At 38.5% G+C, this 57,671-nt stretch carries 57 protein-coding genes (1 of these 57 cut by a window edge); 6 read left to right on the forward strand and 51 right to left on the reverse strand.

The genetic code is table 11. The features are described 5' to 3' along the window. Positions 1 to 60 precede the first annotated feature (60 nt). The 32 genes from C7Y47_RS08410 to prsW all read right to left on the reverse strand — a co-directional run bounded on the left by C7Y47_RS08410 (position 61) and on the right by prsW (position 32,736). Positions 61 to 618 carry a ReoY family proteolytic degradation factor gene (locus C7Y47_RS08410; protein ID WP_132359230.1) on the reverse strand — a complete coding sequence of 186 codons (558 nt, stop codon included), beginning with the start codon at positions 616 to 618 and terminating at the stop codon, positions 61 to 63. A gap of 14 nt (positions 619 to 632) precedes the next feature. Further along, positions 633 to 1,901, reverse strand: a complete 1,269-nt coding sequence (locus tag C7Y47_RS08415; RefSeq protein ID WP_142508361.1) for a tetratricopeptide repeat protein — start codon at positions 1,899 to 1,901, stop codon at positions 633 to 635. A 284-nt stretch (positions 1,902 to 2,185) separates the two neighbouring features. Beyond that, positions 2,186 to 2,410, reverse strand: a complete 225-nt coding sequence (locus tag C7Y47_RS08420) for a hypothetical protein (protein WP_142508362.1) — start codon at positions 2,408 to 2,410, stop codon at positions 2,186 to 2,188. Positions 2,411 to 2,461: 51 nt separating this feature from the next. Continuing rightward, positions 2,462 to 3,748: a 3-phosphoshikimate 1-carboxyvinyltransferase gene (gene aroA / locus C7Y47_RS08425; RefSeq protein WP_142508363.1), complete on the reverse strand. Its 1,287-nt coding sequence runs from the start codon at positions 3,746 to 3,748 to the stop codon at positions 2,462 to 2,464. An 82-nt stretch (positions 3,749 to 3,830) separates the two neighbouring features. Then, positions 3,831 to 4,928: a prephenate dehydrogenase gene (locus tag C7Y47_RS08430; protein ID WP_142508364.1), complete on the reverse strand. Its 1,098-nt coding sequence runs from the start codon at positions 4,926 to 4,928 to the stop codon at positions 3,831 to 3,833. Continuing rightward, a complete protein-coding gene (hisC, locus tag C7Y47_RS08435) occupies positions 4,925 to 6,025 on the reverse strand; it encodes a histidinol-phosphate transaminase (RefSeq protein ID WP_142508365.1) in 1,101 nt (366 codons plus the stop codon). The genes C7Y47_RS08430 and hisC overlap by 4 nt, the downstream gene beginning before the upstream one ends. A 17-nt stretch (positions 6,026 to 6,042) precedes the next feature. Continuing rightward, a complete protein-coding gene (gene aroH / locus C7Y47_RS08440) occupies positions 6,043 to 6,411 on the reverse strand; it encodes a chorismate mutase (protein WP_142508366.1) in 369 nt (122 codons plus the stop codon). Then, entirely contained in the window at positions 6,408 to 7,499 is a 1,092-nt protein-coding gene (aroB, locus tag C7Y47_RS08445) for a 3-dehydroquinate synthase (protein WP_142508367.1), read from the reverse strand. The genes aroH and aroB overlap by 4 nt, the downstream gene beginning before the upstream one ends. Before the next feature lies 1 nt (position 7,500). Continuing rightward, complete coding sequence (gene aroC / locus C7Y47_RS08450; protein WP_142508368.1) at positions 7,501 to 8,682, reverse strand: chorismate synthase; 1,182 nt, start codon at positions 8,680 to 8,682, stop codon at positions 7,501 to 7,503. Positions 8,683 to 9,121: 439 nt separating this feature from the next. Next, positions 9,122 to 9,892, reverse strand: a complete 771-nt coding sequence (locus tag C7Y47_RS08455; protein ID WP_142508369.1) for a CheR family methyltransferase — start codon at positions 9,890 to 9,892, stop codon at positions 9,122 to 9,124. An 84-nt stretch (positions 9,893 to 9,976) separates the two neighbouring features. Next, the gene (locus C7Y47_RS08460; RefSeq protein WP_142508481.1) at positions 9,977 to 10,192 is read right to left on the reverse strand and encodes a hypothetical protein; all 216 of its coding nucleotides are present in this window, start codon (positions 10,190 to 10,192) and stop codon (positions 9,977 to 9,979) included. 247 nt (positions 10,193 to 10,439) lie between these two features. Next, on the reverse strand, positions 10,440 to 12,065 hold the full coding sequence (locus C7Y47_RS08465) for a long-chain fatty acid--CoA ligase (protein WP_142508370.1): 1,626 nt from the start codon (positions 12,063 to 12,065) through the stop codon (positions 10,440 to 10,442). Between the two features lie 430 nt (positions 12,066 to 12,495). Next, entirely contained in the window at positions 12,496 to 13,257 is a 762-nt protein-coding gene (locus tag C7Y47_RS08470) for a 3-hydroxyacyl-CoA dehydrogenase (protein ID WP_142508371.1), read from the reverse strand. Positions 13,258 to 13,272: 15 nt separating this feature from the next. After that, on the reverse strand, positions 13,273 to 14,421 hold the full coding sequence (locus C7Y47_RS08475) for a thiolase family protein (protein ID WP_142508372.1): 1,149 nt from the start codon (positions 14,419 to 14,421) through the stop codon (positions 13,273 to 13,275). A gap of 655 nt (positions 14,422 to 15,076) precedes the next feature. Next, on the reverse strand, positions 15,077 to 15,493 hold the full coding sequence (gene ndk, locus C7Y47_RS08480; RefSeq protein ID WP_142508373.1) for a nucleoside-diphosphate kinase: 417 nt from the start codon (positions 15,491 to 15,493) through the stop codon (positions 15,077 to 15,079). Positions 15,494 to 15,580: 87 nt separating this feature from the next. After that, positions 15,581 to 16,555 (reverse strand): heptaprenyl diphosphate synthase component II, encoded by a 975-nt coding sequence (gene hepT, locus C7Y47_RS08485; protein ID WP_142508374.1) that lies wholly within the window; start codon positions 16,553 to 16,555, stop codon positions 15,581 to 15,583. A 19-nt stretch (positions 16,556 to 16,574) separates the two neighbouring features. Then, complete coding sequence (locus C7Y47_RS08490) at positions 16,575 to 17,279, reverse strand: demethylmenaquinone methyltransferase (RefSeq protein ID WP_142508375.1); 705 nt, start codon at positions 17,277 to 17,279, stop codon at positions 16,575 to 16,577. Between the two features lie 15 nt (positions 17,280 to 17,294). Beyond that, positions 17,295 to 18,062 (reverse strand): heptaprenyl diphosphate synthase component 1, encoded by a 768-nt coding sequence (locus C7Y47_RS08495; protein WP_142508376.1) that lies wholly within the window; start codon positions 18,060 to 18,062, stop codon positions 17,295 to 17,297. A 409-nt stretch (positions 18,063 to 18,471) separates the two neighbouring features. Beyond that, on the reverse strand, positions 18,472 to 18,690 hold the full coding sequence (gene mtrB / locus C7Y47_RS08500) for a trp RNA-binding attenuation protein MtrB (RefSeq protein WP_049666799.1): 219 nt from the start codon (positions 18,688 to 18,690) through the stop codon (positions 18,472 to 18,474). Between the two features lie 63 nt (positions 18,691 to 18,753). Further along, on the reverse strand, positions 18,754 to 19,323 hold the full coding sequence (gene folE, locus C7Y47_RS08505) for a GTP cyclohydrolase I FolE (protein ID WP_132359262.1): 570 nt from the start codon (positions 19,321 to 19,323) through the stop codon (positions 18,754 to 18,756). A 793-nt stretch (positions 19,324 to 20,116) separates the two neighbouring features. Further along, a complete protein-coding gene (locus tag C7Y47_RS08510) occupies positions 20,117 to 20,389 on the reverse strand; it encodes an HU family DNA-binding protein (RefSeq protein ID WP_004232618.1) in 273 nt (90 codons plus the stop codon). Positions 20,390 to 20,588: 199 nt separating this feature from the next. After that, positions 20,589 to 22,067 (reverse strand): stage IV sporulation protein A, encoded by a 1,479-nt coding sequence (gene spoIVA, locus C7Y47_RS08515; protein WP_142508377.1) that lies wholly within the window; start codon positions 22,065 to 22,067, stop codon positions 20,589 to 20,591. Between the two features lie 91 nt (positions 22,068 to 22,158). Continuing rightward, positions 22,159 to 22,950, reverse strand: a complete 792-nt coding sequence (locus tag C7Y47_RS08520) for a hypothetical protein (RefSeq protein WP_142508378.1) — start codon at positions 22,948 to 22,950, stop codon at positions 22,159 to 22,161. A 25-nt stretch (positions 22,951 to 22,975) separates the two neighbouring features. Beyond that, positions 22,976 to 23,185 carry a DUF2768 domain-containing protein gene (locus C7Y47_RS08525; RefSeq protein WP_142508379.1) on the reverse strand — a complete coding sequence of 70 codons (210 nt, stop codon included), beginning with the start codon at positions 23,183 to 23,185 and terminating at the stop codon, positions 22,976 to 22,978. A 485-nt stretch (positions 23,186 to 23,670) separates the two neighbouring features. Further along, entirely contained in the window at positions 23,671 to 24,687 is a 1,017-nt protein-coding gene (locus C7Y47_RS08530; protein WP_142508380.1) for an NAD(P)H-dependent glycerol-3-phosphate dehydrogenase, read from the reverse strand. Between the two features lie 192 nt (positions 24,688 to 24,879). Next, on the reverse strand, positions 24,880 to 26,190 hold the full coding sequence (gene der, locus C7Y47_RS08535) for a ribosome biogenesis GTPase Der (RefSeq protein ID WP_142508381.1): 1,311 nt from the start codon (positions 26,188 to 26,190) through the stop codon (positions 24,880 to 24,882). Positions 26,191 to 26,448: 258 nt separating this feature from the next. After that, on the reverse strand, positions 26,449 to 27,585 hold the full coding sequence (rpsA, locus tag C7Y47_RS08540) for a 30S ribosomal protein S1 (RefSeq protein ID WP_142508382.1): 1,137 nt from the start codon (positions 27,583 to 27,585) through the stop codon (positions 26,449 to 26,451). A 102-nt stretch (positions 27,586 to 27,687) separates the two neighbouring features. After that, positions 27,688 to 28,362, reverse strand: a complete 675-nt coding sequence (gene cmk, locus C7Y47_RS08545; RefSeq protein WP_142508383.1) for a (d)CMP kinase — start codon at positions 28,360 to 28,362, stop codon at positions 27,688 to 27,690. A 208-nt stretch (positions 28,363 to 28,570) separates the two neighbouring features. Then, positions 28,571 to 29,230 (reverse strand): flagellar brake protein, encoded by a 660-nt coding sequence (locus C7Y47_RS08550; RefSeq protein WP_142508384.1) that lies wholly within the window; start codon positions 29,228 to 29,230, stop codon positions 28,571 to 28,573. An 84-nt stretch (positions 29,231 to 29,314) separates the two neighbouring features. After that, positions 29,315 to 30,598, reverse strand: a complete 1,284-nt coding sequence (locus C7Y47_RS08555) for a PepSY1/2 domain-containing protein (protein WP_142508385.1) — start codon at positions 30,596 to 30,598, stop codon at positions 29,315 to 29,317. A 15-nt stretch (positions 30,599 to 30,613) separates the two neighbouring features. After that, complete coding sequence (gene sleB, locus C7Y47_RS08560; RefSeq protein WP_142508386.1) at positions 30,614 to 31,435, reverse strand: spore cortex-lytic enzyme; 822 nt, start codon at positions 31,433 to 31,435, stop codon at positions 30,614 to 30,616. Positions 31,436 to 32,061: 626 nt separating this feature from the next. Next, the gene (prsW, locus tag C7Y47_RS08565; protein WP_132359285.1) at positions 32,062 to 32,736 is read right to left on the reverse strand and encodes a glutamic-type intramembrane protease PrsW; all 675 of its coding nucleotides are present in this window, start codon (positions 32,734 to 32,736) and stop codon (positions 32,062 to 32,064) included. 364 nt (positions 32,737 to 33,100) lie between these two features. Here prsW and C7Y47_RS08570 point away from each other — a divergent pair, with 364 nt between their 5' ends. Then, positions 33,101 to 34,069: an asparaginase gene (locus C7Y47_RS08570; RefSeq protein ID WP_142508387.1), complete on the forward strand. Its 969-nt coding sequence runs from the start codon at positions 33,101 to 33,103 to the stop codon at positions 34,067 to 34,069. Positions 34,070 to 34,097: 28 nt separating this feature from the next. On the opposite strand, the gene C7Y47_RS08575 is transcribed toward C7Y47_RS08570, so the two are convergent. From C7Y47_RS08575 to C7Y47_RS08605, 7 genes are all read right to left on the reverse strand, one after another. After that, entirely contained in the window at positions 34,098 to 35,639 is a 1,542-nt protein-coding gene (locus C7Y47_RS08575; RefSeq protein WP_142508388.1) for an aminotransferase class V-fold PLP-dependent enzyme, read from the reverse strand. 4 nt (positions 35,640 to 35,643) lie between these two features. Beyond that, the gene (locus tag C7Y47_RS08580) at positions 35,644 to 36,204 is read right to left on the reverse strand and encodes a glycerol-3-phosphate acyltransferase (protein WP_142508389.1); all 561 of its coding nucleotides are present in this window, start codon (positions 36,202 to 36,204) and stop codon (positions 35,644 to 35,646) included. Between the two features lie 238 nt (positions 36,205 to 36,442). After that, a complete protein-coding gene (locus tag C7Y47_RS08585) occupies positions 36,443 to 37,408 on the reverse strand; it encodes a YpdA family putative bacillithiol disulfide reductase (protein WP_142508390.1) in 966 nt (321 codons plus the stop codon). Positions 37,409 to 37,531: 123 nt separating this feature from the next. Further along, positions 37,532 to 38,287 (reverse strand): metallophosphoesterase, encoded by a 756-nt coding sequence (locus tag C7Y47_RS08590; protein ID WP_142508391.1) that lies wholly within the window; start codon positions 38,285 to 38,287, stop codon positions 37,532 to 37,534. A 160-nt stretch (positions 38,288 to 38,447) separates the two neighbouring features. After that, positions 38,448 to 39,236: a LysM peptidoglycan-binding domain-containing protein gene (locus tag C7Y47_RS08595; protein WP_142508392.1), complete on the reverse strand. Its 789-nt coding sequence runs from the start codon at positions 39,234 to 39,236 to the stop codon at positions 38,448 to 38,450. Positions 39,237 to 39,465: 229 nt separating this feature from the next. Further along, positions 39,466 to 40,908 (reverse strand): RecQ family ATP-dependent DNA helicase, encoded by a 1,443-nt coding sequence (locus tag C7Y47_RS08600; protein WP_142508393.1) that lies wholly within the window; start codon positions 40,906 to 40,908, stop codon positions 39,466 to 39,468. Further along, positions 40,909 to 41,937 carry a helix-turn-helix domain-containing protein gene (locus C7Y47_RS08605; RefSeq protein ID WP_142508394.1) on the reverse strand — a complete coding sequence of 343 codons (1,029 nt, stop codon included), beginning with the start codon at positions 41,935 to 41,937 and terminating at the stop codon, positions 40,909 to 40,911. It abuts the gene before it with no gap. Positions 41,938 to 42,044: 107 nt separating this feature from the next. Between C7Y47_RS08605 and C7Y47_RS08610 the strand changes: the two genes are divergently transcribed. Both C7Y47_RS08610 and C7Y47_RS08615 read left to right on the forward strand, forming a co-directional pair. Next, positions 42,045 to 42,293: a ferredoxin gene (locus C7Y47_RS08610; RefSeq protein ID WP_053482601.1), complete on the forward strand. Its 249-nt coding sequence runs from the start codon at positions 42,045 to 42,047 to the stop codon at positions 42,291 to 42,293. Positions 42,294 to 42,816: 523 nt separating this feature from the next. Continuing rightward, entirely contained in the window at positions 42,817 to 43,599 is a 783-nt protein-coding gene (locus C7Y47_RS08615; protein ID WP_142508395.1) for an enoyl-ACP reductase FabI, read from the forward strand. A gap of 78 nt (positions 43,600 to 43,677) precedes the next feature. Here the strand turns inward: C7Y47_RS08615 and C7Y47_RS08620 are convergent, their stop codons facing one another. Together C7Y47_RS08620 and C7Y47_RS08625 are read right to left on the reverse strand one after the other, a co-directional pair. Further along, complete coding sequence (locus tag C7Y47_RS08620; RefSeq protein ID WP_142508396.1) at positions 43,678 to 44,349, reverse strand: peptidylprolyl isomerase; 672 nt, start codon at positions 44,347 to 44,349, stop codon at positions 43,678 to 43,680. A 496-nt stretch (positions 44,350 to 44,845) separates the two neighbouring features. Further along, the gene (locus C7Y47_RS08625) at positions 44,846 to 46,033 is read right to left on the reverse strand and encodes an MFS transporter (RefSeq protein ID WP_142508397.1); all 1,188 of its coding nucleotides are present in this window, start codon (positions 46,031 to 46,033) and stop codon (positions 44,846 to 44,848) included. Positions 46,034 to 46,325: 292 nt separating this feature from the next. On the opposite strand from C7Y47_RS08625, the gene C7Y47_RS08630 reads away from it, so the two are divergent. Continuing rightward, on the forward strand, positions 46,326 to 47,150 hold the full coding sequence (locus C7Y47_RS08630) for a methyl-accepting chemotaxis protein (RefSeq protein ID WP_142508398.1): 825 nt from the start codon (positions 46,326 to 46,328) through the stop codon (positions 47,148 to 47,150). A gap of 17 nt (positions 47,151 to 47,167) precedes the next feature. Next, positions 47,168 to 47,710, forward strand: coding sequence for a GNAT family N-acetyltransferase (locus C7Y47_RS08635; protein WP_142508399.1), 543 nt, complete (start codon positions 47,168 to 47,170; stop codon positions 47,708 to 47,710). 44 nt (positions 47,711 to 47,754) lie between these two features. Here the strand turns inward: C7Y47_RS08635 and C7Y47_RS08640 are convergent, their stop codons facing one another. The 3 genes from C7Y47_RS08640 to C7Y47_RS08650 all read right to left on the reverse strand — a co-directional run bounded on the left by C7Y47_RS08640 (position 47,755) and on the right by C7Y47_RS08650 (position 50,308). Beyond that, entirely contained in the window at positions 47,755 to 49,317 is a 1,563-nt protein-coding gene (locus C7Y47_RS08640; protein ID WP_142508400.1) for a flotillin family protein, read from the reverse strand. A gap of 15 nt (positions 49,318 to 49,332) precedes the next feature. Further along, a complete protein-coding gene (locus C7Y47_RS08645) occupies positions 49,333 to 49,863 on the reverse strand; it encodes an NfeD family protein (protein WP_142508401.1) in 531 nt (176 codons plus the stop codon). A 250-nt stretch (positions 49,864 to 50,113) separates the two neighbouring features. Further along, positions 50,114 to 50,308: a hypothetical protein gene (locus tag C7Y47_RS08650; protein ID WP_142508402.1), complete on the reverse strand. Its 195-nt coding sequence runs from the start codon at positions 50,306 to 50,308 to the stop codon at positions 50,114 to 50,116. 234 nt (positions 50,309 to 50,542) lie between these two features. On the opposite strand from C7Y47_RS08650, the gene C7Y47_RS08655 reads away from it, so the two are divergent. Further along, positions 50,543 to 51,610: a beta-propeller fold lactonase family protein gene (locus C7Y47_RS08655; protein WP_221887667.1), complete on the forward strand. Its 1,068-nt coding sequence runs from the start codon at positions 50,543 to 50,545 to the stop codon at positions 51,608 to 51,610. A 273-nt stretch (positions 51,611 to 51,883) separates the two neighbouring features. Here the strand turns inward: C7Y47_RS08655 and C7Y47_RS08660 are convergent, their stop codons facing one another. The 7 genes from C7Y47_RS08660 to C7Y47_RS08685 all read right to left on the reverse strand — a co-directional run. Beyond that, positions 51,884 to 52,618 carry a hypothetical protein gene (locus tag C7Y47_RS08660; RefSeq protein ID WP_142508403.1) on the reverse strand — a complete coding sequence of 245 codons (735 nt, stop codon included), beginning with the start codon at positions 52,616 to 52,618 and terminating at the stop codon, positions 51,884 to 51,886. A 322-nt stretch (positions 52,619 to 52,940) separates the two neighbouring features. Then, positions 52,941 to 53,219 carry a GNAT family N-acetyltransferase gene (locus C7Y47_RS08665; RefSeq protein ID WP_142508404.1) on the reverse strand — a complete coding sequence of 93 codons (279 nt, stop codon included), beginning with the start codon at positions 53,217 to 53,219 and terminating at the stop codon, positions 52,941 to 52,943. A gap of 407 nt (positions 53,220 to 53,626) precedes the next feature. Further along, positions 53,627 to 55,426, reverse strand: a complete 1,800-nt coding sequence (gene abc-f, locus C7Y47_RS08670) for a ribosomal protection-like ABC-F family protein (RefSeq protein ID WP_142508405.1) — start codon at positions 55,424 to 55,426, stop codon at positions 53,627 to 53,629. Positions 55,427 to 55,529: 103 nt separating this feature from the next. Continuing rightward, a complete protein-coding gene (locus C7Y47_RS24890) occupies positions 55,530 to 55,670 on the reverse strand; it encodes an RAxF-45 family protein (RefSeq protein WP_004232534.1) in 141 nt (46 codons plus the stop codon). A 271-nt stretch (positions 55,671 to 55,941) separates the two neighbouring features. Next, the gene (locus C7Y47_RS08675; protein ID WP_142508406.1) at positions 55,942 to 56,418 is read right to left on the reverse strand and encodes a YjdJ family protein; all 477 of its coding nucleotides are present in this window, start codon (positions 56,416 to 56,418) and stop codon (positions 55,942 to 55,944) included. Between the two features lie 285 nt (positions 56,419 to 56,703). Further along, positions 56,704 to 56,931, reverse strand: coding sequence for an RHS repeat-associated core domain-containing protein (locus C7Y47_RS25570; protein WP_142508483.1), 228 nt, complete (start codon positions 56,929 to 56,931; stop codon positions 56,704 to 56,706). 70 nt (positions 56,932 to 57,001) lie between these two features. After that, positions 57,002 to 57,671: the 3' portion of an AbrB family transcriptional regulator gene (locus tag C7Y47_RS08685; protein WP_142508407.1), read on the reverse strand. The gene runs 359 nt beyond the window's last position; 670 of the gene's 1,029 nt are visible here — the last part of the coding sequence; the start codon falls outside the window, past its right edge; its stop codon occupies positions 57,002 to 57,004.

Below are 57,671 nucleotides of genomic sequence, written 5' to 3' on the forward strand. Positions count from 1 at the left end.
CATTCACTTGTTATGTTATCATATTGAGGTAGATAAAGGACATTCCATTTTTACTTATAACTAACGTAAATTAGCCGTTTCCTTTAAAGCTTGTAACAAATTAGACAATTCATAAAAGCGCTCTTCATTTCCCTGATCGAGGGCTTCATCAATTTGCGCGAGTAATTTTTCTTCTTGGAATACGAGTAAGCTGTTGGAAAGCAGCTCTTCTGCCAGTAAGCGATCTTTTTCACTAACAATCAGTGCTTCTGGCATATAAGGGTTTTCTTCAAGAACTGCTAAGTATTGTGCACTTGGTGGTACATTTGGAAAATTCAATTGTATATACATATCTTCATGCTCGTGTAAACGTAAATCATGGAAGGATTTCTCAGCATCTGCTGTCATTACATTGCCTTTGTAAAAACGAAACGGCACTCCTGTTGAATCGACCGTTGACATTACCATTGCTCTAGGGCAATAGTGAGCTTCTTCAACAAATCGAATTCGTTTTAATAACTCATCGTTACTTAATAAGTAATTCAAAATCCATACACACTCACGACGTTTCAATTGATAATTTTTTAAAAACCATCTAACAAATGCTTTTTTATCGACAACTGATACAGAAGCAGTCATACCCACTCCCTCCTTTACTCAAAATCTAAGGTTTCTAACTTCTCTTGCCACTCCAGTTCACCCGGCTGAATAGTTATTAATTGACCGAGCACTTCTTTAGCTTCTGAACGTTTTCCTTCCTCTAACAAGAAATAAACATACTTTTCTAAAAATGCTGCGTCTTCCTTAAAATCATTATATGCCAAACGGTAAAATTCGTATGCACGGTCGTACAATTCTAAATTTTCATATGCAACCGCAGCAAATGGGTATAAGGTGCTCCATTCAAAATCATTTTTTTGCAACGTTTCAAATAATTCTATTACATCCTCATGGCGCTCTTGCTGTGCCAACACGGAGATTAATGCTAATACTGCCTCCATGTATTCAGGATCTAAGGCAATGGCTTCACGTAGATGCTGCTCGCCCTCAGCTGGTAAACCAGTTTTTAAAGCCATTTTACCGGCGAATAAAAATAAGGATTTATCGTATTCGTCACGCTTTAATCCTTCCAGAATGGCAGCGTATGCTTTTTTATTGTCCTCCGTCATGGCATAGCTTTCAGCAAGCAATAAATAGGCTGAAAAATAATCCGGGTCTAATTCTTTTAATTCCTCTAATTGTTTAATGGCCATTTCATATTTTTGTGATTGAAAGGCTGAATACGCTGCACCAAATAAAACATCTGGCTTTACTTCATCTTCCAGTGCTTTTAAATAGTAATCTAAGGCCGTTTCATAGGCAGCTCCTGCACGATACACCTCAGCAAGTCGTTCAGTAAGACTAACCCCAGCAAATTCAACTTGTTGTTCATATAATTCTTCATATAGTCTCGCAGCCTCTAAGAAGCGACCAGTTTCAAATAAAAGCTCCGCTTTAGCAAATTGTAATAATGGCTCATCAGGTAATATAGATAGTGCCTCATTGATGCGCATTTCTGCTACTTCAAACAATCCTTGCATTTGATAATAATCCGCTAATACTAATAATGCTTGAGGATATTCTGGAGCTGCCTCCTCTACTTCTAATAAAAAATCTAACGCTTCATCTTCATCGCCAAGTTCCATTAAGACGTTTGCACGATCAATTTTCAACTGTGCCTCTTCTGGGAATAAAAATTGTAAATGCTCCAGTACACGGTCAGCTTCCTTCATATATCCATACTGCATAAAAATTTCAGCTAGCGCATAAATGTCCTCAGGTAGCTCTTTCGTTAAAAATGTTTCAAGTAGCTGTTCAATTAATGCTAAGTCCCCTTGTTCAAGTGCTTGCATCATTTCAGTCATCGCATTGTTCACAGTCATTCACCTATTCTTTCATTAATACCTTTATGCTACAAAACATTTTCTCTCGAAACAAGAAAAAACTCCCCAAAAGACTTGGAGAGTCAAATATCAATTTCGCCTTGGCGTAATTGTAGCTGACGCTTTGCTTTCGCTACAGATAAACAATGCTTCCGGATTTTGAATTATGCCCAGGCCTGCACGAGGGCCCGTCACGATGTCAGTCATTTCGGTAATGCCACAGAACTTGGCTTTTTACCGATCCAGGTCAATTAGCCTTTTTCGCAGGATGCAAAGGTTTTAGGCTAACTGACTTTATTCATTATTTGAAAATCCGTGACATCCGCCGGTGGCTTTAGGCCAACAGATGTTTTTTGCGCGAATGCGTAGTGCCCGTAGACCAGCAGCGCGATGTTGGTCACCCAGTCGTATGTTGTTGTTGTTGTTGTCGCTTTCGCACAGATAAATTGCCACAGGACGTGACGTTTTAAACTGGGTTCCTCTATTTCAGTAGGTGCTTGCAGCAGCATTCATCATACTACCTTTAGAGGTGGATTCTTCTACTGAATGAAGATATGACATTATTTTACTTCCTCTATATGCTCGAAAAACGATGGATAAGAAACAGCAATACATTCTGCGTCATCTAAAGTTACAGCACCATCTGTTATTAGTGCTGCAACAGCACCCATCATTCCTATACGATGATCACCATAGGTTTTAAGGCTAGCACCACATAATGGAGTTGGTCCTTCAATAATCATTCCATCCTCAGTAGCTTCAATAGTAGCACCTAGTTTTTTCAATTCATCCACAACAGCCGTTATCCGGTCTGTTTCCTTCACTTTTAACTCCTCGGCATCCTTAATAATAGTTTTACCGTTTGCCTGCGTTGCTAATAAAGCCAGGATCGGGATTTCATCGATAAGACGAGGAATAATATCTCCCTCAATTGTAGTGCCTCTTAAAGTCGACGTTTCAATTGTAATTGTTGCCGTCGGCTCTGATTGGCTATCTTCATTTGGCATAAGTGTTATAGATGCGCCCATATTATGAAGCACTTCGATGATACCATCCCGTGTTGGATTAATTCCGACATTTTCTAGCGTTATTTTACTATCCTCACAGATGGCCCCTGCTACTAAGAAAAAGGCCGCAGATGAAATATCACCTGGCACATTCACATGTGTCCCTGTTAAAGTTTGTCCTCCTTTTAATGAAATAACACCATCCACTTCATCAACCTGTGCACCAAACTGACGTAGCATTCTCTCCGTATGGTCTCGAGATACTTCCATTTCTCGTACAATTGTAGTACCTTCAGCGCGTAAACCAGCAAGTAAAACAGCTGACTTCACCTGCGCACTTGCAACAGGCATGTGGTAATCAATAGCTTGTAAGGCTGTACCTTGAATGGCTAATGGCGTATATTGTCCATTTGCCCTTCCAGTAATGTGTGCACCCATTTGACGTAACGGATCAATAACACGGCGCATTGGTCGTTTTCCTATGGACGCATCCCCTGTCATTACTGAATGTACAGTAGATCCGGCTAGAATCCCTAGCATTAAGCGTGTCGTTGTACCAGAATTCCCTGTATATAGTACTTCTGTAGGTTCTTGCCACCCCTCTATACCCGGGCTGTCGATGGATACATTGGTTCCTTCTACGTCAATTTTCACACCGAGCTTGCGGAAGCAATCAATTGTACTTAAACAATCCTCACCTAATAAAAAGCCGTCAACTGTTGTTTTACCCGTTGCAATGGCTCCAAACATAACGGAACGGTGTGAGATAGATTTATCACCTGGAATCGTTAAAGTCCCTTGTAAGGAAGGTTTATCATATTGTAATACTTTTTCACTCATCGTTTTCTTCCCTCCAATATTATGAAGATAGAAAGCGCCGTAATGCCGACGCTTTCTTTTAAATAGGCATTTCCTAGGATGCCTATGAAATATATGTTTCGTAATTAGCACGCTTTTGTATACACGCTGCCGCACGTTCACGATCACTTTCACTTTGTAAGCTAATAACAAGAATCCCGAAAACGTCTTCTCGTGACTCGACGATACGTAAATTTGTAATACTAATCGCTTCGTCTGCAAGTAAGCCTGTCACCTCAGAAATAACCCCCGGATAGTCAGGAACATCCACATATAAGTCAAATGATGTGAACATTGCTCCAGCACTAATCGGTAATTCATCTCTTAGCTCTTTAGCAACAGCAAAGTATGTTTCTATGTCATCTGAGCTACCATTGAAAAGCAGCTCCTTCACACGACTCATTTCCTTTTCCCAGCCTTCTAGCTGTGCAATTAACTCTTCTCGATTTTGTAATGTAATATCTCGCCATAAAACTGGATTGGACGAGGCAATACGCGTTACATCACGGAAGCCACCTGCAGCAAGTGAGCGTGTCATCGGATATTCCCCGTTTTCTCCGCCCAATTGATGCACAAGAGAAGCAGCAACGACATGCGGAAAATGACTTACTACAGCTGTCATATGATCATGCTCACGAGCAGATACACTAACAACCTTTGCATGTGTAAATTTTAAGAGACTTTCAAGCTGTGCCATATTGACAATTTCTTCACCGGCGAGCGGTGTTAGCATATAATACGCATTTTCAAAAAGGTGAGCCTTTGCAGCTAAAACACCGCTTTTATGTGAGCCTGCCATTGGATGTCCTCCAATAAAGGTAATACCTAACTCACGTAGTTCCCCAGCCTTTTGCATAATCTTCTTTTTTGTACTCCCTGTATCTGTTACGATGACTTTATTTTTTAACGGCCATGTTTTTAATTGTTCCATCCATTCAAGCGTTGCGTTGACAGGAGTTCCAAAAATGATTACATCCACGTCGGCCACCACTTCTTTTGGATCTGTCACAATATCATGAACAATATTTAATGTTTTCGCATGTTCACGAGTTTTCGGATCCATATCATAGCCAATAATTTTTGTTTCTGGTGCCTTTTGCAATGCCAATGCAATCGAGCCTCCAATTAGGCCTAGCCCAATAACAAGCACGTTGCGTATCATGCGAAAACTCCTTGCTCTTTTAGGACGTTTTCAAGGTGGCGTAACAACGCTGCATTTTGATCCTCTGTTCCGATTGTCACGCGGATAAACCCAGGTAATCCTAAAGCATTTCCACTGCGGACTATAAAACCTCGTTTCATTAGCTCATTGAAAACAACATCACTATCAGTATTCGTATTAAAGAAAATAAAGTTCGTATCAGAAGGGAAGTATTTTAAATTATGTTTCTCACAAAATTCAATATATTGTTTTTTACCTTTTTCATTTGCTTCACGGCAAGCATTTATATATTCTTGATCACTTAAAGCTATTGCCGCAACTGCTTGACTTAAAATTGTATTATTAAATGGCGCTCTTACTGGATCAAGCTTTGCAATTACTTCTGGTTGCCCAATTGCATAACCAACTCGGAAAGAAGCAAGACCATATGCTTTTGAGAATGTACGCATTAATAGTACATTTGGAAACTCTTCTATTAAAGGTAGAGTATCTTTATGACCAGGATGCGTTACGTATTCGATATATGCCTCATCTAAAACTACTAGCACATCATTTGGAACCTTAGCTAAAAATGCTCGCAACTCAACATCAGGTATCACCACACCTGTTGGATTATTTGGACTACAAATCCAAACGATCGATGTATTACCATCAATTGCTTCTGCCATTGCATCTAGATCATGTGCACCTTCGATACAAGGAACTTTACGTACCTCTGCGCCTTCTATTTCAGCATTGTGCCGGTATTGGGAGAAGGATGGGTCTGCCATCACTGTGTTTACACCTGGATACAACAATGCACGAGTAATAATTGCAATAATATCGTCAGAGCCGTTACCAAAAAGAAGCTGTGTTTCTTTGACACCTAGATGATTTGCAACAGCTGTACGTAAATTTTGCGCATAGCCGTCTGGATAGATCGCATGATTTACTGAATTATTTTGTAAATAAGCAGTTACCTTAGGTGAGCACCCAAATGGGTTTTCATTAGATGCTAATTTTACGACTTCTTGTAAGCCATATTCACGTTGTACTTCTTCAATTGGTTTGCCAGGCTTATATGCTTGCATACCGTCCAATTGTTGTTTCCATTTCATCTCAAACATCTCCTCTATTATTTAGCTTGGGCTAAATCTGGTCTTAATTTCACTGCATCATTGAGATACAAGTGTTTTACATCCTTTTGTGCTACTTCCACATTTGCATGGATTAATACACGAATACAAAGTGGTAATGCGTTTGGCACGTCCATTTCATGCGTACACATGACAGGCACATATTGCCATCCGTCCATTAACCGTACAGCACGTGCCGGAAATGCTGACGTAATATCAGGTGTTGTAGATATTAATATGGAAGCAATATCATCTATTTCTACATTATTGGTTGCTACAACTTCACGCACTAATCTTGCTGTCTCATTCCATACAAGCTCTGGCTTGTCAGATTCAATTGTAATTGCTCCTCTAAGTCCACGAATCATACAAGCACCTCCGCTAATAGTTGTCGGAATTCGGCATCTACTTCTCTACACTCCGCTAAATCAATTGGTTGCACGAACGGTTTACCAATTTTCTCCAACAACACAAATTGTAAAATACCATACTCCGCTTTTTTATCTTTCATTAAATACTCTGTTAACTGTTCAAATGAATATTCTTTTACAGCTTCAAATGGATAGCCATTCTTCACTGCAAACTGCAAAAATGCTGTAGTGAAGTTACGATCTAATTCACCGTATCGTTCACTTAATAATAAACAATATACTAGACCAATCATGACAGCCTCGCCATGTGCTACTTTTCCATAACCAGCGGCCGCTTCAATGGCATGCCCATAAGTATGGCCTAGATTTAAAAATTTTCGCACAGATTGCTCAGTCTCGTCCTCTGCTACTATTTGCGCCTTCACTTCAATACCTTTTCTAAGCTGTTTCGCTAATTCTTCGGTCGTGAAATGAATAACTGTCTCAGCAGCCATTAATTCCTCTAACCACGCTGCATTAGAAATCATCGCATGCTTGATCACTTCTGCTGTTCCTGAACGTACCTCGCGTTCAGGTAAGCTTTCGATAAAGACAGTATCGTAAATAACTCCCTCAGGTTGATAAAACGCACCAATCATATTCTTACCTAGCGGATGGTTAATAGCTGTTTTACCACCTACTGCTGAGTCATGTGCCAAAATCGTCGTTGGGATTTGAATAAACGGCACCCCTCGCATATAAGTAGCTGCAACAAAGCCTGTTAAATCACCTACAGCTCCCCCACCAAATGCAAAAACAAATGATTTACGCGAGCATTTTTGTTCAAGTAAAAATGTTTGCGCTGCATTGTATTGTTCAAAGGTTTTACATGCCTCACCACCTGGTAAGACAAAGACCTCAAAATGATAAGGGAAATTAGCCTTGAAATAATCTCCTTGTGCTGCCCACACATTAGCATCCGTAAAAACAATGAGCTTATCCGCTTTTTGAAGCTTATCATCAAATGATTTTACTGCTTCTACTAAAAATTTATGACCAAGGACAACCTCATATTGATGCGATTTCGTCGCTACTGGTACTCGCATATTAGAACCCCTTTGTATAACGACGGTGTTCGTCGATTTGAGCTTTTAGTTGAGGTAATTGATCGCTATGGAATTGTTCTAATATTGCATTCGCTATTTCCCAGGCAATAACATGCTCTGCAACAACTGATGCTGCAGGTACTGCACAGCTATCCGAGCGCTCTACACTTGCTTTAAATGGCTCTTTCGTTTCAATATCTACACTTTGCAACGGTTTATATAAAGTAGGAATTGGTTTCATGACACCACGTACGACAATTGGCATTCCAGTAGACATTCCCCCTTCTAAACCACCAAGTCGGTTGGTTGCACGTGTATAGCCTTCTTCCTCTGACCAAATGATTTCATCATGAACTTCAGAGCCTTTACGGCGCGCCATTTCAAAGCCAATTCCAAATTCAACACCTTTAAATGCATTGATAGATAACATGGCAGCTGCTAATTTTGCATCTAACTTACGGTCATAATGAACGTATGAACCGACACCAGCTGGCATTCCTTCAACGATGACTTCAACAACACCACCAATTGAGTCACCCGCTTTTTTCGCTTCATCAATTGCCTCCACCATTTTTGCCGAAGCCTCTGGATCAACGCAATAGCAAGGATCTGCTTCAACAATGGCACGAATTTCATCTGCAGATTTTCCTTCCACTACGGAAGTATCTGCCTTAATACCAACGATTTCTGTTACATGTGCCACAATGGAAATGCCTAATTCATTTAATAGCGCTTTAGCAACAGAACCTACTGCTACACGAACAGTTGTCTCACGCGCCGAAGAACGCTCTAGTACATTACGTAAATCACGGTGTCCGTATTTCATGCCTCCTACTAAATCTGCATGCCCTGGTCGAGGACGTGAAATTTGACGTTTGATATCTTCAGGATTCACATCTTCTGCTAAAGGTTCTGCTCCCATAATTTTTGTCCAGTGCTTCCAGTCATCATTTGTGACTACGAGTGCTACAGGAGAACCAAGTGTTTGTCCATGACGAACACCAGCGACCACTTCCACTGTATCTGTTTCGATTTGCATACGGCGGCCGCGTCCATGTCCTCCTTGACGACGTTTTAAATCGTGGTTAATTTTTTCTGCTGAAATTGGTAAGAGCGACGGTAGGCCCTCAATAATTGTTGTTAATTGGGGTCCGTGTGACTCTCCCGCTGTTAAGTAACGCATAAACGCTTTCTCCCTTCAACTCGCTAAAGTATGTATTTTTCACTATAACATATATTCTCTAAAAAAACAGTCCTTTTGCAATTGTCTTTTAACACTCATTTTAATGATTCGCAAATTCCGAATCATTGAAAGCAACTCCTATCGTTTTCGAAGTTAGTTTAGATGTAATGTTAAATTTGAATATTCTGAACGATTTGTTCGAAAAAAATTTCATCATCTCCACTAATTGTTAGTCTTCACCAATCAGTTAATCCCCTACCTAAGCTTTCGTTAAATTTTGTGGTTGGAGTCTTACTGCCTGAGATGCGAGATAACTAAAAAAATACGCTTTTTGCTTATATCAAGCGAAAAGCGCACGATTCATCTATGTCTAAAACTTCGGAAATATGTACATGACATTCATATTGTCTCTGTACGAATGCTTTTCTCATATTATTAATTATTTTCGTTTATAAAAGAATGTATCTTCGACTTCAAACTCATAACGAGATGGATTAAAGATTTGCTCTGTTGATCCAACAAATAAAATTCCATCTTTACGCAATGCTTTACTAAAATTCGTATAAATCTGATCTTTCGCTTCTTCAGTAAAATAAATCATCACGTTGCGGCAAACAATTAAATCAAAATTAGAATCGTAATGATCATTAAGCAAATTATGCTTCTTAAAAGTCACACAACGTTTAATCTCATCCTTGACCCTATAAAATGAACCTTCTTGCTCAAAATATTTGGCTTTAATATCACTCGGCACTTCTGCTAATGAGCGCTCTGGATAGACACCTAATTTCGCCTTTTGAATTACATTTTCATCTAAATCAGTAGCAATGATTTGAATTTGAGATAATGGCACTAATTGAGATAATACCATGACTAAAGAATAGGGTTCTTCACCCGTTGAACAAGCAGCACTCCAAATTTTCAGACGCTTATTAGATTGCAGTAATTTCGGAAATATTTTTTTCTGCAACACTTCCCAGCGCTTCCCATTGCGATAAAATTCGGAAACATTGATCGTCATGCGATCTAAAAACTCATTCATTAAATCACGATCTTGTTCAAGTGCCTTTAGAAAGTCCATAAAATTACGATATCCCTTTTTCTCATACAGAGATGTTAATCGTCTTTTCATTTGCGCTTCTTTATATAGCGCTAAATCTATTCCTGTTTTGCGCTTTATACCTTCTATAAATTGTTCATAATCAGACATGCGGTCTTCTTCCCCTCTAGCTTCGTATTTCCATTATAGCGGAAAAGTGCCATTTCTGAAATAGTCTTTCACATGTAATCCAAGTTACTTAGTTGAGTTTTGTTTTTCCTCTAACAATAACACTTTGGATTGCTCTAATTCTAGACGTAATTTTTCTGTCTCCATCGTATACGTTTCTAATCTTAGCTTCTCTAGCTCTACTTCCTTTTCAATTGCCTTCAATTTAATATTTTGTTTTTTTGTATGTGTATCTGTAAAAATACCTGCTAAACAAATAACTACTCCTGCAATAATCCCCATCTCCGCTATCAATACGTCCACATCCTTTCATTAATAATGATTATACGGCAAAATGGAAAAAAAGCTAAAATATTCTCTTTACCATGTGTTAAACGTAGCTAGATCAATTATGTCTCGGCATAATAGCGTATAGACTTTGTGCTAGTACAAAGCCGGAACCCCACGTTATGGGTATAAGCCTATATCCCTTATATTTTTACGTAAAAAATGAAGGTAGTTAGTCACCACCTTCATTTTTTATAGTCTCCTAAACCTCTACACGATAATCCCTTAAATCATCTCGCAATTTCACCTTCATGAATTTTCCTACAGAAGTTTTCGGTATTTCATTTAAAAATACTACATCATCAGGAATCCATGTTTTATGGAATTGCGATCGTAAAACTTCTAGTAGCTCGGATTTCGTAATGGAATCCTTATATTCAGGCTTTGGTACAACACATGCTAAAGGTCGTTCAATCCATTTTTCGTGGGGAATGGCTATTACAGCAGCCTCAAACACTTTAGGATGTGACATCAAAGCATTTTCAAGCTCTACTGAAGAAATCCATTCTCCACCGCTTTTAATTAAATCTTTTGTACGATCTGTAATTTTAATATAACCATCTACTGTCACTACAGCAATATCACCAGTGTAAAGCCAGCCATCTTTAAAGGCTTCCTTTGTTCGTTCATCGTTATAATACTCGGCTGCAATCCACGGGCCCCTAATTGTCAATTCGCCCATTGTTTTGCCATCCCAAGGGACTTCACCGTTTTCATTGACTACGCGTGTTTCAATAAGCGGTACTGTTATTCCTTGCGTAATACGAACATCCATTTTTTCATCCATCGTATAATCTTGCATATGTGTTAAATACGTCGATATACTAACAAGTGGCGATGTCTCGGTCATACCGTAGCCCGTCATGTAAGGAATTTTAAGTTCCTCCTCAAAGCCACGAGTTAGACCGAGCGGCGATGCTGAGCCTCCACATACAATCAACCGTATCGAAGACAAATTACGAGGATTTTTGCGTTGCTCCTGCAATACCCCAAGCCAAATTGTCGGTACTCCTGCAGTCAGTGTTACCTTATATGTTTCGATTAAATCAAGTAATAGCTGTGGAGTAAACATTGGCCCTGGTAGTACCTGGGTAGCACCAAATAATACACCAGCAAACGGAAATCCCCACGCATTCGCATGAAACATCGGTACAACAGGTAGTAAAACATCAGCCTCGCCTATTGCAATACTATCGGAGAGTCCTGCTGCCATAGTATGGAGAACAATACTACGATGCGTATACACTACACCCTTTGGCATTCCTGTAGTGGCACTTGTGTAGCACATGCCAGCAGGTGTATTTTCATCTAAATCATCTGGGAATCTAAAATTCTCATTCGCTTCTTCGAGTAATGCCTCATAAGATAGAGCATTCGGTAATGGGATGTTTTCTAGCACAACAGCATCTCCCATTACGATAAAACACTTTACCGATTTAAGCTGTGAGACAATCGGTGCAAGAAGTGGAACTAAGTTATCATCAATTAGTAATATTTCATCTTCTGCATGGTTTATAACATAAGCAATGTGCTCAGGTGCTAATCGAATATTTATCATATGCAAGACAGCTCCCGCGCATGGGACTGCAAAATATGCTTCTAAATGACGGTGGTGATTCCAAGCAAAGGTACCTACCTTCATACCTCGCTCCATTCCTAGCTTTGTAAGGGCATCTGCTAGCATACGAGTTCGTTTTACATATTCTTTATATGTAAACTCGTGAATTGATGTAGAGCTTGTCCGCGAATATATTTTTTTCGCATAAAAAAATCGTTCTGCTCGATCCAAAAAACTTGTTAATAATAAAGGTGTATCCATCATATGCATAGAAACGCTCCCCTTTGTTTATATAAATTTTTGAATCGTCCAAGGCTAACTGCTACTACCAATAATTACATATAAAAGGATCATCACCAAAACGTGTAGTTGATTTCCGTTCCGGCTGGGCGCTTTTTTGCTGATGCTTCGCTTTCGCGCAGAGCAAAGCTACCTGGGGGCGTCCGATGAACCGCTAATCCCCAAGGAGTCGCCCAGCCCCCACTCCACTCAACTTATTTACATAGTAGACGTTTTAACAAAAGTCATCTACAACTCTTGGTGTGAACCATATAAAACAAGTTATTTTTTCGCTCGCTGCCGCAGACAAATACCTTTTAACTTCCGTGCTTCACAAATGCGTAATCACAGGAGCCTTTCTCTCTTTGCTCTATGAACAGCCAAGCTTATTTAGTTTGAGGCGAGCACCTTGAAGTTCCCCCTATTTTGGCTGCATACGAATCGCGCCGTCCAAGCGGATTACTTCACCATTTAATAAACCATTTTTGATAATACTTTCGACTAATAGCGCGTATTCTGATGGCTTCCCAAGTCGTTTAGGGAACGGTGTCATTTGGGCAAGTGCTGTTCTTGCTGGCTCTGCTAACGATGCAAACATTGGTGTCTCTACTAACCCTGGAGCAATAGTCATAACACGTACCCCAATTTCAGCAAGCTCCCTAGCAATCGGCAAGGTCATCGCTGCCACACCACCCTTTGACGCGCTATATGCTGCTTGTCCTATTTGTCCATCAAATGCTGCCACAGATGCAGTATTGATAATAACGCCACGCTGACCATCCTCGTTTGGTTCATTATGTTGCATCTTCTCAGCTGCTAGGCGAATAACATTGAAAGTACCAATTAAATTTACAGAAATCACTTTTTCGAATAAATCAAGGGCATGTACACCACGCTTTGAAAGTACTTTACTTGCATCAGCAATTCCAGCACAATTCACTGTGACATTAATGGCCCCAAACCTTGCAACTGCTTGCTCAAGACCTGCTGCTACATCAGCTTCTTTTGTGACATTTACACGTGCATATTGGACATTCTTCCCTAACTCCTCTACTAGTGCATGTCCTCGTTCGTCATTAAGATCAAAAATTACTGCTTTGCCACCCTCCGCAACAATTTTACGAACCGTCGCCTCTCCTAAACCAGATGCTCCCCCTGTTACAACTGCTATTACTTCATTCATCAAACACAACCCCTTTTACATTTTTTCAATAATAGTGGCATTCGCCATTCCCATACCTTCACAAATTGCTAGTAAGCCATAACGTAAATTTTCTCGTTCCATTCTGTATAGCATCGTTGTTAACAGTTTTGTACCTGACGCTCCTAATGGATGCCCTAAGGCAATTGCTCCTCCATATGGATTTAATTTATTTGGATCTGCTCCAATTTCATGTAACCAAACAAGTGGTACTGGCGCAAAAGCCTCATTCACTTCATACGTATCAATTTCCTCTATCTTAAGACCTGAACGTTTTAGCGCTTGTCTAGTTGCTTCAATTGGACCAGTTAGCATTAACGTCGGATCTGAGCCAACAACAACTCTTGAAACAATTTTAGCAAGCGGTTGGATGCCAAGCTCTTGTGCCTTTTCTAAAGACATTATAACTACCGCTGAGGCACCATCACTCATTTGACTAGCATTACCGGCTGTAATCACGCCATCTTCCTGGAATACTGTTTTAAGACCATTCAATTTATCAACTGTCGTTTCTGCCCGAGGACCCTCATCAACAGAAAACGTTGTAACTACGCCGTCTTCTTGCGTAACTTGGACAGGCAATATTTCCTTTTTAAAATGGCCCGCCTCAATTGCAGCTAATGCTCGTCTATGACTATTGTAAGCATAGTTATTTAGCTGTTCTTTTGATAAGTTCCATTTTTCCGCTATTTTCTCGGCTGATAACCCTTGATGTATAATTGTGTAGTTGTCTTGTAATCGTTTACCTGTATGGGCACCCTTCATGTTAGAACCCATTGACACCCTCGTCATGCTTTCAACCCCACCAGCAATAACAATGTCCATATCCCCTGCTAAAATAGCCTGTGCTGCAAAATGTACAGCCTGCTGACTTGAGCCACATTGACGATCGATTGTCACACCAGGGACACTATCCGGAAAGCCTGCCATTAACAATGCAGTACGCGCTATATTTGCTCCCTGTTCAGCAGTTTGCGTTACACAGCCAAAGATTACATCTTCCACCTGATCCTTATTGATACCTGCTCGTTGCACTACTTCCTGCAGAACATCTGCAGCTAAGTCATCTGCTCGAACATCGCTTAATGCCCCTTTACTCCTGCCAACCGCTGTACGAACAGCTGATACAATCACAACTTCTCTCATAAAAAAATCCCCTTTGTACTGTCATCTCTCATTTCCTATCATCCAATGTATTTAGATGTTATGAAATATATTCTTGATTATTAAGTTAATCAATTATGCCGAGGCATAATTGTAGCTGACGCTTTGCTTTCGCTACAGCAAACATTTACCGCTGTCGTGCAGATAAACAATGCGTCCGGAATCGGCTTTGTGCTTTGGCCTGCAGATGTTTTTTGTACAAAAGCGCAGTGCTAACGTAGCGGCAGCAACATATGTTTTTTGTGCGAAAGCGTAGCGACAGCAGCATAAGAGCCTACACGATGTCGGTCATTTTGGAAATGCCACAGGACGTGGCGTTTTTACCGATGCAGGTCAGTTAGCCGTTATCGCATGAATGCGATGATTTTAGGCTAACAGATCTTTATTTCTCCTTTCCGATTCCAAGACATCTGCATTAATTATCAGAATATTTTATCTTTTATTTTACATGACTAAGAAGTATTTAACAATTCTATATATGTATCTATGAATTTATGAATCTAGAAAATTATATCCACTGTTTTATTTTTAATTCATGGATTCTATCTGTTACTTTAATGAAACTAACCGGCACGCCTTTTAGAACAAAAAAAAAGCAATCTCAAATGAAATTGAGATTGCTTTTTAAGTTTGCGAATTAAACTAAATCTTCACCGAAGAATAAAGCGATTTCACGCTCAGCAGAAGCAAGTGAATCAGAACCGTGGATGATGTTGTGAGAAACAGTTGTTGCATAGTCACCACGGATTGTACCTGGGTTAGATTCTTCAGGTTTAGTTGCTCCCATCATTGTACGAGCAAGCTTAATTACGTTTTCGCCTTCCCATACCATAGCGAATACAGGACCAGAAGTGATGAAATCAACTAATTCACCAAAGAATGGACGCTCTGCATGCTCTGCATAGTGCTTTTCTGCTAATTCTGTAGGAATTACCATTAATTTAGCACCTTTCAATACAAAACCGCGACGTTCAAAACGATCTACGATGTCTCCTACTACTTGACGTTCTACGCCATCAGGCTTAACCATTAAAAAAGTTTTTTCGATTGCCATTGTTTAAAACACTCCTTAAATTCGTATAACAGGTTTTACACCTACCGATAAATATTAACAAAAAATGAGCCTTTGTACAACAAAAAGCTAGAATTTACGCTTACCCATAAATAACGCGACATCACGTAGTTTTTTCTTGACGGGATGTTTTGGTAATGCATCTATTTCTTGTAATGCCTTTTTCAAATATTTATCACTCATTTTATTAGCTTGCTCAATCGCGTCGGATTTACGCACATACTGCAGCATATTTTGACGTTCTACCTCCGTCAATGTGCCTGCAAATACTTTTGCCAAATAAGGTTGCATTACAGGATCATCTTTTAACATTAGAATCGGTAATGTAATATTACCTTGCAGTAAATCACTACCTGCTGGCTTTCCTAATTCTTTATCTGTTGCCATAATATCTAAAACATCATCGATAATTTGGAAGCTCATGCCCACAAAATAGCCAAATCGTTTCAAATGTCTTACCGTTTTAGGATCGACACCTGCTGCCACTGCACCAAGTTCGCAACTAGAAGAAATCAATAATGCCGTTTTTCGTTTGATTCGTCTAAAATAATCCTTTAAGCCTTGATCTAATCTAAATTTATCTTCGATTTGAATGACTTCACCGTTACAAATTTCAACCATTGTACGCGCTAAAATTTGATGAACTAATGGGTCTTCAAGCTTTGTAATATATTCAAGTGCACGCGCAAAAATAAAATCGCCCGTGTACATTGCAACTCTATTATTCCATTGTGATTTGACCGTCGGGCGTCCTCTTCGCATATTGGAATCATCAATTACATCATCATGCACAAGTGATGCCATATGAATAAGCTCTACTGGTACGGCTACATCCTTCATCTTTTCGATATCATATACGCCAAATTTCGCGCCAAGCAACACAAAAATTGGTCGTATCCGTTTGCCACCAGCTTGCAATAAATGGAGAGAAGCATCATTGATCAAACCTGAAGAAGAGTTCACTGCTTTTTCTAATTCTTGTTCAATGATATCGATATCTGATTTCAAATCGGAATAGAGTAGTTTTAACTTCATCTTTTCCACGTGTGAAAACCTTCCCCCATTAACGTACTTTTTTTAAGCCCATATGCATTGCCGCAGCACCGCCACTGTATGCTTTGTACGTTACTTTTTCTAAACCTGCCTGCTCAAACAATGCCGCTAACTTCTTCATACCTGGGAAATCATTTGCTGATTCCTGTAGCCAAGAATATTCTTTATAGCTTTTCGCAAATATTTTACCAAATATCGGCATTATATATTTAAAATAAAAACGGAATAGTTGTCGATAGCCTGGAATTTCAGATTGAGATGTTTCTAAACAAACAACCATTCCCCCTGGTTTTACAACACGATTCATTTCCTTTAAAACTTGTAAATAATCTGGTACATTGCGAAGCCCAAAACCAATTGTTACATAATCAAAAGTATTGTCTGGGAAAGGTAACTCCATAGCATTTCCATGTATTAGTTCAATTTGTGGGTATGGCTTTACCTTGTCTTCACCAACCTTCAGCATGTTTTTACTGAAGTCTACCCCTTTTACTTCTCCGCCTTCACCAACTGCCTCGGCTAATGCAATTGTCCAATCTGCTGTACCACAGCAAACATCTAGAGCCTTCGCTCCAGGTTTTACTGCCATGTGCTTCATCGTATCATTGCGCCAGCCAACATGCATTTGGAAACTAATAACGCCATTCATTTTGTCATAGTTTTCCGAAATACTTTCAAATACTTCGTGCACGTGCTCTTCTTTCGTTTTAGCCATTTTGAAAAACCTCTCTTATCCATTAGTAGAAGCAATGGATGCCTCTACACGTGCTTGTAGAGCTTGTTTCACATCACCTTGTAAAAACGATGCATCTTCTATCTCCTGTAACAGCTCTGTTTTTAATTGCATAATTTTGTCCTTTATGACGTTGCCATAGGTCGCTCCAGCATATCTCGCGCTTTCTTCAAGAACTTTACTCATTAAAGATACTTGCCCACGTTGATATGTCGCCAATTCTCTTTCTAAACGCAAGATTAATAAGCTCTTCTCCACAATTGGAATATAATCTCTAAATGAATAGAGCTCAAAAAATTTTGAGATTAATCCTGATTCAATGTTAGTGATTGAGGCAAACCATTGTTCAATTGATCGTTTTTCTGCCTCATATACTTTAATTTGGTGTTCACAACGTGCCACAATTCCTTGTGACAAATTTAAAATCATTGCGACATTTCCCGACATCGCTAAAATCTCATAATAACGGCCACTATAAAAGTCTCCAGCTAAAACGGTTAGCTGCTGTTCTTTTGATGTGGCATCTAGTTCTTTTATATGATCGTGCGCTGCTAAAGCTGCGTACACAATTCCAACAGTGATTGCAGCTTCTCGTTCATCTTGTTGCCACTCTTCCCCATTAAAAAAGGGCACTAACAAGTAAAATAATTGATTTTCATCGAGCACAGGCAATCCTGTGTATTTTTGCAAAGTTCTATGACGAACATCCATGAAAATCTCTGTTTTTAATTGTGCAATTGAATTTTGAATGTATGTTGCATTCATAGACCTTACTCCATTTCACTTTCAAAAATACGTTAGTCCTTTCATGACCTAACGGTTGCTTACTGAGTCATTATAGCATACGCGACGATTCGGAATAAAAAGTTTTTGCTTTATTCAACATGATAGGCAGAAGAGCTTCCCCGTTAAAAACGGAAGAAATCCAACTGCCTATCAATTATGCCTCGGCATAATCGCGTCCGGAATCGGCTTTGTATTTGCACAAAGCGCTTTCGCACAGATAAATTGCCACAGAACGTGGCATTCTTAGTCTATTTCAGCGATCCTTTAACACCTGCTGAAAGAATTGAATCGAAAACTCCATTACTAAGTTTTACACATCTAGTCGATTTATATGTGCCCTCACTAATTTACATAGACACGATGCATTTCTGAATGGTATTGCTCTCTATTACTTTTTAGCTTCGCTATTTATAACACCGTGTGCTGTATGAATCTGTGCTTTCCCACGAATTTTCATGGCAGATGTATGTTCGGTAAATTGAGCAATCATAACTTCGCCTGCATCTAGTTTTTCAGAATGATGGAACTTTGTATCTGTACCTCGTGTTAAACCGATTACATGTACGCCATCTTCCTCTGCTTGAATAACAATATAATCTTGTGCCATTGTCTGTACACTCCTTAAATCCGACAAATTCTTAGTCCATCATAACATAATTAGACACTCAATTTAAGACATTTGAATAAATGATAAAACTTCTCTCCGTTTTACTTCATCTTCTTCGTAAATACCACGTGCAACCGATGTCACAGTTTTAGATCCTGGCTTCTTAAGTCCTCGCATAGTCATACACATATGCTCCGCCTCTATCACTACATAAACACCTTTCGGAGAGAGCATTTCCATAATTGTCTCTGCAACAGCGGAAGTAATTCGTTCCTGTAATTGCGGTCGACGAGCAATAGTTTCTACAGCACGTCCTAATTTACTTAGTCCAGCAACAATGCCATCGTTTGGTATGTATGCAACATGAGCTTTTCCATAAAAAGGAACTAAATGATGCTCACACATTGAATAAAACGGAATGTCCTTTACAAGTACTAATTCCTCATGGTCTTCATGAAACACTGTTCTAAAATAATCTTTTGCATCTTCATGTAAGCCGCTAAACATTTCCGCATACATTTTTGCTACACGTTTCGGTGTATCGAGTAAACCTTCACGATTTACATCTTCTCCTACCGCCTCTAAAATCATTTTTACTGCTTCTTCTATTTTCAATAAATCAACATTCGACATCCGTAAAAACCCTCCTGCGTATCAGTACATTACACATTTCCTTATGCATCGTAGCATATCCAAAAGGTAAGCGCAAAACGACTTACTTGATTCAAAAGAAATTCAACGCTATATGAGCAAAATAGCCGCTTATTGCTTTCTAATTAGCAGTATGTTTTGTAAATTTTGGCTCATCACCATAACGTCAGGTTGATTTCCGTTCCGGCTGGGCGCTTTGTTGCTGCCGCTACATTAGCACTACGCTTTCGCACAGAGCAAAGCTTCCTGGGGGCGTCCGATGAGCCGCTTCACTCGCAATGCTCGCTCCATGGTCTCGGGCCAACAGATGTTTTTTGCGCGAAAGCGAAGCGGCAGCAGCACCGATGTTGGTCACGAAGGCGTTATCACAGGATGTGATGCTTTTAGCCTTCGTTCCTCTATCGCTGATCCCCAAGGAGTCGCCCAGCCTCCACTCCAATCAACTAATATTCTGGTATTAGCAAAGATAGCTCTATTTTTAGTGATGGACCTAAATTGTGCAAATAATATCTCTAACGCTTACACTTTCGTTTATTGCATCTTTCTATGTACATTAACTTTTTTAGCTATCTTTCACATCTTTTCTTAGTGGAAAAACCATTATGTGGGTCATTCCGTTTCTATAGCTTCGCCTTCGCACAGTTAAATTGCCAAAGGTCGGGGTGTTCTTAGACTCTATTTAAGCGAATGTTTGGATACCCGTTGAAAAAAGTTAAAAAGAGCAGCCTCCATGTTATTTACATGAAGACTGCTCTATGTAACTACTAGACGTGTATTATTTTACAGCATCTTTAAGCGCTTTACCTGGTTTGAAAGCAGGTACCTTGCTAGCAGCGATTTCGATTTCTTTACCAGTTTGTGGGTTACGACCTTTACGAGCCGCACGTTCACGTACTTCAAAGTTACCAAAACCAATTAATTGTACTTTGTCACCCTTTGCAAGAGCATCTTGAATTGTATCAAATACAGCTTCAACTGCTTTAGAAGCGTCTTTTTTAGAAAGACCTGCAGCTTCAGCAACAGAGTTTACTAATTCTGTTTTATTCACACCATTCACCTCCTCTCAAAGGGTCATGAACCAATTCTGTAAAAAGATTAACACATAGAAAACCGCTACGCAACTGTATTCATACATGATTATAACCAAAAAATGCGTTTTTCACCCAAAAAACAAAAATAACAGGACTTTTCGTATAAAAACGAAGAGCCCTGTGATAATTTTTTGCGCTTTATTTTTCATTTTTTCACTACAAAATAAATGTAACTAATCCTCTATCACCTTCATTCACCATACGTTCAATTGTTTGGCGCATCCGTTTTTTGGCTGTTGATGGAACGGCATCCATTTTATAGCGTATTCCTTCTTTTAACACTTCATGTAGCGGAGTTCCAAAAAGTTGTGTGTTCCATAAAGCATCACGATCATGTAAATAAGCATGATTTAAATCCTTAAGTAATTGTTGGCTATGGAATTCTGAGCCAATTAGTGGCGCGAATTCTGATTCCATATCTACACGAATGATATGGTATGATGGTGCTTTTGCCTTCATACGAACACCATAAAAATTATTTTGTTTAATGAGCTCTGGTGCTGTTGGCTCAAACTCCTGCATCATCGGCAATGTTACGCCATAACCTTTCGAATCTGCTTCACTAATAGCAGTTTTAAAGCGTTTTTGCGCCTCTTTTGCTTCTGCTGACTCTTTAATAAATAGTAGCCAATCTCGCTTCGTCTCAATCGGCTCATCTAGCCATTCATTGCAAACCGACTTATATAGCTCACCTTGTAATGACACTCGAATGACTGCGGTCCCAACACCAGCATCCACATGCACCACTTCACTCTGGTCAATAAAATCAATGGCTTTAAAGGCATCTGACGCCTGCTGTACATCTCTTATTTTCATAATAGATGACAACACTTCTTCCATCGAATCAATTAACGCAACATTCAGCGGGTGTGTAGCATCTAAAACATCTAACCAATCTGGTTTTTCCACCTCAATTGTTCGAATTGGAAATTCAAATAATGCTTCTTGCAAAATAAACTGAATATCAGATGCACGCATTTGATCAATTGAAGTAGCAATTACTGGAACATTATAGCGCTCAAATAACTCATTTCGAAGCTGTACCGTTTCCTCTCGCGCTGGCATTTGGCAATTTAATACAATAACAAAAGGTTTTCCAATGTCCATTAATTGCTCTACAATTTCCTCTTCAGCCTTCTCTGCCGCACGACGACTTATTCCATTTACCGTACCATCTGTTGTTACAACTATTCCAATATTGGCATGGTCACGAATAACTTTATCTGTGCCTATTTTCGCCGCTTCTTGGAAAGGGATAGGCTCTGTATGCCAAGGTGTATGCACATATTTCGGCCCATTTTCATCTTCATAGCCCTTTGTACCTTCAATGACATAACCAACGCAATCTGCTAAACGAATTTGGAACGTCATTTCATCATCACCGACCGCAATACGTGTTGCTTGGGCAGGCACAAACTTCGGCTCAGCAGTCATAATGACTGGCCCCGGCGAGCTTTGTGGCAACTCGTCTTGTGCACGCATTCTTTCTGTATCATCCACAATATTTGGTAACACGACTGCTTCCATAACCTTTTTTACAAATGTTGATTTACCTACACGTACTGGACCGACAACACCAATATAAACATCGCCATTTGTGCGCTCTGCAATTTCTCTAAATACTGCTTCACTCAAGGTTTCTGCCTCCTTTATCTACGCTTTTTCACTATATGCGAGCAGATAGATAAATATGAAAAGCTCCTCACAAATGTAAGGAGCTTAGTGACTAATCTTTTTTAGTTTTGGATTTAGACTCTTGAATTGCTTTTTCTCTAGCTTTTTCTCTAGCTTTTTTTGCGTCACTATTATAGGCGTCCATAAAATAAATTGGCTCACCTTTTTCATCTACTGTATATGGTATAGAATAAGCTGGTACTACTGGATATTTATCGACAAGTAGCTGACGTATATCATCCCCAGGCTTCACATTAGGTTTGTCTTCCTTTAGTAGTTGACCTAAATCGATGGAATAGTCCACATGCATTTCACCATCACCTGTCATAAATATTGGTAATTCCGTACCAGAATAGGGGCTTTTCACAGTTACATCTTTTTTATAGCCCAATTCTTCAAAGTTAATTTGATATACATTATCAGAAGACGCACCCTTTATCGGTAAATATTGGGTAGAAAGTTTTTGAATATTAATTTCACGAATTCGCTCTGCAGCATTTAAATCTACCAATTTTACTTTAGCTTCATTTTCAGGATCCCAAATAATATACTGGAAAATCCCACCCTTTTCATAGGCATTCCCTGGGATTTGAGCAAGATATTTAGGCATTAGTTTTTCAAAATCAATTAAATATTTTATATATATATCTGTATCTAGCTCACTATTTTTAATTGGAACTAGGCCTCCAGTTGCTTCACGGTATTCATCAACCGCACGCTGAACAGCGGCTAACTGGTCAGCATCAGGCACTAATTTTGCCCTTTTTTCGTCTTCTGGATATGCACAACCTACTAGAAGAACTGCGGTTACTATTACCAAAAGAAAAGCACTTAGTTTTTTCATGTCACTTCCACCTCATCATTTTTTATCATGGCCATGTTGCTACAATTAGTACCATTAAAAATGTGCCTAGCCCAAATAGTATGTATGCAATTAAATTTACGATTGTACGTAAAAAACCGTTTGAAACCTTATTCCGAGCTAAATAAATTAAACCAACAGAGATAATCATAAAGCTGATACAATAAAATGATACCCACATTACATCAAGCGCTGGCAAATGTGCTAACGGACCCATTTAAGACAACCACCTTTCTTCAACGTCACGAAACAATCAAATTATATTATACTATGTGCTCTCGCCAAAAAGAAATAGTTGTCCAATAACTATCAATCAATTATGCCACAGCATAATTACGTCCGGAATCGAGCTTACGCAAAGAACTCCTTTCCGATTCCGTGACATCCGCCGGAGGCTTTAACTTCTTTCAGCGGGTGTTTGGACACCCGCTGAAAAGTAGCTTAAATTCGCATCATACCAACACCTATAGAGGTGGGAGACATTTGCAAAAGAAGTTAAATGTACAACCTTTGTAGCGTTATAGATTTTTCAACTAAAAGCATACAATAAGGTGTCTCAGTTATTCACTGAGACACCTTATTTATGTCCATTTTATGACAAAACTAATCACATAGATCAGGCATGTTGATTAGTCATTTTTATCCACTATCAAAAAATCTATATAGCGGTTAATGATAACACTTACCTTTGTATATTTTTTATTAGTATATCATGTCATCGATTTCTCGCTTTTTCATACGCATCATTAATGCATCAACCGCTACTTTCGGTTCTATATCACTAAATAGAACACTATAAAGCGCCGTAGTTATTGGCATAGCAACGTCATATTTCTCTGCTAGTTGATAGGCAGCTTTTGTTGTGCGTACCCCTTCAACAACCATGCCCATTTGGTCTAGTACCTCTGGCAGCTTCATTCCTTGCCCCAGTAAATTACCTGCACGCCAATTACGAGAGTGCACACTTGTACATGTTACAATTAAGTCTCCCATGCCTGTAAGTCCTGAGAATGTAAATGGATTCCCACCCATTTTAACACCAAGACGTGAAATCTCAGCCAATCCTCGAGTAATTAGTGCCGCTTTGGCATTATCACCATAATTTAAGCCGTCTGAAATACCCGCAGCTAATGCGATTACATTTTTTAAGGCGCCACCTATTTCTACACCAATCACATCTTTGTTTGTGTAGACACGGAAAAATTGATTCATAAATAAATCCTGTACTTTTTCCGCAGCTTCAATGCTTGCACAAGCGGCTGTAACAGTTGTTGGGTGGTGTAAGACAACTTCCTCTGCATGGCTTGGACCTGAAAGTACAACAATCTCTTCTACACATTCAGCTGGTAGACTTTCTGCTAAAATTTCTGAAATTCGTTTTAATGTATCAGGCTCAATCCCCTTCGAAACATGAACAAACAGTACTTTTTTATCGAGCTCTGCTATCATTTTTTCACATACTTCTCGAATAGCCTTAGTAGGTACAGCTACGACAATAGTCTCCGAATGGGCAACTGCTTGAGCAATATCACTTGTTGCATACAAATTTGCCGGCAGCTCCGTTTCAGGTAAATACTTCCTATTTGTATGCAAGCTGTTAATTTCTTCAGCTTGATCAGTTCGATGAGTCCATAGAAGTGTATCATGCCCATTCTCTGCAAGTACCATCGCAAGTGCTGTACCCCACGAGCCTGCCCCTAACACACAAACTTTTTCCATTCAAAATCCTCCCTTGTTAAGAAAAGACAATTCATTCTTATTCGTTACGAAAAATGCTAGAGAAATGCTTACAACAGTAAACTTTCAAAGCAATCTTATAGTAGACTTTAGAAAATTATACTTTCCCATTTTGTAAAAAGACGCCATCCAACAATTATTGTCGGGCTGGCGTATTTTATGTGTATATTTTTCCTAAGCACGTGCACGGGAAATTAAACGAATTGGCGTTCCTTCGAAATCAAATGTTTCTCGAATACGATTTTCTAAAAATCGCTCATAAGAGAAATGCATTAGCTCTGGTTCATTGACAAACACCACAAACGTCGGTGGCTGTATCGCAACTTGAGTAGCATAGTAGATACGCAGACGGCGACCTTTATCAGTAGGTGCCGGGTTACGCGCCACAGCATCCTCAATAACCTCGTTAAGGATAGATGATTGAATACGCATTGCATGGTTTTCACTTACACGTTGTACAATCGGTAAAATTTGATGTACACGTTGCTTTGTATTGGCGGAAACAAAAATAATTGGTGCGTAGTCTAAAAATAAGAAATGCTCGCGAATTTGTTGTGTAAAGACGTTCATTGTTTTTTCGTCTTTTTCAACAGCATCCCATTTATTAACAACAATAACAATAGCTTTTCCTGCTTCGTGCGCATAGCCTGCAATTTTTTTATCTTGCTCTTGGATGCCTTCTTCTGCATTAAGAACAACTAAAACAACATCAGAGCGTTCAATTGCACGTAACGCACGCAATACAGAGTATTTCTCTGTCGTTTCGTATACTTTCCCTTTTTTACGCATACCTGCAGTATCAATAATGACATATTCCTGTCCATCATACTCATAAGGCGTGTCAATAGCATCTCGAGTAGTACCTGCGATATTACTAACAATAACGCGGTCTTGACCTAAAAATGCATTTACCAACGAGGATTTCCCAACATTTGGACGACCAATTAACGAGAATTTAATGACCTCGTCCCCATATTGATCTTCATCTTCTTTAGGGAAATGTTTTGCACATTCATCCAATAAATCCCCTAAGCCTAAGCCGTGAGAACCAGAAATTGGCCAAGGTTCACCAAAGCCAAGCGCATAGAAATCATAAATCATCTCACGCATGTCCGGGTTATCAATTTTATTCACTGCTAAAACGACCGGTTTTTTTGTTTTGTATAAAATTTTTGCTACTTGCTCATCAGCAGCTGTTACACCTTCACGACCATTTGTCATAAAGACAATAACGTCCGCCTCATCAATGGCAATCTCTGCTTGTTGACGAATTTGCTCTAAAAACGGTTCGTCCCCAATCTCAATACCACCTGTATCAATAATATTAAAATCATGTGCTAACCACTCTGCCGAACTATAAATACGGTCGCGTGTAACTCCTGGAATGTCTTCCACAATCGATACACGTTCTCCAACGATACGATTAAAAATCGTCGACTTACCTACGTTCGGACGACCTACGATGGCTACTACTGGTTTCGTCATCTGTACTTCATCCTTCCAACTTCTTGTCTTTCGCTATTATACACGAAAAATGCCATTATATCATATCATATCCATAAACGAGCGCGCTATGTACCGTTCTATTCATCTCTTTGGTATTTTTTTCATCGTTTCCTCTTAAATCTGCTGGTTCGATGTGGTTTATCCTCACTTTGTCTTATTCGATCCATCTCTTTGACACTTCTATCTATTTTCTCCATAAAAAAGCGAGGACACAAATTGCATCCTCACATGTCTAGTTTATTTAAAATTTTTCAGTTTATCGCCAATGACATCACCGAAAGAGAAACCTGTGTTTTCTTCTGGTAATTCATAGTCGACTACTTCCTCTGCCTCAGGATTTTCAAGTAAATCCTTAATGCTTAATGCTAAGCGACCTTCTTCAGCATTAACGTCAAGCACTTTTACTTGTACATCTTGTCCTTCTTTTAGAGCTTCGTGTGGCGTGTTAATATGCTTATGCGCGATTTGTGAAATATGCACTAAACCTTCTACACCCGGGAAAACTTCAACAAATGCTCCAAATGAAGTAAGACGTTTTACTTTTCCATCAAGTATTGTACCTTTAGCTGCACGGTCTTCGATGTTCGACCACGGACCAGGAATCGTTTCCTTAATGGATAGCGAAATACGCTCATTTTCTGGGTCTACAGAAAGGACTTTTACCTTCACCTCTTGTCCTTCCGATAAAACCTCGCTTACATCACTCACATGCTCATGAGACACTTGTGAAATATGCACAAGTCCATCAATACCACCAAGGTCAATAAATGCACCAAATGATGCGATACGCTGTACTTTACCATCTAAAACATCGCCAATTTTAATGTGGTTAATAACATCTTTCTTTTGAGAAGCTTTTTCAGCTTCAACTACAGCACGATGTGATAAAATCAAGCGATTTTTTTCTTTATCTAGCTCAACAATTTTAAAGCTAAGAGATTTGCCTTTATAGTCTTCAAAATCATCAACAAAGTGGTCTTCTACTAGGGATGCTGGAACGAAGCCACGTACTCCTAAATCAACGACAAGACCGCCTTTAACAATATCTTTGACTTCCGCTTCGAAAATTTCCCCAGCGTTGAATTGTTGCTCAAGTGTATCCCATGCTTTTATAGCATCTACTTTACGTTTTGATAACACATAGTTTTCTTCTTCGACTTTTGTAATCATCAGCTCTAACGCATCTCCAACAGAAATTACGTCAGACGCTTTTTCAATGTGTAAGCTTGATAATTCACTTATTGGTATAATACCGTCAAATGGTGCACCTGGAATTGAAACAGTTACCGCTTTTTCATCAACTTGCTCTGCAATACCTTTGACGATATCACCTTCGTTAAACGTTTGTTCTGCATAGTTCATTTCTTCAGACATATGTAACCCTCCTTCGCATCTTCCCTTACTATTTTATTCGAAATTGAAGATAAAGACAAAAATAAATCCTTTAAATTCAAAAAATGTCTGAAATTTTAGGATTTATACCATTTTTTCTTGCGCTAATTTTAAAATGGCCTGTGCTGCTTCATCAATTGACAATGCTGTCGTATCTAAAAATATGGCATCTTCTGCCTGAATTAGTGGCGATGCTTCACGCTCGCTATCCATTTTATCGCGCAGGGCAATTTCTTCTTGAAGTTTTTCAATAGAAGATTCGATTCCTCGTTTTTGATTGTCCATAAAACGACGTCTTGCTCTCTCTTCTACAGTTGCAGACATAAAGATTTTTAGTTCTGCAGTTTTTAATACATGCGTAGCAATATCGCGACCATCCATAACAACACCACCTTTAGCCGCAAGCTTTTGTTGCTGCGCTACTAATAGTTCACGTACTTTAGCGTGTGCCGCTACTTGTGAAACAGATGAAGTTACCTCATTAGATCTAATTTCTGCCGACACGTTCTTCCCGTCTAAAAAGACAAGTTGTCCTTCAGCAGAAGGCTTTAAGTCAATTGTGCTGGATGCTAGCATTTCTGCTAATTTTGTTTCATCATTTAAATGTATGTTTTGTTGCATTGCTTTATACGTCACAGCACGATACATAGCACCTGTGTCTATATAAGTAAATCCAAGTGCCTCTGCAACAATTTTCGCAATTGTGCTTTTCCCAGCACCAGCCGGTCCATCAATCGCAATTTGAATGTTTTTCTTCATATTTCCCCCTACTTTCTAACACACCATATTGTATCATAAAAAAGCCCTCTTTAAGCAGAGGGCTTTCTTAAATCAAAATACTACTCGATTGGAAGGTGTGTAAACCCCCTGCAAAATTTCATGGAATTTTCCACATCACCAATGGAAGTTGGGAAGACCAATCAATTATGCCACGACATAATTGCGTCCAGAATCAACTTTGTAAAAATCAGGCATCAAAGGGACTTATTTCTTTACGGCGATTCACTAATTGGCGATCAAAGCAGAAACGAACAATATGTTGTTGGTCCACATCATCCGTATCTGTTAGTTGAATAGTTGCAATTTTCATCTCATCTTTTTCGTATATACGAACAACCGTTGCATCTGTGACCACGTATTTTATATCCCCATTGGCATATGGTAAAACGATTGTTAATTGAACCTCATCACCATCTTGGAAAGCAATTGCCCCTTTCAAGGTTACTGCCAAACCACCTGCGCTAATGTCTGATGTTACTAGCTGATATTTGTAATCCTTAAACTGTATCGCTACATCCACAGGCGTTTCCACACGTACATATTCACGACGTTGAATTTTGATAAAGTCATCTTCCTTTGGACAATGCAACATAATCATAGGTATATTACCAGCTTTACGTCCAATTACTTCAGTATTAAAAGCAAATGATTGTTTATCTTCCGTGTGAAAAGTTGCTCTAAATTCAGAGCCATCTATTAAAAAAGCTGTTTTCTTAGTGGCAATATTTATTGGATAATCGATATAAATAATATTATCTTTTTGTTCTACAACTTTACAGCGGAATTTTTCAACACGCTCTGTATAAGTTGGTTCTAGTTCTAATTGTGTACCAATTTTTATTTCCATGAGCATCTCCCCGAACACAAATATACATTTATTATCGCACGAGATGCCCATTTTGGCTATATAAACTGGTAGTTTTTTCTCATATTATGTTAAATATTCCACTTTTAAAACATTGTGATTTTCAGCGTCAATAACAATTCGGAATGTTTCTTGCGTGTTTTTATCACGGACCGCAATTACCTCATAACAAAGACGTTGTTCAAATGAGCCGTTATCTGTATAAATATTTTTTACTTCTTGTACTTTCACATCGTCATCGAAGAAAGTTTTCCAATCAATTGGTTTTGCAGTTTGTGGTTTAATCGTCTCTGCCTGAATATATTCCATCGCATTTGCACCAAGTAACTCGCCTGTATCCTTAGCAAGTTTCAATTGAACCCCATCTGCATAAATCAATGCGTTATCGCCAGGGTGAACACGCGCAAATGTCACATGCCATGCTTGATGGTTTTCACGAGATTCCACAAATGCAACATCATTCATTCCAAGTCGTTTTACATATTCTTCAGCTTTTTTCATAATTTCATCTTGTGATAGCCTTGCTTCATCTACTGGACGTTCCACTAAATAGGATATTAAATGTCCACCCTTTTCTGTTAAATCGACATATCCTAAACGAATATCTTGGTGGAATTGGATATGATAAAACGGATATGGTGCCGTATCGCTGCTTTTCGTCACAGTAAATGTTGCGTCTTTTATGATAGGGAATAATTGTTTTACTTTTTCCAACGCTTCTTTTTCAGTAATGTCTGAATCTTGTAATGCTTTAAGATCCATTTTTTTCTGCCAATCCGATTCGCTTAATGTAAGTGGGAAGTCTTTTTCACTGTAATCCTTTAATGTCTTTTGTACATTATCAAATGTTGTATTCGGGTTCTTAGTATCTACTTGTCTTAACCAGACATCCATCTTACCGTTGTTTTTATAAAAATCTACTGTTGCAGATGACCATTCATCTGAAAGTGCCTGTAAATTTGTAGAAACTTGTGGCATTTTTTCTCGCCATGCTTTATAATCACCAGTTTTAGATGTTTTCTTTGCCTCATCTCCTAGGCGCCCTAAGTAGCTTAGCCAGTCGTTCGACACTTCCTGCCCGATAGGAATATTCGACATAGAAGATCGAACGTCAGAGCTTAGTCGCCAAACAGAATCTAACTCATTGTGAATGGCATTGTCATCTCGAAACAATAGAGATTGCGAAACAGCTCTTTGTAAATGAGTTAATTTCTCGGATGCATCCGTTAAATTATCCGTGTACTGAGCTAGCACAGTACGTTGTAAACTTGCATTTTTGCCGTGCATATTAATGCTATATGCCCCTAAACCAATAACTGCAGCAGTGAGTATAACGAGCATAGTTCTCATTTTTTTCCTCCTTTCTTATGAACAGAAAATATGTTCTCCAATTCGTTTAATTTGAGGTCGTGACCAAATCCACTTACTTGTTGCTGTTTTCGGATTAAAATAATAAAGTGCATTTTCCGAAGGATCCCATCCATTCATAGCATCAAGAACTGCTTCTTTTGCACGTTCATTTGGTTCAAGCCAAATTTGCCCATCTGCCACTGCAGTAAAAGCGAGCGGTTGGAAAATAATACCTGAAATAGTATTTGGGAATTCAGGACTTTCCAAACGATTTAAAATAACAGCCGCTACAGCGACTTGACCTTCATAGGGCTCTCCCCTAGCTTCACCATAAACCGCATTCGCCATTAACTGTACATCTCTGTCAGTATACTTTGGGGGTACTTGAGTTTTAGTCCCATTATTATTACTACTACCACTACTTTTACCACCTCCACCACCGCCGCCAGTGTTTGTTTTCACTTGCTGTTCAAGTGGGGTTCCACCATAATAAGTAAATTGATTTCCAGCATTTAATTGCGCTTTTACCCATCCTTCATCGTAATCCGAAAAACCTGATAAAGTTTTTTTAGTTTTTGCACCGGCTATTCCATCTACTGGTAAACCATATCTCTCTTGGAAATTTCGTAAAGCCCAATATGTGTTATAGCCAAATTTGCCATCAATTTTACTTTTATAAAATCCTAAGTATTGTAGCCTTGCCTGTAGCTCAATTACATCATCTCCATAAGCACCACGAGAAATCTGTTGCTCGGTAAATGCAATGGCGTCATTTTGCGGAATAGCAAAAATACTAATCCCCAACATCAAAGCAAAAACTATGCTTACTAAACGCATGATCATCACTCCTTTTTTCATAGCTTGAAACAAACGACTCATTTTATACATTTAAAAAATAGAAAATGAAAAACTATTGTATCAATGAGATTAAGGTGTCGTATTAAATAAAGTATGGTTCTTCAGCAAAACGAGAGGTTGATTTCCGTTCCAACTGGGCGCTTTCCTAGGGGCGTCCGATGAGCCGCTAATCCCCAAGGAGTCGCCCAGTCTCCACTCCAATCAACCACTTCACATAACATACATCTTCTGGACATGTGTATTAAAATGAAACTTCAACAATAATGTTTATCTTTGCGAAAACGCAGTGAAAAAGTAGCTACTGCAACTACAAGTGTGCTGTGCAAAAGCGAATTATCTACAACAATGATGCTTTTATCATACAAAAAACTGCAGTAACAACAGATTTAACATTCGCATTCGCTTTATAAGTCTATTCAGTTCTATTGCAATAGCGTTGGCTTTTGAAATGCAAAACTATCGCTGATTGGAGTGACAGGCTGCTCGAGTGCTCTTGTCGCTGCGCTTTCGTCGCAAAGCAAAGTTCCCGCAGTGAAAGCGAAACAAGCGAGGTATTGTGAGAAACATTAAGAAAAGCGCAGAAATCTTTTTTAGATTTCTACGCTTTATATTTTTTTATGCATATGCAAATGTTGTACTAGGTGATAGTGAGCGAGCTTGACTTTCCGTAGCCCAAACCACCACAAAAATAGCATAAAAGGGATCATTAAATATACCCAATACCCTTTGAATGATAAAATTGTATTATATAAAATGTGTAATACTACCGGTGCACAAAGCGCCATAGCAATCATTTCTTTCGTCTTTGCAAGCTTAGAAAACTTGGCACGTCCATAATAATAGCCCATTACAACACCGAACAAAGCATGACTCGATACAGGTAATAATGCACGCATAAATGCAGTATTCAAACCGAAAGAAAATAAATAAAGCACATTTTCTATCGTGGCAAAACCAAGAGATATACTTGCACCATACAGTATGCCATCATAAGGATCATCGAATTCTACATGATTGTAGATTGCGATCAACAGAACAAACCATTTAAAAAACTCTTCAACTACACTAGAAAAAACTACATCTTGTAGATAAAGATAACGAAAGACCCCTTCCTCTGTTAGTACATATTGTAAGAACAAGATTGGGAACGTTAAAAATGCGCCATACAAAAACGTTTGAAGTAAGGTTCTTCTTGGCTCCGTTGCCATCTGATTGCGCAAATAAAAGTAACTAAAAAGCGCTAGACCGGGAGCAATGGCAGCTGATAATAAAATGATCATGATGCCGGCTCCTTTCAAAAAATCAATTTCGCCTTGACATATTTATGTTAAGATTTTAAAATTCGTGACATCCTTCAAATACATTAAACCAACAAATCTATTCTTGCGCGTAAGCGAAGCGACAGCACATAATGTTGGGTTACTTTGGTGTTTTCAAAGGATTAAAATTCCATATCCCAAGTTTATCTTTATCTACCGAATATTGGACACCTGCATAAAAAATATATCCGTATATCTCAGGTGGAAAACTTATGAGACATTAAGCTTCCGTTTTCGACAATAAATATCTTTTACATGAAGATAAACTGCTATTATTATACCATGATATGATATAAAACTTTTTAAAAGGAGATAAATATTTTTTATGAAAAAAACAATTTTATTAATTCATACAGGTGGCACAATTTCTATGGCGATGAGTGATGAAGGTGCCGTTATGCCAAACAAGGAAAATCCTCTAATGAAGGAAAGCCGTAAACTTGATGCACTTGCCACAATTATTGAAATGGAGGCTTTTAACCTCCCATCACCACATATTACGCAAAAAGAAATGCTTACATTACGTAATCTAATTATCGAAAAAGTTGCAGAGGAGAAAATTGATGGCGTTGTTATTACTCATGGTACTGATACATTAGAAGAAACAGCTTATTTTTTAGAGTTAACGAATGATTTATCAATTCCTATTGTCTTAACAGGTGCAATGCGCTCCTCAAACGAACTTGGTGCAGACGGTATTTATAATTTAGTAGAAGCCGTTCGTGTGGCAGTTGATGAAGAAGCTCGTGAGAAAGGTGTACTTGTTGTCATGAATGACGAGGTCCACCTTGCTGTTAACACTACAAAAACAAGCACTAGTTCTGTAAATACCTTTCAGTCACCTCAATATGGCCCAATTGGACTTATTACAAAATCAAGAATATTATTTCATCATGCCCCTATCCGCCGTCAATATGTAGAAATTGATGGATTATCAAAACGAGTAGCTATGCTGAAAGTGTATGCTGGCATGGAGGTTGACTTACTTGATGTAGTACTCGCATGTAAATATGATGGCGTTGTGTTAGAAGGCCTTGGACAAGGCAACGTCCCTCCAGCAGTTGTTAAAGGTATTGAAAGTCTTTTAGAGCGCGGTATTCCTGTTATACTGGTATCCCGTTGTTTTAATGGTATCGCAGAAGGAGTTTATGGCTATGTTGGCGGTGGCAAAATGCTCGAAGACTTAGGCGCTATATTTGCAACTGGTATTAATGGTCAAAAGGCACGACTAAAATTATTAATTGGGCTCAACAAAGTAGGAACTCCTCTTGATTTAAAGGAATTTTTCATATAAGGCTATTGTATTCAATTTTCAATTAAGCTTATGCATCTACAATTTGCTTATAATAATTCAAGATTTTATGTAAATGATTGATTGCTATCTCAAAATCCGGCTGAATAACAGAGAGCTGTATGAAATCTCTTTGACGTAAGTATTGGCTATCCGCATGAACATAATAACCATTTAAAATTAAATCTCTCTGTAGATTTGCCAAAGTCTTAGGAAGCTGTAAAGTTATCAGCATCGGATACTGTCTAGTTGAAACTTGGTAGTGCATAAATGGTAGTTGCAGTAATGTTTTAAAACGTTGCTGTAACTGTCCATACCTTTCTGGATATGCTTGTAACGCTGCAGTAACATTTGCAACAAGTACTGCTGGTAATGTAAAGGGAATCGCACCTTGCTGGTAATTAGCTAAATCGAGATAAGCTGGTAATGTTGAAGAAGCTTTCACAATGTTTTGCGAAAAAATAAAAGCCAAACCACTGAGCGCACCTATTGCTTTTCCACTCACAGCAGTCGCTAAATAACAATCTTTTAAAGAAAATGGCATTGCTCCGAAAGAACTAATACAATCAATGCAAAGCTTTATATTATACCGCTTTGTTAGCTGTATAATTTCCTTTATATCATTATAAGTTCCAGTCGACGTTTCTCCATGTACTGCTAGAAGCCATTGATACGATCTTTTTTGCAAATAAGCGTCCAAAATATTTGTATCAAAGGAACTTCCCCAAACTTGCTCAATTACATCAAAATCCAATGACCATCTCTCTGCTTGCTTTCGAAGACGTTCTCCAAACTCACCATTTGTTAAAATTAGTCCACGCCCTAATTGTTGAGCCTTCAATTGCCCTAGCATAACTTCATTTGCCAATGTCCCAGTCCCTACAATTGTAGCTACATGCTCTGCTCCTGATAATTGAAGCAACTTATTTCTCATTTGCTCAAATAATGATTGAAAGCCTAACGAACGATGAGAAAGCTCTGAATACATAAATAGTTCTCTTTGTTTCACTGGACCTGGATAAAAAGTATGACATTCCTTCGCAAGTCTTTGCTGTAAAGACTTTTCAAACTGCTGTCTTGTTAATACCATTGGTAAAAATAAAGCATCCTCTGTCCCTGTAGCAGGTGCAAATTGGCTAAAGCCCATTTGCTTATAAAGCTTCTCTTCACGAGTAGTACCTGAAATAACCGCTGCCGAATATCCTTTTTCGTATGCAAAAGCAGTCAATGCCTGTGTCAATTTCAGCAGTACTCTTCCTGTACGGTATGCCTTCTTAACTGCAAGCAATCTAATTTCACATAGCTTAGCACTAATCTCTTTTGATAAATATTGCTCAACTTTTCCTATCTTTTCATCAATTGAGAACGGCCTCTGATCTCTAAATGCAAGCATACCTATAAGTTCTATTCCTTTATAAACAACAATATACGTATTTTCATGATGAAAACGGTCAACTTTTTCCCTTTCAGAGTTTGGTTTATGCTGTGGAATTTCTTCAACAAAGGTTTCGTAATTTAAACGTGCAATTTCCTCAAACTCCGCTTCTGTATGCGCAATTTTACACCAATACATATAATCACTTCCTTCTCTCTAAAGACTCTTTAATATTCGACATATGTTTAATAAGCATAAAACAAATTGCTACTAGTATCGGTATGTATAACAGTAATTTATCTGTATATACAATTGCTCCAACATATAAAACTAAGCCACCTAACATACTAAGTGTTAAACTTCTAGTTACGCTAAGCGTAATAGCTGTTCCAACAACCATCATAAAAAATAAGCTCGGAGATAATGCCAGACCTACACCTATAAAAGTTGCTACTCCTTTTCCCCCATTAAACTTAAGCCAAAACGGAAACATATGACCAAGCATGCCCAAACTAGCGCCTAACACAATTACCCATTCTTCGCAATGCAATAAACGCCCTACACTAACAATGAGCGCACCTTTAAAAGAATCCCCTAAAAAAGTCCATAGAAAAGCACCTTTCCCAATCACACTACCAGCATTTCTAGCACCTAAGTTTTTACTTCTTTCTTCCTGTAAATTAACGCCATATGCTTTTCCAACGACATACACTGTCATGAAGTTCCCTATAACATAACTTATAATCCAATATAATCCAATCATTCTTTCACACCTTTTTTATCAACTTCCATTAAAGAAATTATGTACTATTACCATAATGTAAGGTTGATTTCCGTTATGACTGGTCACTTACCTGGGGGTATCCTGGGAGCCGCTTCGTTCTCATTTAGTCGCTCTGGACCTTTCCTCCGTCGCTTCGAACTTCTCCCGCTGCTTTCTCTCTTCTATCCGACGGTTTAAAAAAGCTGTATAAGCTTATATGCCTATACAGCTCATCTTGCTATTTTGCTCTTTTGTCAATTGTCTTTGCAATACAATCGCCATGGAAACGGCCATTTTCTATAAAAATTTCATTGGCATTATTTCCAGCTGCAATAACTCCCGCAATAAATAAGCCTTCTACATTTGTTTCCATAGTTTCTGGATTAAAGAAAGGACGACCCGTTTCATAATCAATAGAGACACCCATTGCTCGAATAAATGAATGATCCGGATGATAACCTGTCATAGCAAAAACAAAATCATTTTTTAAAGTTTTCTTGCTACCCGAAATTTCTATTACGACCTCATGCTCTCGGATTTCCAGTATATTTGTATTGAAATGCATTTGGACTTCTTCATTTCGTACTACACCTTCAAATTCTGGTAAAACCCATGGCTTGATGCTAGGTGAATACTCACTACCGCGATAGGCAACAGTGACGCGAGCTCCAGCCTTATTTAACTCAAGCGCCGCATCTATTGCAGAATTTTTCCCACCTATTACAAGAACATCCGTATCAAAAAATTCATGTCCCTCTTTAAAGTAATGGAAGACTTTCGGCAATTTCTCACCTGGGATGTTTAAATAATTCGGATGGTCATAGTAGCCTGTTGCAATCACAACATAAGGTGTTGTATAGACCTCTTTATTTGTCGTAACTGTAAACACCGCTCCATTTTTTACAACGCTATTTACTTTCTCGAAGCGGTTTACTTGAATACCTTTCAAACGTACAACTTCTCGATAATAAACTAGTGCTTGATTTCGCTTTGGTTTACGACCTTCAATTATAAAGGGTACATCACCAATAGCTAGTCGTTCACTAGTACTAAAAAAAGTTTGATGCGTTGGGTAATTGTAAACCGCATTTACGATATTGCCTTTTTCAATGACAATTGGCTTTAATCCAATATTTTGCAAGGCTATTGCTGCTGCTAAACCACATGGGCCTCCTCCAACAATAATTGCATCTACTTGTTGCATTTCTTGACACTCCTATCAACTTTGTATCAGCAAAATTGCTAATACTTTACTTTCAATAATCGGGCTTTTACCGAATAAATCCTTATCGCTTCCATTATACGCCTTCAATCGAGTTTTGGTTGTTTATTTACCCGAAATTTCAATGTCAATAATATGACACTGTGGTCTCGCACCAAGCCGGAAAGGCAATAATGTCGTACCATAGCCGTTACTTACTAACGTCATCACACCCTCACGCTTCCGGTAAGAGCCATTAGGATGCACACCGTATGGACCAATTCTAATTTGACCACCGTGTAAATGCCCACCAATCATTAAATCTGCTCTAAATTTTGCACGGACTCTTGCAAAAACACCTGGGTTATGTGAGATGAAAACAACTAAGTCTTTCTCTCCTACCTTTGCAAATGCGTCATCAAAGCTATATTTCATTGTAGATGTGTCTTCAATTGCATTTAGCCAAAAACGGTTTTTTTTAGGTAGTAATACAGCATCATTAGCGATGATCTGAACACCATGTTCCTGCAAAATACTTCTTAATCGTCCTTCGCCTACTTCTCTGTCATTATTACCCCATACAAAAAATGTCGGTCCTAAAGGAGTTAATAATTTTAGGTTGTCATGAATACGTTGAATAGGTGTGCGTCCATCTGCAAAATCTCCACCAATAATAACAGCATCAAATTGACCATCTAACTGTTCAATCATTTGGCGATTAATTTTGCGTAAATGTGTATCCGAAATAAAAAATAGTCGGATCTTTTCCTGTTCACCCTTTAATAACAATTGATGCTGTAAAACATTATTTTCATGTGCCACCTTCAACATATAAAGCAGGGACGCGATGACTACTAAAACAAATAGTCCAAAATAAATCATTCCCTCACATCTCCTTACGAAAGCAAAAAGACGATTCGTAATAATGAAGAATCGCCTTTTCACTAAATCAGACGTACGCCTCAACCATATTTGGTGTTGACGTTTGTCCATTATTTTATACTAGAAAAACATCATTGCCAAAGAATGACACCCGCTTTTCTTATGGTAGCTTAATCACTTGCCCAATCATTACATCATTTGAAGACATACCATTTGCTGCACGAATTTTCGATAATGTTGCTTCACTTCCATCGCCGTAGTGATTTAAAGCAATACGATATAGATTTTCATTTGCTTTTACAGTATGAGTACTTGCTTTTGCAGATTGTTTTGCTTCTTCTGCTTTGCGTGCTTCCTCGGCTTTACGTGCTTGTTCTGCTCTTTTAGCCTCTTCTGCTTGTGCTATTCTAGCTTGCTCAGCTTTTTTAGCTTCGTCGGCTTTTCTAGCTTCTTCTGCCTTCTTGGCTGCTTCGGCCTTTTTCGCTTCCGCAGTTGCCTTCTGCTCATCAGCTAATTTCTCAGTGTCTTTCTTAGAAGGCTCTTTTGCTTTGTCTGCCTTATCTTTGTCTGCCTTATCTTTGTCTGCCTTATCTTTGTTTGCTTTATCGTCTTCTTTTGCTTTGTCAGTAGATACAGGCACCTTATCTTCATCCCCTGAATTGTCAATTTCTACAATTTGAGACGAAGAATTTTTTTCAGCCTCTTCAATTGTTGTTCCAGGTTCATAGAATTTTAAAAAATAGACTAATATCGATAATGGAATTAAGATAAAAATTACAAAAAGAATCGTCATTAATGGCGGTTTTCGTTTTGTATTACTTGGTTTTTTATTGTCATTTCCATTTTTCCCCATCCTCGAAACTCTAGATAAAGCTTGCTGTTCTTTTTGTTCTTCCTCAAAAGATTGACGATGTTCTTCAATTTTATCGCGATAATCTTCTTTACTCATTCACCGTTCCTCCAACCTTACTACGCTTTCTATCATTCTATTATGACGAATTTTGCGAAAAAAGTAAATGACCGTCAGTTATAGGCTAAAAAGGACATATCACCATAACGTGGGGGTCATTTCCGTTCCACAGGGCGCTTTCCTGGAGGCGTCCAGTCGGAACGGAAATCAACTTATATATGGCATACGTTTTTAACAAATGTCATCCACAACTTTTAGTGATGAGCCTTTAACAACCCATTAAGAGCTGCTTTAGCCGACTTTTCCATGGAATCATTTCTATTTTCTTCTCATCTTTTAAGCGTACCTTATTGATTTCATCATAATGGATTCCACAATTTTCACAACAGTTTTCTGGTTTTTTCAGCAATTTTTGCCCAAAATACCCGACTAGCTGTGTGCGAATACAGTCTTTTGTCTGAGTAATTTTATGCATTTTATCGACAGCTCGATACTTTTCCAGTGCTAAATGATTTAAACGTACTTTAACTTGTTCCACCGTTTCTTGTTGTAGCCAGTAATCAAGCACACGAAAAGCGGTCTCACTCACCTCTCCATTTTTCAACATTTGTGAAGGATGCATTTGTTGATTTAGTAGTTCCTGATAACGATCAACATAACCAGCTGTTGGCAAATCGCCTGTTACAACAAATTTCGCAAGTTCCTCATCACCATCACTATAAAGTAAAATTGCGAGCGCTGATTGACCATCACGCCCTGCACGGCCAATCTCCTGCATGTAATTTTCTACATTAGCAGGAAGCGTTTCATGAATAACCTGACGAATATTTGACTTATTAATACCCATTCCAAAAGCATTCGTCGCCACAATCCAGTCGAGCTCCCCGTCAATAAACTGTTGCTGAATAAACTGACGGTCCTCAGCACCATAGCCTGCATGATATGCTGCCGCTCGTATACCAGCCTGTATAAGCGCTTCGCTATATTGTTCAGCACGCTTACGCGAGGACATATATAATATACCCGGTCCTGCCGTCTCTTTAACATGTTGCATAATCCAGTGTGTTTTATCTGCCCTATCCTCAAATACGACACGCCCAAGATGAATATTAGGCCGATCCACATTGTACAAAAACTCAAATGGTGTATGTAGCGACATTGTATCTCGTATGTCATTGATTACTTTATTCGTCGCAGTCGCTGACAATGCTAAAATCGGTGGACGATTTACTTGTGAAAACCATTGTCCAATTCGTAAATAATCTGGCCGAAAATCAAAGCCCCACTGAGAAATACAGTGTGCCTCGTCCACGACGATAAGACCTAGCTGCATTTGTGAAAGCTTGTCTTGAACTTGCTGCTGTAAAAGCATCTCCGGTGACGTAAATATAAAACGATACTGCTCTAAAAAATGTAATACATATCGTTTTTCACTTACGGTTAAAAATGAATTTAAAGCAACTACCCTCTTTTCACCAAAGCGTTTTAGCTCCTCTACCTGGTCCTGCATTAGAGAAAGCAGTGGAGAAACAATTAATACTGGCTTTTGCAGGATATATCCTGATAGTTGGTAACAAAGTGACTTTCCCATTCCAGTTGGTAATAAAGCAATAACATCTTTTTCTTCTAAGATTGCTTCAATAACCTCTTTCTGGCCTGGACGAAATGTTGTATAGCCAAAATACTTTACTAACGTTTGTTCAAGTTCCATTTATACTTCTCCTTTCGCGAGGACAAGCCTTAACTGGAAATAACTCATACCTTCAACTACTTCATGCAATGTTTTCAATTTTTTTGTTTGATAGTGTTTCGATGCCTGCCAAACTTTTTCCGCTTCTTCATATGAGACGAATGGACCAATCGAAAAGTTCGGTTCGTTCATGGCTAGTTCCACCAAATGATCTTCGATTGTACTTTGTTTTAGTTTCCTTATTTGCACAATCTGTTCAATTGAATAGCCCTGCTCATATAAATGTGCTGTTTGCTGCGCTGAATCAGTTAGTAATGCTTTTACTCTTAATCCTTCTGCGATCTTACCAAGCAACGGATAAGCATTTGTCTGACGAACTTCATTTAATAATGTATGTAGCAATTCTATAAACGCTAACTGACAATCTAAAACTGTTTCCTGACGTTCACCCGCAAGCTGCTGCCACGTCCATCCTGGTAAACTTTGACCACTCAACCGATAGAGGACAAGCTGTTTGTTGGCATCTGATAAAGGTAATACAGAAAGTACCTGTTCACATTCCTCCAATAATCGTTGCTGTAAATGCCCATCATGATAGGTATGCTCGATTAAAAATGTACGCACCCAAGACTGAATATTCGGATCCCTACTTATGGGAGAAAAAGAACGAACCCCAGCACTTTGATAAGATAAACTTTGTACAATTAACGAGAACCTCGCAAAAAAAACATGCTCATTTCCCCGATAGTGCCACCCGTCAAATAAAAAATCAGGTGTCTGCTCTGCTCGCTGTAAACCTAGATTTTTCATGGAATAGTGACCAGATTGTTGCATTGTTAACCAACTATACTGTAAAAACGAAGTTACGGCTTCATCAAATGTCTTCCTAGGTAACTTAGGTAATAGCCCAAAATAATTATGTAACTGAAATAGGCCAATGTCTTGAATAGTCTGACCTGAGCGCTTTCCTCTTAATACGTGATAAGCAGCAGAAATTGTTCTTTCGTTATTTAGTTTTTGAAAGATTTGCAATAAAATTTGATGAAACATAGACGCAAATTCCTCCAATTTAATAGTATTTATGTTGAAATGTAAGATAAACATCTTTAAAATGAGTATGAAGCTTTGTAGGAACATGTAAAAGGAGAGAAAGAAAAATGGCTAAATTCACAATTGTTGATAAAGATACATGCATCGCTTGTGGCGCTTGCGGAGCCGCAGCACCAGATATTTATGATTATGATGATGAAGGGATTGCCTTCGTTATTTTAGATGATAACATGGGAACTGCTGAAGTTCCAGAAGATCTACTAGAAGACATGCAAGATGCTTTCGAAGGATGCCCAACTGACTCAATCAAAGTAGCAGATGAAACTTTTGATGGCGACTCATTAAAATTCGAATAGTCCTTCATACGTATCTTTAAAGGCATCCTTAACTGGGTGCCTTTATTTTATCCCCTCATGTATTAGTTGATTGGAGCGGAGACTGGGCGACTCCTTGGAGATCAGCAATAGAGGAACGACGGCTAAAATCATCATATCCTGTGATAACGCCTTCCTAACCAGCATCGTGGCGCTGCCGCCATAGCGCCACTACACTTTCTCGCAAAAAACATCTGTTGGCTCGAGACCCTGTAGCATAGCGAAGCGTCAGCAAATGTTTTATCTGTGCGAAAGCGTAGCGTCAGCAACAACAAAGCGCCCAGCCGGAACGGAAATCAACCACACGTTATGGTGATGAGCCATTTTCTACAAACGAATTTATACCATGATTCATCTCTAACATAATGGAGATGAATTTTTTTGTACTTTTCAAGTAAAGTTGGTCACTCTTTTCATCTTGTTATTGCAACCATTTTTTATGTATGATAAGATTTTAGTAGTTGGTACTAATAACAGATATTATTTCATAAAGGGGTCCTTATAAATGATAGATAATTTATTACAATTAAAAGATAAGAATATTGTCGTAATGGGTGTGGCAAACGATCGAAGTATTGCTTGGGGTATCGCAAAACGTTTATTTGATGTAGGTGCAAATGTTATTTTCACATATCGCCAAGAACGTTCATTAAAAAAATTACAAAAGCAATTAGAAAACATCGGACAATCTGATTCACTGATCGTACAATGTGATGTCAACAGCGACGAGAGCACACAAGCGGCTTTCAATGAAATCGGTACAAAAGTAGGCGTTATCCATGGTATCGTGCACTCAGTAGCTTTTGCCAATGCAGAAGATTTACACAATCGCTTCTTAGATACAACTCGTGATGGCTATGCATTTGCACAAGATACTAGCGCTTATTCTCTTATTTCAGCAGCAAAGGCCGCACATCCTTATATGACTGAGGGTGGCTCTATCGTAACAATGAGTTACTTAGGAGCAGAGCGCGTGCTTGATGGCTACAATGTCATGGGTGTAGCGAAAGCAGCATTAGAAGCATCTATGCGCTATCTTGCAGCAGATATTGGTAAAGATAATATTCGCGTTAATGCGATCTCTGCTGGAGCAATTCGCACACTTGCTGCAAAAGGTGTTCCTTCATTCAATACAATTTTACACAAAATCGAAGAAACAGCTCCATTAAAACGTAATGTTCAACAAGACGAAGTAGCAGATATGACAATCGTGATGCTTTCTCACCTATCACGCGGTGTAACAGGCGAAACGATTTACATCGACGCAGGCTACAATATTATGGGTTAAATACAAAGAAGCATGAAAGATCATCATTGATCTCTCATGCTTCTTTGTTTCGTATTGTACGTCAGAATTTAACAAACATTATTTTATTACCTTTGGGGCTGGATAATCAAAGCCCTTTGTATCCACTTCTACCTTTTTCATTTGCTGATCTTTTATTGGTTTTTCACCATCTCGTTCTGCAGCAGCGATAGCATCTACTGTTTCCATCCCCTCGATCACTTTTCCGAAGGCCGCATATTCGCCATCAAGATGTGATGCTTCATTTACCATAATGAAAAATTGAGATCCCGCAGAATTTAGATCTTTCGAACGAGCCATTGAAATGACACCGCGTTCATGCTTTAAATCATTTTTAAAGCCATTTAAAGAAAACTCACCTTCTATCGAGTAGTCTGGGCCACCCGTACCATTACCTAAAGGATCTCCACCTTGAATCATAAAATCAGGGACAACTCGATGGAAAATAAGACCATCATAAAAACCTTTTTTAACTAACGAAATAAAATTAGCTACCGTATTCGGCGCTGTAGAAGGTTCTAATTCGATTACGATTTTTTCATCATTGTTCATCGTAATCGTCACAATTGGTTTTTCCTTCACTTTTGATGAATAATCCACATTTTCTTCCGTTTTCTTTGCCGTATCTCCTTCCGATTGCCCACTTTCTTTAGCGGCTCCACAACCTGTCAAAACAAATGCTACCATCAGCAAAGCAAAGACAACAGAAAATCCTTTAAAACGCGCGAACATATTCTTTCAACTCCTCTTAATCACCAGTCTACTCTTTATATTATCAGATAGTTTACGACAAATCATTTTTATAATAATTCATGCAGATGGCTATATTTATAGATGCGAAGACAAGAAAAATATATAAACTAAACAAAAAATACTATTCCAAGTGCCCCGCTGCTATGCGTTGCTGTTTAGTAATAATCCCATTTAATAAAGGCATTTTCGTTTAGATTGTTGTTATTAAGACATAAAAAACAGAGCTAATCTTCCATTAGAAAAATACTCAAAGTGGGTTTGATATATCCTGTAAAAGGGTCTACAACAAAATTAAAAAAATTCTTCCACTTTTCCTTAACAGTATCAACTTTCTTTATATCATGGATGTAAATACGCAACGTAATAACTATACAAATCATCCCTATAATAAAGGATCCTTTTTATACTTAAAGCTTCATTATTTTAACTTAGACCAATGACTTCTTCCACTGAACTAGATTCGTTAGTTAAGTAGCTACAATCTTTTAGAAAACAGCTTTAGTAAAAAAGACAGCAAGCATGCAACGATTAAAAATACAGCAATCATGACAATAACGCCTCCCCAGCCGTAATGCATCCAGAATATTCCTCCTATTGTTCCTCCAACACTTGAGCCAAAATAATAGAAAAATAAATAGAGCGAAGAGGCTTGCGCTTTACCATGAGTGGCTCGTTTACTTACCCAGCCACTGGCAATCGAGTGCGCTGCAAAGAAGCCAAATGTAAAGATTGTAATCCCTAAAATTTTCAAACTAAGTAGCCCATTTAATGTTAAAATCGCCCCTGCAAACATGATCGCAATAGACAATAACAACATCTTTTGACGGCCATATTGATCAGCAAGACTACCGAACCAAGCAGAGCTAAATGTACCTACTAAGTAAATGACAAAAATCCAGCCAACAATCGTAGCACTTAAATTATAAGGTGGCGTCATCAATTTAAAACCAATGTAGTTATATAGAGTCACGAAACTTCCCATCAATACAAAGCTAATGCCAAACAAACAAAGCATGGATGGGTCCTTTAAATGCTGCAAAAGAGATGTCGTCAATGATTTTATCTGCAAAGGTCGTGCTGTAAAATGCTTGGAGTTAGGTAGCATCCAGATAAATAACACGCTTATCATCAGACTGATGACACCCAGTACTATCATCCCCACCTGCCAATTGTAAAGATCCGTTAATGTCCCGATAATAACTCGGCCACTAAGCCCGCCGACCGAATTACCGCTTATGTATAAGCCCATCGCAATACCTAAACTAGCTGGATCCATTTCCTCTCCTAAATATGCCATCGCAATTGCCGGCAATCCTGCAAAAACAACACCCTGTATAACACGTAACACTAATATCGTTTCAAAATTAGGCGAAAAGGCGAGGGCAAGTGTAATAATAGATGCAGCAAAAATAGAACTCGTCATCAAAGATTTCCTACCCCATGCCTCTGATAATGAACCTACAATAATCATACTGATGGATAACGCAAAAGTTGTCACAGAAAGCGTTAAACTCGCAACTGCAGGTGATACATGAAACTCCTTCGCAAATGTTGGTAATAATGGCTGTGATACATATAAATTGGCGAAGGTGATAAAGCCTGCTAAAAATAAAGCCCAGTTTGCTTTATGAAACGCCTTTGTCCCCTTTTGAATGTAACCCATCTCTCTCTCCTTACGTTCTTTCAATTCTACTATTATTCTAATACAATGATCTTCAAAACACACGATAACTTGTCAAAAAAAAGACAAATTACCTCTATTTTTTTATTATTCGTTTGATTTTATTTGACAATATTACCGTGACTAAAATCACATTTTCTTCATATAAATTTAGTTTTTATCTATTTTGAGTTGGCAAATATTGTGTTACAGTGAAAGTAATCATCTAGCAATCATTGGCAAAAAGCTCCGATGACTAAACTATTTTTCACTGCACAGACTTGGAGGAATTTTCATGAAAATTATTGAAGCTTTAGCACTTTCAGTACCTTATATCCACCTTGCATTAAAGGAAGAGGCAATTGTGGCTGTCATCGAGAAGGAAAGTGAAATAGTTGTAAAATATTTAGCCGGCAAACGTGTAGATTCAGGCTACCTAGATGGACAAAAAGTAAATGCTAATGACCAAAATGTTTTCATTGCCTTTACTGGGAAAAATGCTGATGTCGTAATACCAAAGGATGTATACGGGGTTGCCATCAATGCTTTTTCATTTCCAATCCGTGAAAATGGTAAAGTCGTAGGTGCCCTAGCATTTGGACTACCAATCGACAATGAGCTTAAACTTGAGGATTATATGGGGACAATGGATAGCATTGTAAACAGCTTACAGGACAAAGTACATACAATTGCCTCACATTCTGAGGAATTAGCAGCAACAAGTGAGGAAATTAACAAACAAGCACAGCACGCCCTTGAAGATTCAAAGAAAACAAATGAAGTAACAGATTTAATAAAAAGCATTTCTCGCCAAACAAATTTACTCGGCTTAAATGCATCTATTGAGGCGGCTCGTGCAGGCCAGCATGGTGCTGGCTTTAACATCGTAGCGCAGGAAGTTAGAAAGCTCTCGTTCGAAACATCCAGCGCCACGGAAAATATCGAAGCCTCCCTACGAAATATAAATAGGAACCTAGAAAACCTTAAGCAAAATATGGGGCAAATCAATGACGCAACGAACGAACAGTCTCAGCTCGTTCAAGATTTTAGTGAAATTATTGAGGAGTTAACAGTTCTTAGTCACGAAATGAAGGGCTTTATGCATAACGCCTTAAAATAATAAAGAGGTGAAGAATATTGCAAATTACAATTAATCCGGAATTATCTTTACGTACTGTCGAATTAGAAGATGCAAATGCTGTTTTTGCCTTAACAGATGCATCACGTGCATATTTGCAGGACTGGTTGCCGTGGCTAGATATTACAAAAGAAGTAGCCGATACAACGGCATATATAGAAGGCTGTATAAAAGGACACGAAGCTAAAAGCAGCCTCTCTCTTGTTATCATTTTTCGAAATGAAATCGTAGGCATTGCTGGCTTTAATACGATAAATCATAGTAATAAAATCGCAGCTATTGGCTATTGGCTCAGTGAAGGTTCTCAAGGACATGGTATTATGACAAAGACTGTACAGGCATTATTACAATATGCTTTTGAGGATTTACAGCTCAATAAGGTCGAAATTCGTGCTGCTACGGGCAACGCAAAAAGCCGTGCCATCCCTGAACGACTTGGTTTTATAAAAGAAGGAACGATTCGTGCAGCAGAATGGCTTTATGATCATTATGTTGACCACGTTGCTTATGGCATGCTCGCTAGTGAGTGGAAGGAAAAATAGAGAAAAAAATAGCCACCTGAGGTCAAATCAGGCGGCTATTTCTATTATTGTTCAACCGTTTCTTTTATTTCGTCTTGTGTTTCATTAGCTGTAGCTGTTGTTTGCTTTCCTAAGCCTACTGCTATTTGCTCTAGCTCAGGACGCAACGTATGCTTACCTGCATAGCTTTCAATTAATTCCTTCACGTCAATTCCTGAAGTTTCCTTCAACGATTCCTGTAATGTTGACATTAAATTCGTTGCATAGGCAGTTACTTTATTAGCACCGCCTCCGCCTTCCCCACCACCAGTATCAACGACAGTAATCTTATCAATATTGCCAAGTGGACTCGCAAGTTCTTTCGCATATTCAGGCATCATACGGACAATCATATCCAGGACAGCTGCCTGACCGTAGTATTCGAAGGCTTCCGCAATTTTACGTTTCGCCTCGGCTTCTGCTAGACCACGAAGACGAATAATATCCGCATCTGTTTCCCCTTTTGCACGCTCAGCATCCGCTTTTGCAAGACCGTCCAAACGAATTTTCTCCGCTTCGGCTTGTGCCAATGATTCGATACGGTATTTCTCCGCATCTGCCTGCGCAAGCTCACGCATTTTGGCTGCCGCTGCATTTTGCTCGACAGCGTAACGATCAGCATCAGCCTTTTTCTTAACTTCTGAATCGTATTGCTTCTCACGACGTAAAATCTCTTTTTCTTCTAATTCAATTTGCTTTTGACGTTCAATAATGCGAATCTGCATTTCTTGTTCAGTAACCTCTTGCTTTGCACGAGCCGTTTCAAGTTCATAAGCTTGGTCAGCACGTGCCTTAGCGATATCTTGCTCACGACGGAATTCTGCTACCTTTAATTGATTTTCTTTTTCCGCTTCTGCAATTTCTGTCGCACGTTCAAGCTCAGCCTTTTGTGCTTCTTTTGATGCTTCAGCACGCTTAATGCGTGTTTCCTTATCAGCATCTGCGGTAGCTATATCCGCATCACGTTTAACCTGCGCAATACGCGGCTTACCAAGCGATTCTAAGTAACCATTTTTATCACGTACATCTTTTATCGTAAAGGAAACGATTGTCAGACCCATCTTCGCCAAGTCCTGAGACGCAACACGCTGTACTTCCTGAGAAAATTTATCACGGTTTTTATAAATTTCCTCAACCGTCATTGAACCTAAGATCGAACGTAAATGACCTTCTAGCACTTCACGTGCCTCATTTTCACGCTCATCCTTTTGCTTTCCTAAAAACTGCTCCGCCGCCGTAGCGATTTCTGAAATGGAACCACCAATTTTAATGATAGCCGTTCCATCGGCCATAACCGGTACACCTTGTTCCGTATACACTTCAGGTGTTGTCACATCAAGCTTACTAGACAATAAGCTTAATGGATGTGCTTGCTGGAAAATTGGGAATACGAATGTACCGCCACCACGAATAATTTTTATACGGTTTCCCGACTCATCTTTATGTACATTTTTTGAGCCAAGATAGCTACCAGTCACAATCAGTGCTTCATCAGGACCTGCTGTACGATACTTTGTCACATATAGTGCAACTAGTGCAATTAAAACAAAGGCTACAATCCCTATAACAATTAAAATCTCCATTGACATATAAATATCGCTCCTCTATAAAAATTTCTTATCATAAGATCTCACAAAAAGCGTTCCTTCTTTCACTTCTACCACAAGTACCGTCGTATCGTAATCAATAGCCTCATTGTCAAATCCTGTTGCTCGCTTTGAAATCATTCCGCTAGTCGTTTCAATAACTACCTCTCCAAAACCGTCAGTCGGGATTGGAACAATGACCTTTCCTAGCTGACCTCCAAGCGATTCTTCTGTATAAGCTAACGAAACATCGGCTGATCGTAGCGGAACTAGAACAAATAAATAAAATAGTGCACTTAAAATAACTCCGATGATACAAGCAGCAACAATGTTCCAAACGCTAGGGAAGAAGGCTAGTTTTTCTAAAATAAATCCTGCTGCTGACATCAACGTAATGAAAGATAGAATGACACTTGGATTAAAAATCGGTAGCCCCTCTCCAATGCCCTCGGCAGCATCACTAAAAAACGTAAATAAAAGTGTTGCAAGGCCCCCGAATATTAATCCCACTAAAAAGATTTGCTCGAGTGAATAGCCAAATAGCGTCAAGTTGTTCACCCCTTTTCATTGTTTTACCTACTATACGGATGCAGCCTATAAAAGGTTTCGTAATCTTTTACATTTTCTTAATTTTCTAATGATATGTTTTTAAATAGTAAAACTCTTAAAGTAATAATAGCCATGTCATAATAAAAGGTATTATGGCAACTAAGGACATATTGCAGAAGGCTTTTAACGGTTTTAAAGGCTATAAAAATACAGCGAGCGTTGTACAGGAATGTGTGCGTAAGAAAGCTCTTTAGGCATTAGATATTTGTCTTTTCCTATAAACAAACAGGCCAATAATTGAAAGAAGTAAAAGTAAAATACTGGAGGTTAAAAAGAATAATGATAAAGTAGTCCTTTCTCCCCAATGGTTATATGCTTGTAAAAAACCGATAAGAACCATAAAAAAAGATAGTGCTAATTGGTGGTTTGAAACGTTTTTAAACAATAGAATACCTCCTTTATGCATATTTAATTTTACCATATAAATACATGAACAAGTACATTTCGAAGAATCACCAGCAAACACTATAATTTAGGAATCAAACAATGATATGAAACTACTATAAACAACCACCCATTACTGTTCAAAATTATTTGGTGTAGGTAAAACGCACAAAAAACAAAATTATTTTTGCATATTGTATCAATGTATCCATATATGATAGAAAGGGTGTGCATTGTGGAAAGAGAAAATAAATTTAGAAGATTCAAATTTAAATCAAATCCAAGTTGTCGTTGTAATTGTTGTGGTTTTTGTTGCCCTTGTCCTTGTAAGCCACCATTTACACCACCATTTATACCTGAACCACCAACTCCACCTTGTCATTTTTTAGTGTACGTTACAGACGCTGGTCAGCTAGCTACTCCTGATAATATGGTATCAGTAATTGATACAGCTACAAATACTATAGTCGCGACCATTCCAGTAGGAACTGCTCCTCTAGAGGTAGCGATTACACCAAATGGAGAATTCGGTTATGTTCCAGCCCTTTTCTCAAATAATGTAACGGTTTTTAATACGGCAACAAATGCAGTGGTTGCTACCATCCCAGTAGGACCTGAGCCTCTTGGTGTAGCTATTTCACCAGATGGAACACTTGTTTATGTATCAAATCATGGACTTGGAGCTAACTCTGTATCTGTCATAAGTACAGCAACAAATACCGTAATCGCTACTATTCCAGTAGGGCTCCAACCTCAAGGCATAGCTTTTACTCCTAATGGCGCGTTTGCTTATGTTGCAAACGAAAACTCAAATTCAGTATCAGTTATTAATACAGCTACAAATTCAGTGGTTGCTACAATTCCTGTGGGTCTTCGCCCTAGATCTATCGTTTTCACACCAAGCGGACAATTTGCTTACGTTACAAATGAATCTAGTAACACAGTATCTGTAATTGAAGTAGCAACAAATACAGTATTTACTACAATTTCTGTGGGTACAGGACCTGTTGGAACAGCGATTACACCTGATGGAATATTTGTTTACATTGTTAATAAAGGTAGTAATACTGTATCTGTCATAAGTACATTAACCAATTTGGTGATTGCTACGATCCCTGTAGGATTATCTCCTGATCAAGTAACCATCTTGCCGGATGGAACACTTGCTTATGTCACAAATCAACTTGACAATACTGTGTCTGTTATAGATATAGAAACAAATACAGTAATCGATACAATTCCAGGATTTAACGGTCCTACGGGAATAAAAACCGGAACAATCTGTCTGACTTCAGAATTCTGAGTCCTAGGGGCTCAAGGTAAAACAGGCACCTTCCCTTATTCAAAAAAAAGACATACTTCAATTGCCATCTAGGCAATTGAAGTATGTCTTTCGATTTTGTTATGAAGTCTACCTTGAATGTTTGACATAGAACTTGAGACTAAGCGATATGCCTTCAAATGCGTTGTTAGTTCTTTTGATTCAACCGACACATTTAACTGAGCTATTGAAAATGAGGCTAGCTCAATAGCTAACCACAGCTCAAACCGCATTATATAGGCATTAACATAGCCTTTAAGATTCTAGTACATTTAAAATAGCATCGAGATCATTGACAGCAACATCTAGGCGTTCCTTTGCCTCGATATTTTGCTGTTTTAATTGACTAAACTCTAGTAAATTTTTCTCATGCTTTAACTTGATAGAAGACAAGCGTTCAATGCGCGATTCTACCTTTTCTATTGCTTGCTCACAAACTGCTGTCCATATCTTTTCTGACTGCTGCATTTCAGTCGTTGACGGGTTGTGGTAACGCATAATTCGTGCATATACTGCTTCAATTTGTTCAATTAGTTCTGAATAAAAATGTCGCTCAACACGAGTTGTTTGGAATGTTGGGTGCTCTACCTCTTTTGCATATGGGGTAATTTGACGAAGCAGCTTTCCAGCATTTTCTCCGAAACCATGCGATAAATTCAATACATTCATTAACTGTAAAAGCAAACGAATTTCTTCTAGATTAATAAGCTGTGAATCAATGCTTTCCTTTAGCTTTAAGGATTCCATATAGCGTCGATCAAAGTGCTCAATTTCACCATTGCGTTGTTCTACTAAATGATCACCTGCATTGTCTTTTAAGCTTTTAATATAGCGAATTGCATGGCTTTTTAGCTCTTCCATCGATAGCAAGTTGTCATTGTCTTGTTGTGGCTTTCCTCGTTGAACATACGCAAATGCATCCATTTTTTTGGGCCATTGTGCTGTTGGGGTTTCTTCTAAGACATTATAGCGTATATAAATTCCGTGCATTCCATATCCTCCAAGTCCATTAAACAAGTATCTCTAAAGAGAGTAAATCGAATTCGCCATTTTTTCAAGTAAAAAACTTTTAAAGATTGAAAATCCTTCTTTCGAAACATTAATTCAAAAATTCCTAAGTAGTCGTTATGTTCAGGATTACTAAAGTTTTCAAAATGAGGAATTTTACCATTTAACCTCTAATAAGCTTTGACTTACACGATTTGAACATATTCTACGACTAAAATAAGCGAAATTAAACCCCTAAAAGCACTACTCCTATGGAAAATTCTGTCCCACAGGAGTAAGGCAATATTTTTTATCTTTCATCCAATTAAGACTGTTGTCGTATTTGCTTAATGCTATTTACTTCAGTAAAGGCATGAATTGATTTTATTGTGCCTACTGATTTGAAATTCGCCCTGTCATAGACTTTTGCAACCTGTTCATTGATAGATAATATCCAGAGATATTCTAACCCTTGCTTTATCGACTCTTGCTGAATATGCTGCAGAATATATCCAATTAACTCCCGACCTCGATAGCTTTCAAGTGTTGCTACACCCTTGACCCTCCCTTGATTTCCTGAGACAAAATATTGGCAGTACAGCAAGCTTTGCCATCCAATCTTAATAAATAATACGTAAAATGCAGGGAATGATATGTCTCCTCAAAAGCTATTTTGATTTCAAATGTAGAAATGCTCATTTCTACAGCAAATGCTTCTTGGCACCTGTTACACGTTCAATTTGTATGACTGGATTATGAGATAATCGCGAGTATTCACATTCCAACATTGCACATCATCGGTAAAACTTTTAAATTGAAAGCCGTGATTCTCTAATGCTTCTATATATGACTAATTTTCCTCCAGATTGTATAAATTCAATCTTCGAATGAGAGATTTTGACTGATAGAAATCCTTGATTTTCTTTAAAAACATATCTGGCTCGAAAGCCGATTCTGGGATGCAATTATGCCGTGGCATAATTGCTAAAAATCTGTATGATGTGCTCAATTTTATGCATGCTCTGGTCCTCCCTCAATCCATTTTTCAAATAAATCCTCTAGCTGCTGTTCAAGCTTTTGACGTTGCTCCTTCGCAAGTTTCGGCTCCTTTAATCTTATTTCGAGCTTTTCAATTTGTTCTTCAATTGCTATCTCTTTTTTAACAGCAAAGGATTTTTCAGACACTTCTTTTTTAACTGGTTCTTTTACTATTGCTAAGCGTTTTTGTCTTGCCCATTCATAATCCCCTTCAAATACTTGAATGTTTTCATGCTCAATCCATGCAACTTTTGTAAAAATCTTTTGTAAAAAATAACGGTCATGCGAGACGCCTACAATGGTTCCTTCAAAGGACTCCAGTGTATCCTCCAATACCTCTCTCGCTTCAATGTCTAAATGGTTAGTTGGTTCATCCAGCATCAATAAATTAATATCCTCATGCATTAACTGTGCTAGACGTAAGCGCATCTTTTCACCGCCACTTAAATCCTTCACTTTTTTAAAAACGTCATAGCCATAAAATAAAAACTGAGCAAGAATATGACGTGCCTCTGCCTCTGACACAGAGACACTCTCACGAAAGGCATCTATTAAGCGAATGGCCGAATTTTTATGCTCAAATTGCTGTGATAGGTAGCCAATTTTAACACTGTTGCCGACATGACAAGTACCTTTATTAGGTTCAACCTCACCTAACATCATTTTTAATAACGTTGATTTCCCACTGCCATTTCCACCAACAATCGCCAAACGTTCTCCGAAGTAAACCGCTAAATTACTTTCCTTAAATAACGGTTTCTCAAATGCATGGCTAATACCCTTCATTTGTACAACCTCTTTTCCACTACGCTCAGCCATCGTTAACGCTAAATTCATTTTCTGTTTCGTTGGGGGCTTCTTCACACGCTCTATACGGGCTAGTGCTTTCTCCATACTTTTAGCACGACGATGCAAGCCAGCATTTGGCGGGTTTGCTTCATTTGCCCATTGCTTTAAGCGCTTTATTGTTTCCTGCATTTTTTTTATTTTCTTTTGCTGTTCTTCGTAATGAGCAAATTGCTGTTCAAGCTTCGTTTCCTTTTGTTCGACAAATGCATCGTAATTACCAATGTACGTAAATGCCTCTCCGTCTTCAATTTCAATTATTTTTTGAGCCATTTGATTCATAAAGTGGCGATCATGTGATACTGCAATAACAATTCCTGCAAAAATTCGGACATAATTTTCTAACCATTCGATTGCCTGCATGTCTAAATGATTGGTCGGTTCATCTAATAGTAAAATAGAAGGATTACTTAAAAGGATTTGCCCTAGCATTACCTTCGTTTTCTCCCCACCACTTAAGCTACTAAACGGTTGCTCAAGCAATGGTGTTATACCTAAACCATTTGCAATCATCGCTAATTGCGCATCAATTTCATAGCCACCCTGCAGCATAAACTGTTCCTGCACATGACCGTATTGCTGGAGTACCTTATCTGTTACAGCTAACTGCATTTCCTGCTCAAGCTTTGTCATTTTAGCCTTTAATGCATAAATTTCTGCAAATGCTTCCTCCAGCACTTCCTTCACTGAGAACGTAGGATATTGTGGAATTTGATGTAAATAACCAATCGTCGCTTCCTTGCTTTTTATAATTCGTCCCTTATCTGGCATATCTAAACCGGCAAGTAACTGTAATAGAGTCGTTTTCCCACTGCCATTCACACCAACAATGGCGACATGCTCCCCTGTATTTACTTCTAATTGAAGTCCTTCAAATAAAACATTTCCACCAATAATTTTTTGTATTTGTTCAGCCTTAATTTGCATCGTTTTTTCCTCCAATGAAACGTGCGAAAAACATCTAAATACACAAAAAAGACTGCTCGATTAACAAGCAGTCTTTTCCTCATTAGTTTGTGAAAAAGAATGGTTAATTCGCTACGTTTGTTATTTGATTTTGCTTAAAAATGGACAGACCTATCCCGTTGTTCGCAAAATCGAAAGTAATAACACGTGCAAAATACATAGCTGTATCCACTTTTACACATGTTTTCGTAGCGTTTTTATTCATTCCTTTTCACCTCCGTTCAATATAATTAAATTTATATTACCATAATTCAGGTTATTTTGAAAAGACTAAATTACATTCTTTCACATTTTTTCTACAAGTCACCTTACCTTAGAGTTGATTTCCGTTCCGAGCTATGTCCCTTTCTGGGGGCGTCAATGTTTTTCAAAATTCATTACCCATTCCCCAATCCAAGATGTTAATTAAAAAAGTGCGAACTCCTGTACAAATACCTTTGTACTAGAGCTCGCACTTTTACGTTACTAATCAATTTTTATGGTTGTAATTTAAACATGAATTTTTTTCTGTACCATAAACTTATCGATAAACTTATAAAAATGAATGCACCGACAGCTGTAATCCAAAAGAATACGTTTCCTCCAACAGTTGATGAATTAAAAAATATACCGCTAATAACAATAAATAAACAACTTATAATCCCTGATAAAATAATGGCTAACTGATGATTTAGTTGAAAAATGAAAAATATAACTACAGTACAAATGTAAAGAACACTTACTATCATAATAGCCGGGAAAAATGGTTGAAATTTAGCTGCATAGACAAAGTAATCGAGCTGGCTAATATCCTGGCCATTGTTTATCTCAATATTAAATATCTGAGAAACTGGGGTTGAATACTTCCATTCGAGCGGATTATCTATAATACCACTTCCCTCATACCAAGAAATAGCTGTTGACATCAATAAAGTCAAGAAACCAAGAATTAGTTGTATCACATATTTAAACAATGTACTTCTCCCTTCACCCTTTGAAGTTAAAGACGTTACAATAGGTTCTCGGTTTCATAAATACTGGATTATATGGATTAAATAAGGGCCTTGAGATTTTCCTCCATTTGATTTTCCTAAACCTTTAGCAATCTTTACTGGGATAAACGTGTGTCACTTTTCCGATGGAATGCCACTGCCCAGGCTATTTGTTTTTTTCCCTGCTTACTTTTTATCCATCGTAGGCCGCAAAACCTGCGTTGATAACGGCCATACCCTTTTTTCCATCTGAGTCTATTTTCGTTATTAGATTATCATCCCCATATGTGTTGTAACTGGGTCATCTTCGTTCCCTGGATTGGGGTCACGATAGATGAAACGTGCTGTTGCTGGATCGTAGTAACGAGCTTGTAAATAGTATAGCTTTGTTTCGGTATCGTAGACATAGCCTGCGTAGCAAATAGGTTGCTCTTTGATACGACTGTCAACTTGTTCAGCTGTTAGTAAGTTCTCCCATGGGTCATAATCGTATATCGCAACGCTTGCATCATTTGGTCAACTTAGAACCTATCATATTACCAACTTTGTTTTTCACAACAGGCCTCTAGGTCTTCACTTTTTTCACAAACATTTTAACAAACGGTACGAGGAAAACGGACACGACCAGTACGCGAAATAGCTGAAAAGCGGTGACGATTGTGACCTTTGCATGTACAGAAGCTGCGATTATCCCCATTTGATCAAGCCCGCCTGGTACGATGCTTAAAAAGCCTGTACGAAAATCAAGGCTGTATAAACTCTGCATGACAAATGTTAAGCCATAAGCTGCGCCAACAAAGATACATGCCGATATAAAAGCGTAAAATACATGCTTCCTCGATAAATGTAGATCGTCTTTTTTCAATAAAAGTCCAATGTAAATGCCAAGCATCAGCTGCGCGATATGAAGTAGTGACAACGGCAATTTCGGTACATCAATCCCTGCTATATTGATGCCCATCAATAGAAACACGGGACCAAGCATATAGCCTGTCGGAATTTTTGCCTTTTGTGCTAGCCAGCCCGCTACGCCACACACAGCAACTAAAGCTATTAGGCTCCATGTATATGATCCGTTGACAACTATGCTAGTTCCCCCAGAGTCTGACACCATTAATGGCACAAAGCCGACAATTAAAAGAACCCGTAATATTTGGAAGAACGTAATGACGACCATATCCATATCCCCTTGCTCCTCGGCAAAGGCAACAACTTGTGACATGCCACCAGGTACA

It is taken from the genome of Lysinibacillus sphaericus (assembly GCF_006864135.1).
Lineage (GTDB): Bacteria > Bacillota > Bacilli > Bacillales_A > Planococcaceae > Lysinibacillus.

Excerpts from the sequence above, each read along its gene's own strand:
- C7Y47_RS08410 (WP_132359230.1), bottom strand. The coding sequence starts at position 618 with ATGACTGCTTCTGTATCAGTTGTCGATAAAAAAGCATTTGTTAGATGG.
- C7Y47_RS08415 (WP_142508361.1), bottom strand. The coding sequence starts at position 1,901 with ATGACTGTGAACAATGCGATGACTGAAATGATGCAAGCACTTGAACAA.
- C7Y47_RS08420 (WP_142508362.1), bottom strand. The coding sequence starts at position 2,410 with ATGCTGCTGCAAGCACCTACTGAAATAGAGGAACCCAGTTTAAAACGT.
- aroA (WP_142508363.1), bottom strand. The coding sequence starts at position 3,748 with ATGAGTGAAAAAGTATTACAATATGATAAACCTTCCTTACAAGGGACT.
- C7Y47_RS08430 (WP_142508364.1), bottom strand. The coding sequence starts at position 4,928 with ATGATACGCAACGTGCTTGTTATTGGGCTAGGCCTAATTGGAGGCTCG.
- hisC (WP_142508365.1), bottom strand. The coding sequence starts at position 6,025 with ATGAAATGGAAACAACAATTGGACGGTATGCAAGCATATAAGCCTGGC.
- aroH (WP_142508366.1), bottom strand. The coding sequence starts at position 6,411 with ATGATTCGTGGACTTAGAGGAGCAATTACAATTGAATCTGACAAGCCA.
- aroB (WP_142508367.1), bottom strand. The coding sequence starts at position 7,499 with ATGCGAGTACCAGTAGCGACGAAATCGCATCAATATGAGGTTGTCCTT.
- aroC (WP_142508368.1), bottom strand. The coding sequence starts at position 8,682 with ATGCGTTACTTAACAGCGGGAGAGTCACACGGACCCCAATTAACAACA.
- C7Y47_RS08455 (WP_142508369.1), bottom strand. The coding sequence starts at position 9,892 with ATGTCTGATTATGAACAATTTATAGAAGGTATAAAGCGCAAAACAGGA.
- C7Y47_RS08460 (WP_142508481.1), bottom strand. The coding sequence starts at position 10,192 with ATGGGGATTATTGCAGGAGTAGTTATTTGTTTAGCAGGTATTTTTACA.
- C7Y47_RS08465 (WP_142508370.1), bottom strand. The coding sequence starts at position 12,065 with ATGCATATGATGGATACACCTTTATTATTAACAAGTTTTTTGGATCGA.
- C7Y47_RS08470 (WP_142508371.1), bottom strand. The coding sequence starts at position 13,257 with ATGAATGAAGTAATAGCAGTTGTAACAGGGGGAGCATCTGGTTTAGGA.
- C7Y47_RS08475 (WP_142508372.1), bottom strand. The coding sequence starts at position 14,421 with ATGAGAGAAGTTGTGATTGTATCAGCTGTTCGTACAGCGGTTGGCAGG.
- ndk (WP_142508373.1), bottom strand. The coding sequence starts at position 15,493 with ATGGCAATCGAAAAAACTTTTTTAATGGTTAAGCCTGATGGCGTAGAA.
- C7Y47_RS08490 (WP_142508375.1), bottom strand. The coding sequence starts at position 17,279 with ATGGCTAAAACGAAAGAAGAGCACGTGCACGAAGTATTTGAAAGTATT.
- C7Y47_RS08495 (WP_142508376.1), bottom strand. The coding sequence starts at position 18,062 with ATGAATGCAACATACATTCAAAATTCAATTGCACAATTAAAAACAGAG.
- mtrB (WP_049666799.1), bottom strand. The coding sequence starts at position 18,690 with ATGGCACAAGATTATATTGTTATTCAAGCAGAGGAAGATGGCGTACAT.
- folE (WP_132359262.1), bottom strand. The coding sequence starts at position 19,323 with ATGTCGAATGTTGATTTATTGAAAATAGAAGAAGCAGTAAAAATGATT.
- C7Y47_RS08520 (WP_142508378.1), bottom strand. The coding sequence starts at position 22,950 with ATGAAAAAACTAAGTGCTTTTCTTTTGGTAATAGTAACCGCAGTTCTT.
- C7Y47_RS08525 (WP_142508379.1), bottom strand. The coding sequence starts at position 23,185 with ATGGGTCCGTTAGCACATTTGCCAGCGCTTGATGTAATGTGGGTATCA.
- C7Y47_RS08530 (WP_142508380.1), bottom strand. The coding sequence starts at position 24,687 with ATGGAAAAAGTTTGTGTGTTAGGGGCAGGCTCGTGGGGTACAGCACTT.
- der (WP_142508381.1), bottom strand. The coding sequence starts at position 26,190 with ATGACGAAACCAGTAGTAGCCATCGTAGGTCGTCCGAACGTAGGTAAG.
- rpsA (WP_142508382.1), bottom strand. The coding sequence starts at position 27,585 with ATGTCTGAAGAAATGAACTATGCAGAACAAACGTTTAACGAAGGTGAT.
- cmk (WP_142508383.1), bottom strand. The coding sequence starts at position 28,362 with ATGAAGAAAAACATTCAAATTGCGATTGATGGACCGGCTGGTGCTGGG.
- C7Y47_RS08550 (WP_142508384.1), bottom strand. The coding sequence starts at position 29,230 with ATGGAAATAAAAATTGGTACACAATTAGAACTAGAACCAACTTATACA.
- C7Y47_RS08555 (WP_142508385.1), bottom strand. The coding sequence starts at position 30,598 with ATGAGAACTATGCTCGTTATACTCACTGCTGCAGTTATTGGTTTAGGG.
- sleB (WP_142508386.1), bottom strand. The coding sequence starts at position 31,435 with ATGCGTTTAGTAAGCATAGTTTTTGCTTTGATGTTGGGGATTAGTATT.
- prsW (WP_132359285.1), bottom strand. The coding sequence starts at position 32,736 with ATGATCATTTTATTATCAGCTGCCATTGCTCCCGGTCTAGCGCTTTTT.
- C7Y47_RS08570 (WP_142508387.1), top strand. The coding sequence starts at position 33,101 with ATGAAAAAAACAATTTTATTAATTCATACAGGTGGCACAATTTCTATG.
- C7Y47_RS08575 (WP_142508388.1), bottom strand. The coding sequence starts at position 35,639 with ATGTATTGGTGTAAAATTGCGCATACAGAAGCGGAGTTTGAGGAAATT.
- C7Y47_RS08580 (WP_142508389.1), bottom strand. The coding sequence starts at position 36,204 with ATGATTGGATTATATTGGATTATAAGTTATGTTATAGGGAACTTCATG.
- C7Y47_RS08585 (WP_142508390.1), bottom strand. The coding sequence starts at position 37,408 with ATGCAACAAGTAGATGCAATTATTGTTGGAGGAGGCCCATGTGGTTTA.
- C7Y47_RS08590 (WP_142508391.1), bottom strand. The coding sequence starts at position 38,287 with ATGATTTATTTTGGACTATTTGTTTTAGTAGTCATCGCGTCCCTGCTT.
- C7Y47_RS08595 (WP_142508392.1), bottom strand. The coding sequence starts at position 39,236 with ATGAGTAAAGAAGATTATCGCGATAAAATTGAAGAACATCGTCAATCT.
- C7Y47_RS08600 (WP_142508393.1), bottom strand. The coding sequence starts at position 40,908 with ATGGAACTTGAACAAACGTTAGTAAAGTATTTTGGCTATACAACATTT.
- C7Y47_RS08605 (WP_142508394.1), bottom strand. The coding sequence starts at position 41,937 with ATGTTTCATCAAATTTTATTGCAAATCTTTCAAAAACTAAATAACGAA.
- C7Y47_RS08610 (WP_053482601.1), top strand. The coding sequence starts at position 42,045 with ATGGCTAAATTCACAATTGTTGATAAAGATACATGCATCGCTTGTGGC.
- C7Y47_RS08615 (WP_142508395.1), top strand. The coding sequence starts at position 42,817 with ATGATAGATAATTTATTACAATTAAAAGATAAGAATATTGTCGTAATG.
- C7Y47_RS08620 (WP_142508396.1), bottom strand. The coding sequence starts at position 44,349 with ATGTTCGCGCGTTTTAAAGGATTTTCTGTTGTCTTTGCTTTGCTGATG.
- C7Y47_RS08625 (WP_142508397.1), bottom strand. The coding sequence starts at position 46,033 with ATGGGTTACATTCAAAAGGGGACAAAGGCGTTTCATAAAGCAAACTGG.
- C7Y47_RS08630 (WP_142508398.1), top strand. The coding sequence starts at position 46,326 with ATGAAAATTATTGAAGCTTTAGCACTTTCAGTACCTTATATCCACCTT.
- C7Y47_RS08640 (WP_142508400.1), bottom strand. The coding sequence starts at position 49,317 with ATGTCAATGGAGATTTTAATTGTTATAGGGATTGTAGCCTTTGTTTTA.
- C7Y47_RS08660 (WP_142508403.1), bottom strand. The coding sequence starts at position 52,618 with ATGCACGGAATTTATATACGCTATAATGTCTTAGAAGAAACCCCAACA.
- abc-f (WP_142508405.1), bottom strand. The coding sequence starts at position 55,426 with ATGCAAATTAAGGCTGAACAAATACAAAAAATTATTGGTGGAAATGTT.
- C7Y47_RS24890 (WP_004232534.1), bottom strand. The coding sequence starts at position 55,670 with ATGAATAAAAACGCTACGAAAACATGTGTAAAAGTGGATACAGCTATG.